Here is a 55,758-nt window from a genome sequence, read left to right as displayed (position 1 = left end):
GGAGTCGCGCCCCCGTTGCCGCCGACGTACAGGTTCCAGCCGCCCGCGGTGGCGATCACACCGAAGTCCTTCGACTGGGCCTCGGCGCACTCGCGGGCGCACCCGGAGACCGCCGACTTGAGCTTGTGCGGCGACCGCAGGCCCCGGTAGCGCAGCTCCAGGTCGATCGCCATGCGTACGGAGTCCTGGACGCCGTAGCGGCACCAGGTCTGGCCCACGCAGGACTTGACGGTGCGCAGGGCCTTTCCGTAGGCGTGGCCGGACTCGAAGCCCGCGTCCACCAACCGCATCCAGATCAGCGGGAGTTGCTCGACCCGGGCGCCGAACATGTCGATCCGCTGGCCACCGGTGATCTTCGTGTAGAGGCCGAAGTCGCGGGCGATCTCGCCGATCACGATGAGGCCCTCAGGGGTGATCTCACCACCGGGGATCCGCGGTACGACCGAGTACGAGCCGTTCTTCTGCAGGTTGGCGAGGAAGTGGTCGTTGCTGTCCTGCAGGGAGGCCTGCTCGCCGTCGAGGACGTAGCCGCTCGCGCCGATCGTCGGGGCGAGGGAGGCGATGATCGAGGCGACCGCCGGCTTGCAGATCTCGCAGCCGTCGCCGCCCTTGGCCCCGTCGCGGCCGTAGCGGTCCAGCAGGTCCTGGTAGGTGTTGATGCGCAGGGCGAGAACGATCTCGTAGAGCTCCTCGCGGGTCTGCGAGAAGCAGCCGCACAGGCCCTTGTCGACCTCGACGCCGGACGCCTCCAGCTCGGCCGTGACCAGCTGGCCCAGCACCTTGACGCAGCTGCCGCACGTCGTACCGGCCTTGGTGCACTTCTTCACCTCGGGCACGGTGGTGCAGTTGTGCTCGGTGACCGCGCCGCGGATCGTGCCCTTGCGGACGTTGTTGCAGGAGCAGATGATCGCGTCGTCCGGCAGCGCGGTCGGGCCGAGCTGGACGGACTCCCCGGCACCGGCGGGCAGCACCAGGGACTCGGGCGAGACCGGCGGGACCGAGCCGGTGAACGCCTTCAGCGTGCCGTACGCCTCCGCGTCGCCGACCAGGATGCCGCCGAGCAGCGTGCCGTCGCGGCCGATGACCAGCTTCTTGTACAGGCCCGCGCGGGAGTCGGAGTAGACGACGTCCAGGCAGTCCTCGGTGGCGCCGTGCGCGTCGCCGAAGGACGCCACGTCCACGCCGAGCAGCTTCAGCTTGGTGGAGAGGTCGGCGCCGGTGAACTCCGCCTCGTCCTCGGCGATCGTCGCGGCGGCCGTCTCGGCCTGCTCGTAACCGGGGGCGACCAGGCCGTACACCCGGCCGTCGGAGGCCAGCGCGCACTCGCCGATCGCGAAGACGTGCGGGTCGGACACGGTGCGGCACTGCTCGTCGACGGTGATGCCGCCGCGCTCGCCGACGGTGAGGCCGCAGTCGCGTGCCAGCTGGTCTCGGGGGCGGACACCGGCGCTGAACACCACCAGGTCGGTGGCGAGTTCGGAGCCGTCGGAGAGCTTCATGCCGGTGACGGCACCGTCCTCGCCGACGACGATCTCCTGGGTGCCGACGCCCGTGTGGACGGTCAGGCCCATCTCCTCGATGGTGCGCAGCAGGGCCGCGCCGCCGCCCTCGTCGACCTGGACGGGCATCAGACGCGGCGCGAACTCCACGATGTGGGAGGTGAGTCCGAGGCCCTTCAGCGCACCCGCGGCCTCAAGTCCGAGCAGACCGCCGCCGACCACCGCACCGGTCGTCGCCTTCGTCTTCGCGTACTCCTCGATCGCGAGAAGGTCCTCGATCGTGCGGTAGACGAAGCAGCCCTCGGCGTCCTTGTTCGGGACCGGCGGCACGAAGGGGAAGGAGCCGGTGGCCAGGACGAGGGTGTCGTACTCGAAGACCTGACCGGACTTCGCGGTCACCTTCTTCGCCTCGCGGTCCACGGTCTCGGCCGGGTCGCCGACGTACAGCTCGATGCCGTGGTCGTTGATGAACTCCATGTCGGTCATGGAGAGCTCCTCGGGTGTCTTGCCCGAGAAGTACGAGGTGAGCGCCACCCGGTCATACGCGGGACGCGGCTCCTCGCACAGCACGACCACGCGGTGCGTGGCGGTCAGGCCGCGCGCGGCGAGCGCTTCGAGGAAGCGCTGGCCGACCATGCCATGGCCGACGAGCACGATCGTGGGGGTGCCGGTGGACATCAGGAGCCTCCATCGTTGGTGAGCAGGTGGAGCAGCGGGGCACCGTCGGCGGGGAGCGGCTCTGCCCCCTCCCAGGCGCGGGCGAGTGCGCCGACGGTGCCGAGTTCGCCGACGAGGACCCCGCCGACCAGGCGGTCGTCGCGGACGACGACCTTGCGGTAGGTGCCACGGGTGGCGTCGGCCAGCTGGACGACGTCGTCGCCGGGCCGGGCCTCCGTCTCGCCGAACGCGGCGAGGTCGAAACTCCCCAGGGGAGCGTCGTGCCCGGCGAGCGTGAGCCGGGTCAGCGCACGGGTGCCGGTGTAGCGGGCGGTCGTGCGGCCGGACAGCAACTCAGCCAGGACTTCCGCCTGTTCGAGCGCCGGGGTGGCGAGACCGTACACCTCGCCGTTGTGCTGGACGCAGTCGCCGATGGCCCGGATGTTCGGGTCGGAGGTGCGGAGCTCGTCGTCGACGACGATGCCCTTGCGCACGTCGAGACCGGCGATCTGGGCGAGGCCCACACGGGGGTGCACCCCGCAGGCCAGCACCACCAGGTCCGCGTCGAGGGCGTACCCGTCGTGCATCTCGACCGAGCGGACCGCGCCGCCCACGCAGCGCACGTCGCGCACCCGGCACTCGGTGTGGATCTCGACGCCGAGGTCCTTGAGGTGCCGCTGCACGAGCTTCGAGGCGCTCGGGTCGAGCTGGCGCTCCATGAGCCGCTCGCCCTGCTGGGCGAGGACGACCTGGGCGCCGCGCCGGGCGAGCGCGCGGGCCGCGGAGACCCCGAGGAGCCCACCGCCGATGACGACCGCCTTCACGCCCGGCCGTACGGCCTTCGACAGCCCCAGGCAGTCGTCCATGGTCCGGAACGCGTGCACGCCCTCGGGCAGCACGTGGTCCGAGGTGAAAAGCCCGCGCAGGGGCGGGAGCACCGGGTTCGAGCCGGTGGCGAGGACCAGCGTGTCGTATGCGATCTTCGAGCCGTCCGCGCACTCGACGGTCCGCTCGTCGCGGTCGATGCCGGTGACCTGGGTGCGGGTCAGCTCCGCGGGCGCGGGCAGCGCGATCACCTCGGGGCTGTACCGTCCGGCCAGCACTTCGGCGAGAAGCACCCTGTTGTACGGGCGGTGCTCCTCCTCGCCGATCAGTGTCACGGGCGTGCCGAGCTCACCGAGCCGCCGGGCGAGACGGACGCCCGCGAGGCCGGCGCCGATCACCACCACACGCGTATTCGAGGTCATGCCTAGGAGCGTGCGATGCCGGTGTTACCCGGCAGCATCACATCTGTTTCCCGCGAGGAACGCTGCCCTCAGCAGGGCCTCGCCGAGGGTGTGAGGGTTCGGAGTGCACGGCGGGGGTGTGGTGTGAGGCAGGGGTGGCGCCGGTCACGATACGGCTGACCGGCGCCGGGTTCCATGCAGGCGGCATCGTCTACGACGGGCGTTTCCGGCGGTGGTGCGGGCCTGAAAAGAAGTGGGGACCGGTTGCCAGGTTCCTTTACGGTGATCCGATGGCGACCCAGGTGATCGTGCTCAACGGCGGCTCCAGCTCCGGCAAGTCCGGGATCGTGCGGTGTCTGCAGGCCGTGCTGCCGGAACCGTGGCTGGTCTTCGCGATCGACACGTTCGTCGAATCGCTGCCCGCGTCGATGCAGGCCGCGCTCGTCTCGCCGGACGGCGGGGTGACCGTGGGGCCGGAGTTCCGGACGCTGCAGGACGCCTGGCGGGAGGGCGTCGCGGCGACCGTGCGTGCGGGCGCCCCGGTCATCATCGACGACGTCTTCCTCGGCGGCGCGGAGTCCCAGGAGGGCTGGCGGAAGGTCCTGGCCGGCCTGGACGTCCTGTGGGTCGGCGTGCGCTGCGAGGCCGCGGTCGCCGCGGGCCGGGAGATCGCACGGGGGGACCGGGTGCGGGGAATGGCCGAGCAGCAGGCGGAGCTGGTCCACCGGGACATGGAGTACGACGTCGAGGTGGACACCACGCGCACGGAGTCGCTGGAGTGTGCGCGGACCGTCGCGGCGGCGGTGCTCAGCGGCTCGCGGTGAGGTGCGCGAACACGACCACGTTCCCCTCATAGCCGGTCGACCGCGAATACCCCCCGCCGCAGGTGATCACCCGCAGCTCGGGCCGGTCCGCCGCGCCGTACACCTTCTCGTCGGGGAAGTGCTCGGCGTCGTACACCTCGACCGCGTCCACCGTGAAGAGCGCCGTGCTGCCGTCGCGCCGGTCCACCTCGATGCGGCTGCCCTTCTTCAGGGCACCGAGGTCGTAGAAGACGGCGGGACCGTCGGCGTTGTCGACATGGCCCGCGACGACGGCGGTCCCCTTCTCCCCGGGGGTGGTGCCTGCCTCGTACCAGCCCGCGAGGTTCCTCTTCGCGGCGGGCGGCACGTCGAGGCTGCCGGACGGGGTGAGCGCGAGGCCCATGAGAGGGGCGTCCACATGGATCGACGGGATGCGGATGCGGTCCGGCGGGGAGGGCGGCAGCGCGGGCGCGCCACGCGGTTCGCCGCCCTGGCCGGTGCGGGCCGCCTGCGCGGCGGACGGCTGCGGCGGGGCGTGCATCCCGGCGCCGCCACCGAGCAGCCACGCGCCGGAACACAGCGCGACCACGGTGACGGTCCCTATCGCGCCGTTGCTGACTCTGCGCACGCGAGCCTCCTACCTGACTCGAGCGGTCGTACCCGGCCCCCTCCGAGCCGCGAGGGGCGTCGGACCCGGAGGGGGAGGGACATGCGGTACCGGCGGACGGACAGCGGAGGGTGCCCGTCAGATCCCGTCGCCTCTCGCCCGGCGATGCAGGAGCCAGGTACCGCCCGCGGCGGCGACGGCGAGAGCCGTCACGCCGGCCGCGGTCTGCACGGGATCGGGGCCCAGGGCGCCGCCGACCCCCGTCTTCACACTTCCCCGGGGCTCCTGCCCGCGGGGCGCGGTCAGGGTCACCACCAGGTCGCCCGTGACCTGGTGGTCGCCCTCGGCGCACTTCGCGACGATCTCGTACGTCCCCGGCTGCGCGCTCGGCGGTACCCGGAACTGCCCCACCGCCTCACCGTCGTGGGTACTCGGCGCCAGGGTGAAGACACCGGCCCCCACCGCTCCGGCGTCGCCCGCCGCCGTACCCTCCGCGCCGCACTCCGCGGTGTTCACGGTGATCTGGGTGCCCGGGACGGCCTGGGAGGGGAAGACCTCCAGGCCGCCGCCGCCGTCGTCGTCATCGGCATACGCGGGCGCGGTCACGAAGCCCGCGGCTGCGACGGCGAGGGCGGTACCGGTCAGCAGACGGGCGGTACGTCGCATCGATGCTCCTCCGAGCTCTCTTCGGTGTCCCCTGCCCTTCCGAGGTAAGTGGCAGCTGCGCGAGCCCGCTTCCTGAAGATCTGTCAGAAATGCGGTGAATGGGTGTCAGATCCCTGCGCGGTACGGTCGCTCGGGCGGACTTTCAGCAGGTCACCGGCGTATGGCGGAGGCGTGGCGGAACAGCACCCGATGGGTGCAGGGCGCGCGTGTGAACGGGTGACCCCGGTGGCCGGGGCGCGCACGCGGCCTCAAGGAAGGCTGTTCTTGACCTCAAGAAAGGTTGAGGTACGAGGCTGGGGCGCATGCAGATCACAGATGCGCCCCTCGAAGTGGAAGCCCCTCTCGCCGTGACCCTCGTCGTCGGCAGCAATCGCCACGGCCGCTTCGGCCCCGTCGTGGCCGACTGGCTCCTGGACCGTATGCGCGACCGCGACGACCTGCTCCCCGAGGTCGTCGACGTGGCCGACGCGGACCTGCCCACGACCTTCGCCCCGACCTCGGAGGCGATGGCGGCACGCTCCTCGGTCACCCCGAAACTCGCGGCCGCGGACGCCTTCGTCGTCCTCACCCCCGAGTACAACCACTCCTACCCGGCCGGCCTCAAGAACCTCATCGACTGGCACTTCACCGAATGGCAGGCCAAGCCCGTCGCGCTCGCCTCCTACGGCGGCGTCTCGGGCGGCCTGCGCGCGGTCGAACACCTCCGCCAGGTCTTCGCCGAACTCCACGCGGTCACACTCCGCGACACGGTGTCCTTCCACAACGCGGGCGCGTCCTTCGACGAGGGACGCCTCAAGGATCCGTCGGGCCCGGAGGCGGCGGCGAAGGTGATGCTGGATCAGTTGGTGTGGTGGGGGAGGGGGTTGCGGGAGGCGCGGGAGAAGCGGCCGTACGGGCGATAGGCGTGCCTGGGGCGGCCCGGCTGCCCCAGGCACACACGCCGGGCGGCCGCCCCGATCCGATGACCGGGGCGGCCGCCCGTGCGCACACCCTCACCGTCAGTTCACGTTGACGGCACTCCAGGCCGCCGCCACCGCGTTGTACTCCGTACTTCCCGCCCCGTACAGATCCTTCGCCGCGTTCAAGGTCGCCGTACGCGCCCCGGCGTAGTTCGTCGAGGACGTCATGTAGACCGTCAGCGCCCGGTACCAGATCTGGCCGAGCTTCTCCCTCCCGATCCCCGTCACCGTTTTCCCGTTGGACGTCGGGGAGTTGTAGCTGACGCCGTTGATGGTCCTCGCGCCGCTGCCCTCCGCCAGGAGGTAGGCGAAGTGGTTGGCCACGCCCGAGGAGTAGTGGACGTCGAGATTGCCCACCGACGAGCTCCAGTAGTCGGCCGACTTGCCGTCCTTGGAGGGCTTGTCCATGTAGCGCAGGGCGGCCTGGCCGAATCCCGGCCGGACGATCTTCTCGCCGATCAGGTAGTCCCCGGGGTCCGACGGGTTGTTGGCGTACCACTCCACCAGCGTGCCGAGGATGTCGGACGTCGCCTCGTTGAGGCCGCCGGACTCGCCCGAGTACGTCAGGGCCGCGGTCTTGAAGGTGACGCCGTGCGTCATCTCGTGGCCGGCCACGTCCAGGCCGACGAGCGGGCCGAGGCTCGTTCCGTCACCGTCGCCGTACGTCATGCAGAAACAACTGTCGTCCCAGAAGGCGTTGTTGTACTTGTTGCCGTAGTGGACGCGGTTGTACGAGCCCTTGCCGTCGTTCGCGATGCCGTTGCGGCCGAAGGAGTTCTTGTAGAAGTCCCAGGTCGTGTTGGTGCCGTACTGGGCGTCCACGGCGGCGGAGGCGCGGTCGGCGTCCGTCCCCGTCCCCCAGTGGTTGTCCGTGTCCGTGAATACGGTCGACGGGGCGCGGCTGACGCAGATGCTGGTCAGGAAGCACAGGTCCGTCTGGTTCGACGCGTCACCCGTGTACGTGCCGCCGCGCGTCGCGTCCTTGAGCTGGTAGGTCGATCCCGACAGCGTCGTCTCCAGCGGCACCGTCCCGCTGTACAGCGACCTGCCGTCGCCCGTCGCCGTCTCGATGTCGTCCCAGGCGTCGATCTGACGGCCGGTGCGGGCGTCCGTGAGGACGGTGCGGGAGACCGGGTTGCCCAGGGAGTCCTTCGCCGCCACCTGAGTCCGCCACGCCAGCTTCGGCGTTCCGTGCAGGGCGTCGACGACCAGCTCCGGCCTGGCCGTCAGCTTCCTCAGCGTCTCGCCGAGATTGACCGCGCGCAGGGCGTTCGCCGCGAGGTCGGCGGCCTTCGGGGCCGATATGGAGGGGACGATCGAAGCGAGGGATATCTTGCTCCGGGTCGCCCGGTTCGCGCTGCGGTACGTCCCGTCCGAGGCCAGATGAACCACGAAGTCGCCGCCGAGCACCGGGAGTTGACGGTACGTCCGGTCGTAGCGCACATGCTGCGTGCCGTCCTTGTCGACGATCACGTCCCGCACCTTCGTGCCCTCGTCCGAGGTGAGCCCGAGGCTCGCGGCGTGGGCCAGGAGCGCCGACGCCGCGTTCGCGATCGCGCCCGCCCTGGTCGGTTGTTCGTCGGCCACGGCGGCGGGGGAGAGAGCCGCGGCCAGCAGACTGGCGGTGGTGGCGGCCACGCCGAGAGCGGCGAGACGACGGGAACCTCGGACGTCGATACGTATTCGGCTCATCGATCTCCTCGAGAAGGCGCCAATGGGCGCGTGGGGGCGCGCCAAGGGCGTGTGGGGGAGGCGCAGGTGTCGACCACGATTTAAGGGGCCATGACACGGCGCGGTCCATAGCGCGTACTGGGAGGTATGGGAGGGGGTGTGTGTGGAGAGAGAATCGTTTTTGTGAGACTCCCGTTCTTCGTCTACGGCACCCTCCTCCCCGGCGAGGTCAACCACGACCTGTTCCTGCGCGGTCGCACAGAGGCTGAGGAGCCGGCGCGGCTGAACGGCGCGGTGCTGTACGACGGGCCCGGCTATCCCTACGCCGTCGACGATCCGGGCGGGGTGGTGTACGGGGAGCTTGTGACCGCACTGCCGCAGGAGTACGAGGAGTTGCTCGTCGCCCTCGACCGGCTGGAGGAATACGCCCCGGGTGATCCGCGCAGCCTCTACGAGCGCGTCGAGCGGCGAGTGAGCGGTGACGGCGCGACCGTACGCGCCTGGGTGTATGTGGCCGCTCCTGCCGTCGCCGCACGCCTGCGTGCCCGCGGGAAGCTGATCGAGAGCGGGGACTGGCGGATCAGGTGAGCATCTCCAGCCGCACCGCGCACGCCTTGAACTCCGGCATGCGAGAAGTCGGGTCGAGGGCAGGGTTGGTGAGGGTGTTGGCGCGGCCCTCGCCCGGCCAGTGGAAGGGCATGAAGACCGTGTCCGGGCGGATCGAGGTGGTGATGCGGGCCGGTGCGACGGCCCGTCCCCGGCGGGACACCACCGCCACCGGGTCGCCCTCCGCCGCCCCGAGCCGCGCCGCCAGCCGCGGGTGCAGCTCCACGAACGGCCCCGGCGCCGCGGCGTTCAGCTCGTCCACGCGGCGGGTCTGGGCGCCGGACTGGTACTGGGCGACGACCCGGCCGGTGGTCAGCAGCACCGGGTACTCGTCGTCCGGTTCCTCGGCGGACGCCCGGTGCGAGACGGGGACGAAGCGGGCCCGGCCGTCCGGGGTGGCGAAACGGTCGAGGAACAGGCGGGGGGTGCCGGGGTGGGCGCCCGCGGGGACGCCCTGGGCTGCGGTGTCCTCGCCGGATGCGGCCGACGAGGCGTCCTCGCCGTCCTGCACGTCCGCCGGACACGGCCAGAACACGCCGTTCTCGTCCGCCAGCCTGCGGTAGGTGATCCCCGAGTAGTCGGCCGGCCCGCCCGCGCTGGCCCGCCGCAGCTCCTCGAAGACCTCCTCCGCGTCGGTCGGGAAGCCCTTCTCCACGCCGAGCCGGTCGGCCAGTTCGTGCATGACCTCCAGGTCGCTGCGGACACCGTCGGGAGCAGTGATCGCGCGCCGCCGCAGCAGCACCCTGCCCTCCAGGCTGGTCGTCGTACCGGTCTCCTCCGCCCACTGGGTGACGGGCAGCACGACGTCCGCCAGTGCCGCCGTCTCCGACAGCACGACATCGCAGACGGCCAGGAAGTCGAGCGACTTGATGCGTTCCTCGATGTGCGCGGCACGCGGCGCCGACACGACCGGGTTGGACCCCATCAGCAGCAGGGACCTGATGTCCGTACCCAGCGCGTCCAGCAGTTCGTACGCACTGCGCCCGGGCCCGGGAAGCGAGTCCGGGTCCACGCCCCACACCTCGGCAACATGCCGCCGCGCCGCAGGGTCGTCCAGCTTGCGGTAGCCGGGCAGCTGGTCGGCCTTCTGGCCGTGTTCGCGCCCGCCCTGTCCGTTGCCCTGCCCGGTCAGACAGCCGTACCCGGACAGCGGGCGGCCCGCACGGCCGGTCGCCAGGCACAGGTTGATCCACGCGCCGACCGTGTCCGTGCCCTTGGACTGCTGCTCGGGGCCGCGCGCGGTCAGCACCATCGCGTTCTCCGGCTCGCAGAACAGCCGCACAGTTTCCCGCAGTTGGGGAACGGACACCCCTGTGATCCGTTCCACGTACTCCGGCCAGTGCGCCATCGCCGCCGCCCGGGCGTCCTCCCAGCCGGTCGTGCGCTCCTGGACGTACGCCTCGTCGACCCGCCCCTCGGCCACCACCAGGTGCAGCAGACCGAGCGCCAGCGCGAGATCCGTACCGGGCCTCGGTGCCAGATGCAGGTCGGCCTGCTCGGCGGTCTTCGTGCGGCGCGGGTCGACGACGATCAGTGTGCCGCCGTTCTCCTTCAGCTCGTTGAAGAACCGCAGCGAGGGCGGCATGGTATCCGCGAGGTTCGACCCGACCAGGATCACGCAGCCCGTCTTCGGGATGTCCTCCAGCGGGAAGGGCAGCCCCCGGTCCAGGCCGAACGCCTTGGTGCCGGCCGCCGCGGCCGACGACATGCAGAACCGCCCGTTGTAGTCGATCTGCGAGGTGCCGAGCACCACCCGCGCGAACTTGCCGAGCGTGTACGCCTTCTCGTTCGTCAGGCCGCCGCCGCCGAAGACGCCGACCGCGTCCGGGCCATGTTCCGTACGCGTCCGGCGCAGTCCCCCGGCGATCCGTTCCAGTGCCTCGTCCCAGGTGGCGGGCACCAGAACGCCCTCGGAGCGCACCAACGGGGAGGTCAGACGCACCCGGGACGAGAGTACGGCGGGCGCCGTACGGCCCTTGCCGCACAGCGCACCCCGGTTCACCGGGAAGTCCGCGCGCTCGCTCACCTCGACCGTGCCGTCCGGCGCGGGCGTCAGGTTCATCCCGCACTGCAGGGCGCAGTACGGGCAGTGCGTGGGCGTGGCGGAGATCTGCATGCCACTCAGCGTGCTTCGGCTGTGTTACGTGCGGGACGGCTCCTTGTTACGCGGGCGGCACGGCGACCTCCCGGCCGGGCGGGGGTGGCGGTGAGGCGCCCTTCACCGGGCGTCGGCCAGCGCCTTCGTGACCCCCGTTTCCTTCGGCCCGAGGAACCGCGGGTCCGGGTGGAACACGGCATCCAGGGCCGCCTTGCCGGCCGCGAAGATCTCGCGGGTACCCCCGTAGTACCAGGTCACGTCGTGCTTGGCGTCGACCCCGATGCCGTACGAGTCGACACCCGCCGCCTCGCACAGGGCGACCGCGCGCCGGACGTGGAAGCCCTGGCTGATGAGCACGGCCCTGTCGACGCCGAAGATCTTCTTGGCGCGGACGCAGGAGTCCCAGGTGTCGAAGCCCGCGTAGTCGCTGACGATCCGCCCGTCCGGGACGCCGTGCTTCTTCAGATACGTGCGCATGGCGTCGGGCTCGTCGTAGTCCTTGCGGCTGTTGTCGCCGGTGACGAGGACGACCTGGACACGGCCCTCGCGGTACAGCTCGGCGGCCGCTTTCAGACGGTTCGCGAGGTACGGGGAGGGCTCGCCGTTCCACAGGCCTGCACCGAAGACGACGGCGACCTCGGTGCGGGGTGCGTCGGCGGTCGTACGCAGCCGGTCGCCCGTCGTGACGTACAACCAGGTCACCGGCAGCAGCGCCAGCACACACCCGGCCATCACGGCCTGCACCAGCCTCCGCTGCCCGGCACGCGTGCGCGGCAGGCGCGGTCTGCGCAGCTTGCGTCGGCGCATCGGACGGTCCCCTCCCAGGTCGGCTTTCGACATTCAGGGACGCGATGTCAGGCCTCCCGGTTCACCGACAATACGTGACCAGTCTCACTCCGGGCGACGAAGCCGCAGGTCACGCCGCCTCACACACCCCCTGCACCCCGCCGTGAACCGCCGGAAAACACCCGTCATTCCTGTGCAATGGGACGGCAACCTCCCGCCGCCACCATCGGTCCATGACGCCGTCGAACCCTCCTCGCGACGAGTCCTTGACCGCCCACCTCGACAGTACGGCGCACCTCATGAACCGGATCAGCAGCCAGCTCGCCAGCCAGCTCAGCCTCGTCTCCCTGAACGGCAGACGGCGCCCCGGCCCTCCCGCGCTCGTCGTCGTCGCGCACGGCAGCCGCGACCCGCGCGCCCTGAGCACCGTCCGTACGCTCCTGGACCGCGTCCGCGAGCAGCGCCCGGGCCTGCCGGTCCACCTGGGCCACATCGAGCTGAACGACCCGCTGCTCCCGGACACGCTGGCCGGCCTCGGTACTCAGGAGGCCGTCCTCGTCCCTCTTCTCCTCGGCCGCGGCTACCACATCAAGCGGGACATCCCCGAGATGGCCGCCGAGTCGCAGGTACGCGCGCGCGTGGCCGGCGCTCTCGGCCCCCACCCCCTCCTGGTGGAGGCCCTGCACGCCCGCCTCGTCGAGGCCGGCTGGCGGACCCGCATGGACGAGGCCACCCGCCGCACCAGCGCCGTCGTCCTCGCCGCGGCAGGCTCCCGCGACCCGGAGTCGAAGATCGACACCAACCGCACGGCCGAACTGCTGGCGCAGCGCCTGGGCGTCCCGGTGGTCCCGGCCTACGCCACCACCGCCGCCCCCACGGTCCCGGACGCGATCAGCGCTTTGGCGGCGAGGGGTCGACACCGGGTGGCGGTGGCTTCCTACTTCACAGCCCCCGGCCGCTTCGCCACGGAGTCCGCGGAGGCGGCCCCGTGGATCGCTTCGGCTCCGCTGGGCACGCATCCTGCGATGGCACAGCTCGTCCTTCACCGCTACGACCAGGCACTCGCGACACCGATCAGCACGGCGCCGGAACTGGCGTCGGCCTGAACCGCCGGGTGACTGCGCTTCCCCAGGGGCGCGGGGCTGTGTCGATTTGCGGCTCCGCCGCGGGGCGCGACCAGCCACAACGGACCCACACCCGCAAAACATCGGAACCCGGCAGACGCTTACGCGAATTGTCAGTCCTTGCGCTTACTGTCGAGTCATGTCGTACGACGCGCAGTCAACAGAACGCTGGGCCCCCGAACCCGACAAACGCCCCGGCCGCACAGCCTTCCAACGCGACCGCGCCCGCATCCTGCACAGCTCAGCACTCCGCCGCCTGGCAGGCAAAACCCAGGTCGTCACCCCAGGAACCCGCAGCCAAGTATGGGACGCCAGTCCCAGAACCCGCCTCACCCACTCCCTGGAGTGCGCCCAGGTCGGCCGCGAACTGGGCGCAGCCCTCGGCTGCGACCCCGACCTCGTGGAAGCAGCCTGCCTCTCCCACGACCTCGGCCACCCCCCGTTCGGCCACAACGGCGAACAGGCCCTGAACGAATTCGCCGAGGACTGCGGCGGCTTCGAGGGCAACGCACAGTCCCTGAGACTCCTCACCCGCATCGAGCCCAAACGCTTCACCCCGGAGGGCTCCGTGGGCCTCAACCTCACCCGGGCCGCCCTGGACGCCGCCACCAAATACCCCTGGCCCCGAGGCGCCCACCCCACCGACCCGGCCTCCCCCAAGTTCGGCGTCTACGAGGACGACCGCCCCGTCTTCGACTGGGTCCGCAAGGACGCCCCGGGCACCCGCACCACCTTCGAGGCCCAGGTCATGGACTGGTCCGACGACGTGGCGTACTCGGTGCACGACGTCGAGGACGGCCTGCACGCCGGCCACATCGACCCCAACTGCCTGCACGCGGAGCCCGAACGCCAGGCGGTCTTCGCGGTCGCCGTCGGACGCTACGTCCCTGCCGGCACCGACCCGGCCGAACTCGCCGCCGCCCTGGACCGCCTCCAGGACCAGGAGTGGTGGCCGCACGGCTACGACGGCTCCGCGGTCGCCCAGGCCCGCCTCAAGGACGCCACCAGCCAGCTCATCGGCCGCTTCTGCCTCGCCGCCGAGACCGCCACGCGCGCGGCGTACGGCACCGGCCGCCTCACCCGCTACGACGCCGAACTCGTCGTACCGCACGAGACGCGGCTGGAATGCGCGGTACTCAAGGCCGTCGCCGACCGGTACGTCATGCAGCGCGCCGAGCAGGAGCTGCTGAGAGCCGACCAGCGGATCGTGGTCGCCGAGCTCGCCGAGGCGCTCACCGCCCGCGCCCCGGACGGCCTGGACCCCCAGTTCCGGGCCCTGTTCGACCAGGCAGGCGACGACCGCGCCCGCAAGCGGGTGATCGTCGACCAGATCGCCTCCCTCACCGACGCATCGGCCCGTTCGCTTCACGCGCGTCTGACGGAGCATCTGTGAGACTGACGGGACGCCGGGGGCGCCGAACGAGCCCGAATGTGACCCTCCGTGGCCTGATCGGGCCACTCCCTCTTCCCCCATCACGCTCCGTGCGGGACGCTCGCATGTGGCGGTAAAGCTGTGTTCTCTGGGGAGACACCCCCCAGACCCCGTAGGAGGCATCAAGTGGTCGACGCGGATCAGACATTCGTCATCGTCGGAGGCGGTCTCGCCGGCGCGAAAGCGGCCGAGACGCTCCGAGCGGAGGGCTTCACCGGCCGCGTGATACTGATCTGCGACGAACGCGACCACCCGTACGAGCGCCCTCCCCTCTCCAAGGGCTATCTGCTCGGCAAGGAGGAGCGCGACAGCGTCTTCGTCCACGAGCCGGCCTGGTATGCGCAGAACGACATCGAGCTGCACCTCGGCGAGACCGTCGACGCCATCGACCGCGAGGCGAAGACGGTCCGCTTCGGCGAGGACGGCACGCTCGTCCGCTACGACAAGCTCCTGCTGGCGACGGGCGCGGAACCGCGCCGCCTCGACATCCCGGGGACCGACCTGGCCGGCGTCCACCATCTGCGCCGCCTCGCGCACGCCGAGCGGCTCAAGCACGTGCTGACTTCCCTCGGCCGGGACAACGGGCACATCGTGATCGCCGGCGCCGGCTGGATCGGTCTGGAGGTCGCGGCGGCGGCCCGCGAGTACGGCGCCGAGGTCACCGTCGTCGAACCCGCGCAGACCCCGCTGCACGCGGTCCTCGGCCCCGAGCTCGGCAATCTCTTCGCCGAGCTGCACCGCGAGCACGGCGTCCGCTTCCACTTCGGCGCGCGGCTGACGGAGATCGTCGGCCAGGACGGCATGGTGCTTGCGGCCCGTACCGACGACGGCGAGGAGCACCCCGCGCACGACGTGCTCGCGGCGATCGGCGCGGCCCCCCGCATCGGTCTCGCGGAAGCCGCAGGCCTTCGGATCGCCGACCGTGCACACGGCGCCGGCGTCGTGGTCGACGAGCGCCTGCGCACCTCCGACCCCGACATCTACGCGGCCGGCGACGTGGCGTCCTTCCCGCACGCCCTCTTCGGCACCCACCTCCGTGTCGAACACTGGGCCAATGCCCTCAACGGCGGCCCGGCCGCGGCGCGCGCGATGCTCGGCCGGGACGTCACCTACGACCGTGTGCCCTATTTCTTCTCCGACCAGTACGACTTGGGGATGGAGTACAGCGGGTGGGCGCCCGCGGGTTCCTACGACGAAGTGGTGATCCGAGGGGACGCGGGCAAGCGTCAGTTCATCTCCTTCTGGATCAAGGAGGGCCGGGTGCTGGCCGGGATGAACGTGAACGTGTGGGACGTCACAGAGCCCATCCAGAAACTGATCCGCTCGAAGACACAGGTGAACACGGAGGCCCTGGCGGACCCGCACGTCGCTCTTGAGAGCCTGATCGCCTAGTCATCTGCCTGGTTCAGTCGTCTCGCGAGTGCGACCAGCCGCCCCAGAGGTGTCAGTCCGGCACCGTAGAATTCACGCGTGGCAGGACGGATCAACGACGAGGACGTGAAGGCGGTACGGGACGCGGTCCCGATCGACGCCGTGGTGTCCGAGTACCTCCAGCTGCGCAACGCGGGCGGGGGCAACCTCAAGGGCCTCTGTCCGTTCCACGACGAGAAGTCGCCGTCCTTCCAGGTCAGCCCGAGCAAGGGACTCTTCCACTGCTTCGGCTGCCAGGAGGGCGGCGACACCATCACCTTCGTGATGAAGGTCGACCACCTCTCCTTCTCCGAGGCGGTCGAGCGCCTGGCCGGCCAGGCCGGCATCACCCTCCGCTACGAGGAGGGCGGCTACAACCCCACCCACCAGCGCGGCGAGCGCATCCGCCTGGTCGAGGCCCACAAGATCGCCGCGCAGTGGTACGCCGAACAGCTCGCGACCGGCCCGGAGGCCGACACCGGCCGCAAGTTCCTCGCCGAGCGCGGCTTCGACCAGTCCGCCGCCGAGCACTTCTCCGTCGGCTACAGCCCCCAGGGCTGGGACCACCTCACCCGCTACCTCCGCGGCAAGGGCTTCACCGACAAGGAGCTCCTGCTCTCCGGCCTCTCCCAGGAGGGCCGCCGCGGCCCCATCGACCGCTTCCGCGGCCGCCTGATGTGGCCGATCCGCGACATCGGCGGAGACGTCGTCGGCTTCGGCGCGAGGAAGCTCTACGAGGCGGACAACGGCCCCAAGTACCTCAACACCCCCGACACGCCGATCTACAGGAAGTCCCAGGTCCTGTACGGCATCGACCTGGCGAAGAAGGACATCGCCAAGGTCAGTCGCGCGGTCGTCGTCGAGGGCTACACCGATGTGATGGCCTGCCACCTGGCCGGCGTCACGACCGCGATCGCGACCTGCGGCACGGCCTTCGGCGGCGACCACATCAAGATCCTCCGCCGGCTGCTGATGGACAACGGCTCGGCCCGTGTGATCTTCACCTTCGACGGCGACGCGGCCGGCCAGAAGGCGGCCCTGCGCGCCTTCGAGGACGACCAGAAGTTCGCCGCCGAGACCTACATCGCCATCGCCCCGGACGGCATGGACCCCTGCGAACTGCGCCTGGCGAAGGGCGACGAGGCGGTCGCGGACCTGGTCGAACCCCGTACGCCGCTCTTCGAGTTCGCGCTGCGCCAGATCGTCGTCCGCTACGACCTCGACACCCCGGCGGGCCGGGCCGCCGCCCTGGACGAGGCGGCCCCGATCGTCGCCCGCATCAAGAACAGCGGCGCCCAGCACGAGGTCGCCGTCCAGCTCGCCGGCATGCTCGGCATCCTCGACACCCAGTTCGTGGTCAAGCGGGTGGCCCAGCTGGCCCGTTGGGCCCGCGACCGCGGCGGCAAGGGCCCGGCCCCGGCGCGCGGCCCCCAGTCGTACGAGGCCGCGCCCCGCTCCTCGGGCCCGTCCGGCCCGGCCCTCAACCTCCGCAACCCCGTCTACGCCACCGAACGCGAACTCCTCAAACTCGCCCTGCAGCGCCCCGAGTTGGTCTCCCCGGCCTTCGACGCCTACGGCATGGACGAGTTCACCGCCGCGCCCTACGCCGCCGTACTCCAGGCGATCATGGAGGCGGGCGGCGCGGAGTACGGGGTACAGGACGCACAGGACTACCTCGTCCGCGTCCGCGAGGCCGCCCCGGACGACACGGTCCGCGCGATGGTCACGGAGCTGGCCGTCGAGGCGATCATGCGCCGCACGGTCGACGAGAACTATGCGGGCGAGCAGCTGGTGACCGTCCGCCGCCGGGCCGTGGAGCGCCGCGTCCGCGACATCCAGAGCACCCTCACCCGCCTCGGCACCCACTCGGACCCGGCACAACTGGCTGCGGTACAGAACGAATTGTGGGTACTCCAACAGTACGACCAGGCGCTGCGCGAGCACGGAGCCGCAGCACTCTGACTCTTCGCGTACGCCACGGTAACCGCGCGGTCACGGCCCGATTGCAAAAAGTCACCGCACGCCCCTCGTGGCGGCGATGTGTCGTACTCCACACTGGGTCCGGTGCCTGAGTCCTCGGAGCGCGGCCGACCCGTCCCGCACGGGTCGCACAACCCCGCGGTTCCGCTCATCGCGTACGGGACGGACAGCGGCGAGGCCGTCGACTCCGCTCCCGAAGCAGCGCTGCCGCACACCTCAGCAGCGATCATCCTGGAGGTCGCCCCCGTGCAGACCCAGACCCTCGCACAGACCGACAACAGTACGGACGGCACGGAGCCGGACGCCGCGACGGACGTTCTCGTCGCGGTCCCCCCGCAGACCCGTGTCGCGCACCACCCCGAGGCGGACCCGGAAGGCCCGCCCGAGCCGGCCGAACCGCCCGCAGAGGCGCTGGAGGCCGCGGAGGACCCCGAGCCCGTGGAACCGCCGCGTGCCCGCGCCGCAGACACCGGCGCCCCGTCCTCGGACCTGTTCCGCCAGTACCTGCGCGAGATCGGCCGCATCCCCCTGCTGACCGCGGCCGAGGAGGTCGAGCTCGCCCGCCGTGTCGAGGCCGGCCTGTTCGCCGAGGAGAGGCTCAGCACCGCGCCCGACCTGGACAGCCAGCTCGCCCTCGACCTGGACCGCCTCGTCGTGATGGGCCGGATGGCCAAGCGCCGCCTCATCGAGGCGAATCTGCGGCTCGTGGTGTCCGTGGCCAAGCGGTACGTCGGCCGCGGGCTGACCATGCTCGACCTGGTCCAGGAGGGAAACCTGGGCCTGATCAGGGCAGTTGAGAAGTTCGACTACGCCCGCGGGTACAAGTTCTCGACGTACGCGACCTGGTGGATCCGCCAGGCCATGTCCCGGGCCCTCGCCGACCAGGCCCGGACCATACGGGTCCCGGTCCACGTGGTCGAGCTGATCAACCGGGTCGTGCGCGTCCAGCGCCGCATGCTGCAGGAACGCGGCTACGAGCCCACGCCGGAAGAGGTCGCCGACCACCTCGACCTGCCCCCCGAGCGGGTCAGCGAGGTCCTCCGCCTGGCCCAGGAACCCGTCTCCCTGCACGCCCCGGTGGGCGAGGAGGACGACGTGGCCCTCGGCGACCTCATCGAGGACGGCGATGCCACCTCGCCGGTGGAGTCGGCGGCGTTCCTGCTGCTCAGGGAGCATCTGGAGGCGGTCCTGTCCACGCTCGGAGAGCGCGAGCGCAAGGTGGTCCAGCTCCGGTACGGCCTGGCGGACGGCCGCCCCCGCACGCTGGAGGAGATCGGCCGCATCTTCGGCGTCACGCGGGAACGCATCCGCCAGATCGAATCGAAGACCCTGAACAAGCTGCGGGATCACGCATTCGCGGACCAGCTGAGGGGCTATCTGGACTGACGCCGTCTGCGGGCCGGTGGGGGCTGATCGCGCAGTTCCCCGCGCCCCTTAAAAGCCGCTGCAGCCGCCGCAGCTGCGGGCAGTCGTGCCGCTGGGGCGGCGCCCGTCCCAAAGAGAGCGCCACCCCGCAAGCGCGGGCAAGTGCACCCACCCGGCCTCAGCCCCAGCGCCGGGCAACAGTTCAGTCGACCTCAGCCACGGCCTGCGCGAACTGAGCCTTGTACAACCGCGCATAGGCGCCGCCTGCGGCAAGCAGCTCCGCATGCGCGCCCTGCTCCACGATCGACCCGTTCTCCATCACCAGAATCGTGTCCGCGTCCCGGATCGTCGACAGCCGGTGCGCGATCACGAACGACGTACGCCCGTGCGCCAGCTTCGCCATCGCCTTCTGGATCAGCACCTCGGTCCGGGTGTCCACCGACGAGGTCGCCTCGTCCAGCACGAGAATCGTCGGGTCGGACAGGAACGCCCGCGCGATGGTGATGAGCTGCTTCTCACCGGCGCTGACCCCCGTGCCCTCGTCGTCGATCACGGTGTCGTACCCGTCGGGCAGCGTCCGCACGAACCGGTCGGCGTGTGCGGCCCGCGCCGCCTCCTCGATCTCGCCCCGGGTGACGTCCCGGGACGCCCCGTACGCGATGTTCTCCGCGATCGTGCCGCCGAACAGCCAGGTGTCCTGCAGCACCATGCCGATCCCGGCCCGCAGTTCGTCCCGGGACATCGTCGCGATGTCGACGCCGTCGAGAGTGATCCGCCCGCCGGAGACCTCGTAGAACCGCATGAGCAGGTTGACCAGCGTGGTCTTGCCCGCTCCCGTCGGTCCGACGATCGCGACCGTGTGCCCGGGTTCCGCCTTCAGGGACAGGTCCTCGATCAGCGGCTTCTCGGGGTCGTAGCGGAAGGAGATGCTCTCCAGTTCCACCCGCCCCCGCAGCTCCTCGGGCCGCTCGCCGCGCACCGGATCCGCCTCCTGCTCCTCCGCGTCCAGGAGTTCGAAGACCCGCTCGGCCGAGGCGACACCCGACTGCACCAGGTTCGCCATCGACGCGACCTGCGTCAGCGGCATCGAGAACTGCCGCGAGTACTGGATGAAGGCCTGCACATCACCGATGGACAGCGCGCCCGAGGCGACCCGCAGACCGCCGACCACCGCCACCAGCACATAGTTGAGGTTCGACACGAACATCATCAGCGGCTGCATGACCCCGCTGTTGAACTGCGCCTTGAACCCGGCCTCGTACAGCGCGTCGTTCTGCTCGGCGAACTGCTTCGCCGACTCCTCCTGCCGCCCGAACACCTTCACCAGCGTGTGGCCGGTGTACATCTCCTCGATGTGGGCGTTGAGCTTGCCGGTGGAGCGCCACTGCTGCACGAAGTGCGGCTGCGACCGCTTGCCGACGCGCGTGGCGACCACGAACGAGAGCGGCACCGTCACCAGCGCCACCAGCGCGAGCAGCCACGACACCCAGAACATCATCGCCAGCACACCGATGATCGTCAGCAGCGAGTTGATGAGCTGGCCCATCGACTGCTGCAGCGTCTGCCCGATGTTGTCGATGTCGTTGGTCGCCCGGGACAGCACCTCACCGCGCTGCCGCTTGTCGAAGTACGACAGCGGCAGCCGCGACAGCTTCGCCTGCACGTCCTCGCGCAGCCGGAACATCGTCCGGTTCACGGCCCGGTTCACCAGCCGTGTCGCCACCGCCATCAGCAGACCGGCGACGAAGAACGTGCCCAGCGCGAGCAGCAGTACGTCGCCCACCGCGCCGAAGTCGATGCCCTTGCCCGGGGTGAAGTCGGTGCTGCGGAGCATGTCGGCGACCTGGCCCTGCCCCCGATGCCGCATGGACGCGAGGACTTCGTCCTTCGTGGCCCCGGACGGCATCTGCCGCCCGATGATGCCGGCGAACACCAGGTCGGTGGCCTTGCCGAGGATCTTCGGCCCGACCACGTTCAGACCGACGCTCACGACCACGCAGAACAGCAGCACGCAGATCGTCAGCCGTTCCGGCTTGAACTGGGAGATCAGGCGTTTGCCCGACACCTTGAAGTCCATCGAACGGCTGTCGGGACCGCCGCCCTGGCCCATCATCCGTGCCATCGGCCCGGCCATCAGGCAGCCTCCGCTTCCGTCAGCTGGGAGAGCACGATCTCCCGGTAGGTCTCGTTGTCCGCCATCAGCTCGTGATGGCGGCCGGTCCCGACGACACGTCCTTCGTCGAGTACGACGATCCGGTCCGCGTCCCGGATGGTCGCCACCCGCTGGGCGACGATCACGACGGTCGCCTCCGCGGTCTCCTGCGCGAGCGCCGCCCGCAGCGCCGCGTCGGTCGCGTAGTCCAGGGCGGAGAAGGAGTCGTCGAAGAGGTAGATCTCGGGGCGCTGCACCAGCGTCCGCGCGATCGCGAGCCGCTGCCGCTGACCACCCGAGACGTTGGTGCCGCCCTGCGCGATGGGGGAGTCGAGGCCGTTCTCCAGCTGCTCGACGAAGTCCTTGGCCTGCGCCACCTCCAGCGCGTGCCACAGCTCCTCGTCCGTGGCGTCCGGATTGCCGTAGCGCAGATTGGTCGCCACCGTCCCCGCGAACAGGTACGGCTTCTGCGGCACCAGCCCGACCGTTCTGGCGAGCAGCTTCGGGTCGAGCGTCGCGACGTCCGTGCCGTCGACGAGCACCTCGCCGTCGGTCGCGTCGAACAGCCGAGGGACCAGCCCGAGCAGCGTGGACTTGCCGCTGCCGGTCGAGCCGATGACGGCGGTCACCTCGCCGGGCCGCGCCACCATGTCGATGCCCTTGAGCACGGGCTCCTCGGCGCCCGGATAGCGGAACCCGGCACCCCGGATCTCCAGATGCCCGTGCCGGCGCAGCTCCGTGACCGGCGTGACGGGCGGCACCACGCTCGACGAGGTCCCGAGGACCTCCTCGATCCGCTCGGCGCACACCTCCGCACGCGGCACCATCATGAACATGAAGGTGGCCATCATCACGGACATGACGATCTGCATCAGATAGGCGAGGAACGCGGTCAGGTCACCGATCGCCATCCCACCGCTGTCGATGCGATGCGCGCCGAACCACACCACCGCGATCGACGACAGGTTCACCACCGTCATCACGATCGGGAACATCAGCGCGAGCATGTTGCCGGTGGCCAACTGCATCTCGGTGAGGTCGGTGTTCGCCTTACGGAAACGATCCTTCTCGTAGTCGTCCCGCACGAACGCCCGGATCACACGGTTGCCGGTGATCTGCTCGCGCAGCACCCGGTTCACCGTGTCGAGCCGCACCTGCATGGCCCGGAACAGCGGCCGCAGCCGCCGTACGATCAGCGTCACGCAGATGCCCAGCGTCGGCACCACGGCGACCAGCACCCCGGAAAGCGGCACGTCCAGGCCGAGCGCCAGCACGATCCCGCCGACGCACATGATCGGCGCCGACACCATCAGCGTGAACGTCATCAGGGCCAGCATCTGGACCTGCTGTACGTCGTTGGTCGTACGGGTGATCAGCGAGGGCGCCCCGAAGTGCCCGACCTCCCGCGCCGAGAAGGACTGCACCCGGTCGAACACTGCCGCCCGGACGTCCCGGCCGACCGCGGAGGCGGTCTTGGCGCCGTAGTACACGGCACCCGTGTTGCACACGACCTGCGCCAGCGAGATGCCGATCATCAGGGCGCCGAAGGAGAGGATGTAGCCGGTGTCACCCTTCACGACGCCGTTGTCGATGATGTGCGCGTTCAGCGTGGGCAGGTAGAGGGTGGCGCAGGTCTGCAGGAACTGCAGCAGCACCAGCAGGGCTATGGGTTTCTTGTAGGGCCTGAGGTAGGTCCGCAGAAGTCGTATGAGCACGCTACGTCTCTCGGAGTCGGCGGCGGGGCGGGCTTGATGCCCCAGGCTCCTATCGTCGGACACTCCACCCGTGTTACCTCAACCGATTAAGCCGACAGCAGTGCTCCGTACCGCCTTATGGGCGGAAAGCGCCGGGGTGTGTCTGTTCCCGGACGGAAACGAACTGCTGCCGTACCGCCTGTCCCACCGCCAGCTCGTCGCCCGGCTCCAGCACCTGTCCGGTCGCGCCCTGCCAGACCGGCGGGTTGCGCGGATCGAGCCGGCCCTGCGAGACCCCGAGCGCCCAGGCGGCCTGCCGGGCGGCACCGATCGCCGCATAGTCCGCGGGCTGCGGCACGACGACCTGCGCCCCGAAGAGCATGGGCGCCGCCGCCTGCACCGCAGGCAGCTCGGCGGCCGCCCCCAGCAGGAAGATCCGCCGCACCTCGACACCCCGGCCGCGCAGGACGTCCAGCGCGTCCGCGAGCCCGCACAGCATGCCCTCGAACGCCGCCCGCGCCAGATGCTCGGCCTTCATCGACTCCCGACGCAGCCCGGCCAGTGACCCGGCCGTGTGCGGCAGGTTCGGCGTCCGCTCACCCTCCAGATAGGGCAGGAGCACGAGCCCGTGGGCGCCCGGAGTCGACTTCATCGCCAGCTCGGACAGGCCCTCCAGATCGGGCAGCCCGAGCAGCTCGGCGGTCCCGCGCAGGGTCCGTACGGCGTTCAGCGTGGTGACGACCGGCAGATGCATGCCCGTCGCGTCGGCGAGGGACGTGATCATCCCGGTGCTGTCGACGAGTGCCTCGGGGTGTACGGCCATGACGGACCCGGAGGCGCCGAGCGACACCACCGCGTCACCGAGCCCGATGCCCAGCCCGAAGGCGGCGGACATGGTCTCCCCGGTCCCGGCGGAGATCAGCAGCCCCTCGGGAGTCGTACCGGCGGCGTCCGCAGGCCCGATCACCTCCGGCAGCATCGCCTGGTGGCCGAGCGCCAGCTCGACGAGATCGGAACGGTAGCTGCCGGTCGCCGCCGACCAGTAGCCGGTGCCGGAGGCGCCGCCCCGGTCGGTGGTCCTCCTGACCGGTCTGCCCAGCAGCTGCCACACCAGCCAGTCGTGGGCCTGCATCAGCATCGCGGTGCGCAGGGCTGCATCGGGTTCGTTCTTGGCGAGCCACCGCAGCTTGGTCACCGGCTGCGCGGCCTGCGGCACACACCCCACCGCCTGCGCCCACGCCTCCCGCCCGCCGAGCGCGTCGATCAGATCGGCGGCCGCGACCTGCGCACGCTTGTCGCCGCCGACCAACGCCGGGCGCACGGTGCCGCCCTGTGCGTCCAGTGGCACGACCGCGTTCTGCTGCGCCGACACGCCGATGGCCTGCACGCCTTCGAGGAGCCCGCCGCCGGCCGCTTCACCGAGGGACAGCAGCCAGGCCTGCGGGTCGACGTCGGCGGGCCGGTCGCCGTCCACCGGATGCGGGGCATACCCCTGCCTGAGCACGGTGCCCGTGTCCGTGTCACAGACGACGATGCGAGTGAAATCGGGTGCACTGTCCAACCCGGCGACTATCCCCATGGCGAAAATTCTATGGGCCCTGCGCCGCAGGGGTGTATGCGCTTCGCCGGGGGCGGGCGCGTCGTGGCAGGTGAGCTGCTACGAGTTGCTGGTGCCCCAGTCGTCCTCCGCTGCGCCGTTGGTGTTGCGCTCCCGCAGGGAGCGGACCCGCTGGGCCACCGAGGCGGGAACGTGGTCGCCGACCTTGTCGCTCACCGCGTGGTACGCCTTGCCGGCGAACTCGCGGCTCTGCTGGGCGGCCGACTCCGCGGTGTTGCGGACGGCGGGGTTCTCCGCGACCTGACGCGCGGACTTCTTCAGCTGCTCGTAGCGCTCGCGACCGGCACGTGTGCCGAGGACGTAACCCAGAGCCAGTCCGACGACGAACGTGAGCTTGTAGCGCATGGCGGAGCCACCCTTCCGTCCTTGGGGAGTACCGATTGGCGGAGCACCCCCCTGCTTGCGCTAATGTATGTGTCGCAGCGAGCGCCCGCCCCCTGGCGAATACCCAGGAAGGCACGTTCGATGCAACGAGGCATTCCTCCGTAGCTCAATTGGCAGAGCAGCCGGCTGTTAACCGGCAGGTTACTGGTTCGAGTCCAGTCGGGGGAGCTCGGTCCTCCGTAGCTCAATTGGCAGAGCAGCCGGCTGTTAACCGGCAGGTTACTGGTTCGAGTCCAGTCGGGGGAGCACAAGAAGAGGACCCCCTTGGGGTCCTTTTTCATGTGGGCGGGAACCGCGCAGGCGGCGGTGCAGTCTCCATGGGCGTGCGAAGTCGACCATCCGAAGCAGGAGATCGTATGAGCGGCTATGCTGCGGCAGACGGCGCGCACAAATGTGCGCGACACGCCGCTATGGGGCGGTAGCTCAGCCGGTTAGAGCAGCGGACTCATAATCCGTCGGCCGTGGGTTCGAGTCCCACCCGCCCCACCCATCGCGGGTCAGAAGAAACGTTCTGACTCGCTGGAACGTTCTGATCCCCCGGGCCGCTGTCCGGCCGTTCCCGCCAACGCCGGGGCGTTGGTGCGGTGTTGTGCTTGTCGGTGTGGTGTGAAGAGGGGGGCCTCGGCGCCGGCATTGCGCGTACCCTCGCGCCCAAGGAGGGCGCCATGGCCGGGCACGCGAAACCGATCAGGATGTGGTGGCTGGTCACGCTGACCGCCGTGACCATGGCGGTCATAGCGGTCGTTCTCGTGCTCCAGGCCGACTCCGGTGAGGCGACCCCGCCCAGGCCGACCGACACTCCCTCGGCCACCTCGTCCGTCCTCGGGTAGGGCAGTTCTCAGCCCGCTTCTTCGCGCAGCCCGTCGCGCAGGCGGCGCAGGTCGTCGGCGTGCCGGCCCAGGCCGTTGAGGCGCAGGCGGGTGGCCTCCGTGCGGGGGTCGGGGCGGAGCGTGAAGGCCAGGTCGAGGGACTCGCGCAGCATCCAGAGGTCGTAGGCGAGCAGCCGTGCCGCGTGGGCCTGCGCCCGCTGCAGGTCCGGGTCGCTGAGTTCGAGGTCCTGCAGGCGGGTGCGCAGGCGGTGCAGGGTGCTGCTCTGGCGGCTGCACATGCGTGCCGTCTGACGGGAGACGGGGCCCGGGTCCCCGCAGGCGGCCACCGCCGCGTCGGCCGGTGTCTGGGCGGCCACCGCCTCGTCCAGGACGGCGACCAGGGCGAGCAACTGGGCCCGGTGCGAAGGGCGGGCGGGGGCCGGACGGTGGTGGAGGCGGGTGAGCGTCCGTGCGGTACGGAGCCACCGGACGGTGCCGGGGGATGTGCGTATGCGCATGGCTCCAGTGTGCGCCGCGGACGTCGGGAGCCGTTCGGTTCGGTCAGTACGGGGCGGCCGTCTTGCGTTCCGGCTCGGTCAGGGGCGGGCCTTGCAGGTGTGGTTTCTTCGGGCCGAAGAGCATGGGGATCAGCATGTCGGGCGAGAAGAGGCGGGTGGCGGGCTTCTCCAGGCTCATGACGTCCAGGAGGGCGCCGAGGGCACGGGGGTTGCGGGCTCCGGTGGCCACGGCGCGGTCGACGAAGCGGGCGAGGAAGCGCTCCAGAGCGTTCGGGGGAGTGTCGGTGGCGCCGGGGTAGAACGCGTCCTGCCCCACGGCCAGGTCCCAGGCAGCGGCGACCGGGCGGGCCGCGGCGCGCTGGACGCGTCGGGCGGTGCCTGGGGCGGTGAGGGCGGTGGAGCGCAGGACGGTGCGGAGGCTGAGGGCGCACTGGGCGGCGACGGTGAGCCCGTGGCCGTAGACCGGGTTGTATCCGGCGATCGCGTCGCCGAGGACGGTGAAGCCGTCCGGCCAGGGCCGCATCTTCTCGTAGTAGCGGCGGCGGTTGGCGGTGCTGCGGGTGGTGGCGACCTCGCCGAGCGGCTCCGCGTCCTTGATCAGTTCGCCGATGACCGGGTCGCCGAGGGCGAGGGCGAAGTCCGTGAAGGTGTCGGGGTCGGGGCCGGGTTCGCCGCCTCGGGTGCCCGAGAGCGTGACGATCCAGCGGTCGCCCTCGATGGGCACGATGATGCCGCCACGGCCCGGCGCCTTCGCGGCGTTCGCCTGGACGTTGACGAGCGGGAAGCCGCTGTCCGCGGCCGTGCCCGGGGCCCGGTAGAGGCGGGTGGCGTAGGCGACGCCGGCATTCACCTCGCGCTCGGTGACCTGCGGCAGGCCGAGGCCGGTCAGCCAGCGGGGGGCGTGCGAGCCGCGGCCGGAGGCGTCGACCACCAGGTCGGCGGGCAGGGCGAGTTCCTCGTCCCCCGTGCGGACCTGGACGCCGGTGACGCGGTCCTGGTCGCCCTGCAGGGCCAGCGCCGTGGTGTTCTGGCGGAGGGTGATGCGCGCGTCGGCGAGGACGCGGGTGCGTATCACCGCGTCGAGCAGGTCGCGGGAGCACACCAGGTTGCGGTGGTGGGTGGAGGTGAAACGGCGGAACCAGATCTCGTTCGGGGCCCGGGAGACCATGTCGCCCATGATGTGCACCAGGCGGGCGCCGTTCGCGACGATCTCCGCGGTGAGGCCGGGCAGCAGCTCGTCGAAGGCCTTGACCCCGCCGCTCCACACGAGGTGTGCGTGCCGGGCCTGGGGAACGCCGCGGCGCGGCTCGGGCCCTTCGGGGAGCGTGTCGCGTTCGACGACCGTGACGTCGGCGAACTCGGCGAGGGCGGCGGCGGCGAACAGGCCGCTGATGCTGCCGCCGACGACTACGGCGCGGGGGCGGCGGGCGGTGGGTCTGTCAGGCATGGGTGATCTTGCTTTCTGTTTGCGGCTCCGCCGCGGGGTGGTCTGTTTGCTGCGGGTGCGTGGGGGCTGGTCGCGCCCCGCGGCGGAGCCGCATATCGATACAGCCCCACGCCCCTTTGGGGCGCTGTCCGACCGCAGCGTCATCAGGGCGGCGTAGTTCCCGGGAGATGGACTCGATGTCGGCGGTGATGTGGGTACTGGTCGCGGCGGTGTCGGGCGTGGGCGGGGCTCCCGAGCTCCGGGCGGCCAGGGCGGCGCGGACCGTGACCGCGCCTGCCGTCCCACGCGCCCTCGACTCGTCGTGGCCGGCGGCCCGCGCGGCCTCGTAGGCCTGTTGGTGGAGGCTCTGGTCGAAGTACGGGGTGAGCAGGCGCAGCCCGTCGTGGATGTGCTGCCGGCGCTGCATCAGGCGCAGGTCCAGCGGCGCCCAGAAGCCGAGCCGGGCCGGTGCCGCCGACGCACCGAGGACGCGCACCGCCCGCCACAGCGGCCGTAGCCGCCGATGCTCGCGCTGGTCGCGGATCCACCGCTGCAGGAACGGTCCCACCTGCGGCACGAGGAACCCGAGCGCCACCAGGGCGGCCTCCATGAGCGCGAAGGGCGGGGCGGCGCCGGTGCTGAGGGCGTCCCAGTCGTGGCCCGACCAGCGGGCGCCGACCGCCGTCAGCTTCGCCGCGTCGAAGAGCAGGCCCGAGGCGAAGCCGAGCTGCAGGAGCACGACCCCCGACTTCAGCCAGCGGTTCTCGACCTCCGGGAACCACTTCCACAGCATCGAGGCGGCGACCAGGGACGACACCATGTGCGCGGTCAGGTAGAGCAGGATGTGCTCCCGCATCCACGGGGTCGAGGCGTAGTAGGTGTCCAGGTCGTAGATCCGCGGCTCGGGCGCGTGTGCCGGCAGGAACGTCACCCAGAGGGCGACGACGACACCGGCGTACACCCAGTAGATGCGGCGCATCCTGCGGCGGCGGCGCTCGGACGGCTCCTCCCGCCAGCGGATGATCATCGTCAGACCGGTGGCGCAGAATGCGGTGAGGAACGAATAGGCCCAGGGCGAGGCGATGTTGGGCACACCTGTCAGCTCGTTGAGGCGCTCGATGTTGACCGGTGTGATGACGACCAGGACGGCCGTCGCCGAGGCCAGCAGCACCGTGGTCGCCCGTACGTCGGGGTCGCGCCAGGCGCGTACGAACGTGGGGAGCTTGACGAGGAGCGCGGTGGCCAGCAGGGCGGTGGGCACGGCATAGGGGATGCGGAAGTGAGGGTCCATCAGGGCTGTCATCAGAGGATGCGTCCGCCGCGGTGGCCCAGGGACAGGTTGATACGGCCCTCCACGGTGGCCGGTGTCACCGGGCCCTGCGCGTACCGGCCCGTCATCCAGGTGCGGACCTCGCGGGCGAACAGCAGGCCGAAGGTCTCCGCGTCCACCTCGTGGTCGTCGGCGGAGGCGGACCTGGCCGCCACCGTGCGGCAGACCTCGCGGGGAACCTCCTCGGAGGCGAGGACCTGCTGTGCGGCCCGTCCCAGTGCCCCGGGTGGCCGGCCGAGGGTGCGGGCGGCCGCCGGGCCGATGGCGTGGTCGCCGCAGGTGCCCTGCTCCTCGTGCCACAACTCGTGGCCCAGGATGACCAGTTGGGCCTCTGGGACCGTGCTCTCCTCGACCACGATGAGGGAACGGTCCCCGCAGTCCAGGCGCAGGCCCGACACCGGGATGTCCGGCGGGAACGTCCGGAACAGCAGCTGGATGGGCCGCCCGACGCGGACGCCCATGACCCGGCAGAACTCCTCCATCACGGCCCGCGGTTCGGCCGGCCGGGCGATCGACTTCGACGCCTCCCGGCCCAGCCCGGCGAGCAGCGACTTCATCGCCTTGGTGGTCATCGGGCGGTGCCCCCCTCGCCTGCCTGCTGCGGGACGGCCGACCTGATGACACCCTCCATGAGCCGGTCCGGCTGCTCGGGTGTCGTCGTGCCGTGGCGCCGCAGATCGGTGGCCTTCACTCCGTAACGGTCCATCAGGGCCAGTATGGGGCCCAGCTGTTCGACCCGTCCCTCCAACTCCCGCAGGACCGGCAGGAGTACGCCGTCCTGGCCGCCGGCTCCCGCGGGTCGAGCAGGTCCGGGAGGGCCGGGCCCTGCTCTTCGGCGAATGCGTCGAGAGGCGCCGGCCGGAAAACGATCGTTGAACGGTCAGCTGTCACGTCGTTGAACGGTCCAGGTGTTACGCAGAGCGAGAACTGAGCCCTGGGAGGACGATGAGAGGAGGAGTGTCGACAGGTCGACAGAAGGAGGCCCCCCATGGCCAACGACCGATCCGCGACGGCGACGAAGACCCCTCCCTCCGTCACCTTCGGCAAGACGGAACGGGAGGACCATCCCTGGGAGATACAGCTCGTCAAGCACCAGGAACGCACCGAGTCCGCGGAGTTCCGCGCCGCGAAGGACACCGCGAACAAGATCCTCAAGGAGCTGGCGACGACGGAGCGGCCGTACGGGCCGGGGCCGTACGAGATGCACCACGGCGGCAGTCTCTGGGTGATGACGGACGCGGGGTGGCGGATGTTCCGGGCCCGGGTCGGCATCGAGTGGAGCATGCAGTTCTGTGCCGACCCCGCGAAGGTCGACCGGCTGCGGCAGGAGGCCGCCGACCTCGTCGCCGCCTTCCCGAAGACCCTTCCCGCGCTGGAGGCCCTCGGCTACAAGCGGGCCCGCAAGCTGCTGGAGACCCCGATCACGGACGCCGAGGGCGTCGCGGCCTGGACCGACTCGCTCTTCAACGCCTGCGTGCCGCTGACCCGAGGGGACCACCAGGGGGTCCTGCCCAAGGCGGCCGGTGAGCACCACTACCCCTGGCCGATCAAGGGCGCCGACTACATCCGGTACGACGACTTCAACCTGTGGGTGACGCTGCCCGACGGCACCCACGCCGGTGTCGCCCCGGTGGGCGCCCGCGGCTCCGGCGACGGACGCCTGCGTATCGTCCACGCCCGGCACGGCACACCGGCCGGGGACGTCCTGGCCAAGGCGCAGCGGCGCCGCGTCATGGCCGTACTCCCGGCGGACAGCCCGATGGCCCTGGAGGCGTTCCAGCAGCAGATAACGCCCGGGGCGCGCACCGCGGCCGCCCGGCCGCGTTCCCGCGGCGCGCGCGGCAGTACCCGCCGGGCCGGTTAGGCGGGCCGTGGTCATGCCGCGCAGGATCGTCGTCTGCCTGGACGGCTCGGGCAACCAGGTGGGCGCCCGCAACCCCACGAACGTGGTCAGGTTCTACGAGATGCTGGAGACGGGCGACCCGTCGAGGCAGCTGCTCTACTACGACCCCGGGGTCGGCACCATGTCGTCGGCCACCGCGCGCGGGCCGCTGGGCCGCGGGCTGTCCCGGCTCGGCGGCCTCGCCTTCGGAACGGGGCTGAGGGCCAACCTCACCGAGGCGTACACGTACCTCATGCAGCACTGGCAGCCGGGGGACGCGGTGTACGTCTTCGGGTTCAGCCGCGGCGCCTACACGGCCCGTGCGCTGGTCGGGATGCTCAACAAGCCGGGGCTGATGCGGCCGGGTGCGGAGAACCTGGTGCCGTATGCGGTGGCGAAGTACGCGTTCAATCAGTCCATCGGAATCGACAAGAGCGAGCAGGAGGTCGCCCGCTTCTCGCACGCCTTCTGTCTGCGCACCGAGGGCGAGCCGCTGTGGGAGCAGGTGAAGCGCAACGACCCCCGGCAGGTCTCGCACCACGCCCTGCCGGTGGCCTACCTGGGCGTCTGGGACACCGTGAAGGCGGCCGGCCTTCTCCGCCTGGGCAATCTGCGCTGGCCGTACACCCACTCCCTGCCCAACGCCGCCCGCATCCGCCACGCCGTGTCCCTCGACGAGCTGCGGCGCCCGTACCGGGAGTTCCTCGTCAAGCCCCGCAGCCCCGGCCCCGACACGGACACGAGCACGGCGGAGGAGGTGTGGTTCGCCGGGGTGCACTGCGACGTCGGCGGCACCTTCGACCACGCCCCGGACGCACCCCTGCTCTCCACCATCCCCCTCAAGTGGATCACCGACGGTGTCAGCGACGACCTGGACTTCCGGCCGGGCGCCTACGGGGCGGCGACCACGGTGACCGAGGCCTTCGCCGACGCCCCCGTCCACCACAACGGCAGAGCGTGGATCCTCGTGGGCAGGCGTGCACGTCCCGTGCCTCCCGAGGCGGTGCTCCACTGGAGCGTCCGGCTGCGCCGGGAACGGGACCCCGGCTACCGGCCGGACCTGGCCGGACGCGAGGGCTGGGCCGACCCCGACTGGTTCAAACCCGCTCGGGCATAGGGGGCTAATGGGTTTCTAAGGGTCGTACTCCTCCCGGGGGAGTAGCGAGTTCTGCTCCGGGTCGTGCTGCGGAGGCATGGGAGGTGCCTCCGTGGGCACGATGTGCCGAAGTGGCGCGCGGACCAGGCTGGTTCACGTCAGCCAGCCGGTCCGAGGAGGGCGTCATGAACCGTCAGACCCGCGTCCGTGTCAACCGCAGGCCCGCCACGCCCCGCGACACCACCATCGACCGCAGGACACCTTCGGGGCGGATCCTGCCGTACTGACACCGCACGGGGTCCTGGGTGGAGTGAGAGCCGTCCGTCGGGGTACGCGGACTGACATCCAGGGAGCGGTGGGGCAGGGGAGGCGGTGGTGAGCATGCACGTCGACGGGAGTGGTCGGCAGTGACCCCCGCCGACGGCGCAGGCCTGGCCCCCTTCGTGCACCCCGCCCTCCTCTACGGCGACGAGGGCGAGTACCTCGCGGGCACCGTCCCCTTCGTCCGGGACGCCCTCGCGGCCGGCGAGCCCGTCGCCGTGGCCGTGCCCGCGGAGCGCCTCCGGCTGATCCGGGAGGCGCTGGGCGAGGACGCCCCTGCCGTGCGGTTCCTGGACATGCGGGAGGCCGGGCGCAACCCCGGCCGGATCATCCCGGCGGTGCTGCGCGCCTTCGCCGACGCCCAGCCGCCCGGCACACACGTGAGCATCATCGGCGAGCCGATCTGGGCCGGCCGCACACCGGCCGAATACCCCGCCTGCGTGCAGCACGAGGCGCTGATCAACGCGGCCTTCCGGGGCCGGAGCGCGACCATCCTGTGCCCGTACGACATCCGGCGCCTCGAACCGCAGGTCGTCGCGGACGCCTGCGCCACCCACCCAACCCTCGTCCGGGCCGGCTCCGGGCGGCACGAGGAGAGCGGGGCCTACGCCCCAGCGGACGTCGTGGCCCGCTACAACGAACCGCTGCCGCCCGTACCGGACGTCCCGCCCTCCCTGTGCTTCCGCTTCGACACGGACTCCCTCTCCGAGGCCCGGCACCTCGCCGTCGACGAGGCCGTACGCCTCGGCCTCGCGTCCCGCCGGGTCGAGGACCTGGCGCTGGTCACCGCCGAACTGGCCACCAACAGCGTGGTGCACGGCGGCGGTTCGGGTGCGCTCGGCGTGTGGGCCGAGGACGGGCACGTGGTGTGCGAGGTGCGCGACAAGGGCCACCTGACCGACCCGCTGGCCGGCCGCCGGCCCGTCCCGCGTGAACAGTACGGCGGCCGTGGGCTCCTCATGGTCAACCTCATCGCGGACCTGGTGCGCGTGCACACCGGGCCGGGCGGCACCACCGTGCGCTGCTGGTTCGCCCGCTGACCAGCGGCCGGCCCGCTTCGGTGTGCCCGGCGTGTGCAGGTGCGCTCCGCGGCGGGGCCGCATGTCGGTACAGCCCCGCGCCCCACCGGGGCGCGGCGGGCACGCCGGCAGGGCCATCGGCTTCCTCCTCCGCATCGTCGTAGCGTGAAGGTATGCGCGTGCTGGTCGTCGAGGACGAGGAGCGGTTCGCGGCCGGGCTCAGGGACGGGCTGGAGGCCGAGGGTTTCGCCGTGGACGTCGCGCCCGACGGGGTGGACGGGCTGTGGCTGGCGAGGGAGAACGCCTACGACGCGATCGTCCTCGACATCATGCTGCCGGGACTCAACGGCTACCGGGTCTGCCGGGCGCTGCGCGGCGAGGGCGACTGGACGCCGATCCTCATGCTCACCGCCAAGGAGGGCGAGTGGGACGAGATCGAGGGCCTCGACACCGGCGCCGACGACTATCTGACCAAACCGGTCTCGTACGGGGTGCTCCTCGCCCGGCTGCGGGCGCTGCTGCGCCGTGAGGCCCGGGAGCGGCCCGCCGTCCTCGCCGCCGGTGACCTGCGGCTCGACCCCGCGACCCGCACCGTCACCCGGGCGGGCAGGGGCGTCGAGGTCACCGCGCGTGAGTTCGCCGTCCTGGAGTTCCTGTTGCGCCGGGCCGGCGAGGCGGTGTCCAAGCGGACGATCCTCGACCACGTCTGGGGCGACGACTTCGAGGGCGATCCGAACATCGTCGAGGTGTATGTACGACGGCTGCGCAACAAGGTCGATCGGCCCTTCGGGCGGCGGTCGCTGCTGACGATGTGGGGGCACGGGTATCGGCTGGTGCCCGATGACGGGTGAGCGGCGGCAGCAGCGGCGCCTGCGGGCCGTGCGCGTGCGGGCCACGCTCATCGCCGTGCTGGCCGTGGCGATCGCCCTGGTCGCGGGAGGCACGGCGCTCGTGCTCGGGCTGCGCTCCGAACTCTCGGGCGATGTCCGGGACGCGGCGCGGGCCCGGGCGCAGCAGGTGGCCCGGGTGATCGACGCGGGACGCGGGGTGCCCGCCCCGACCGTGACCGATCCCGCCGAGGAGTTCCTACAGGTCGTGGACGCGACGGGCAAGGTGGTCGCAGCCAGCAGCAATGTCAGGGGACAGCCGGCGCTGGCCCGGCTGAAGCCCGGCGCGAGCGCATCCGTCCGCACGCCCCTCGACGAGGACCCCTTCCTCGTGGCCGCCGTCGGCGCCCGGGACGGCGACCGGCAGCTCGTCGTCCTCGACGGCCGGGCGCCCGCCGGGGTCGCCGAGGCCACCTCGACGGTCACCCGGCTGCTGCTCATCGGCCTGCCCGTGCTGCTGGTGCTCGCGGCCGCCGCGACCTGGGCCGCCGTGGGCCTGGCGCTGCGCCGCGTGGCCCGCGCCGAGGCGGCCCAGCGCCGCTTCGTCTCCGACGCCTCGCACGAACTGCGCTCCCCGGTCGCCGCCGTGCGCCAGCACGCCGAGGTCGCCCTCGCCCACCCGGAGCGGGCCGATGCGCAGGCGCTGGCGGGGACGGTGCACGACGAGGCCGTACGCATGCAGCGCCTCGTCGACGACCTGCTGCTGCTCGCCCGCGCCGACGAGGGCGCACCCGCGGCCCCCAGGCGGCCCGTGGACCTCGACGACCTCGTCCTGGAGGAGCTGCGGCGGCTGCGCTCGACGACCGGTCTGCGCATCGACGGCACCGCGGTGGGCGCGGCACGGGTGGCCGGCGACGAGGACGCGCTGCGCCGCCTGGTGCGCAACCTCGGGGAGAACGCGGCACGTCACGCACGCGCGCGCGTGGCGTTCACGCTGGCCGACCCGGGCGACGGGCGGGTGCGGCTGGTCGTCGAGGACGACGGCCCCGGTATTCCGGCCGCCGACCGGGCCCGGGTCTTCGAGCGGTTCGTACGGCTCGACGAGTCCCGTTCGCGCGGGGCGGGCGGCGCCGGGCTGGGCCTTGCGATCGTCGCCGAGGTGGCGGCGGCGCACGGCGGGAGCGTGCGGGTGGAGGACGTGGCACGCTTCGTGGTGACCCTGCCGTCGGGGGAGCGGAACTGAACGCTCCGTCAGCTGTGTTCAGCCTCTGTTCAGCGGTGCGGCGGGACGCTGGCCGGCATGAGGAACAAGACCTACTGGCCCGTTCTGGGAGCCGCCCTGCTGCTGGCCGGCGCGTGCTCCCAGAACCAGGCGCACCACGGCGACTGCGTCCACGTCGTCGACGAGAGCACCGGGCGGACGGCGGCGTCCTGCCTGCCGCTCGCACCGAGGAGCGACCGGGTCGACCTCGCGCAACCGCACTTCACCCACCCCGGCCGCATCACCAACCCCCTCCACCCCACCTCGCGGGTCACCCAGACGATCTACGGCGGTCAGGAGTCCGGCAAACCCTTCCGCACCGAGGTCACCCTCCTGCCCGGCACGAGGACCATCACCTGGGGCGACCGCACCATCCACGCCGTGACCTCGCAGTACGTCGCCTTCTCGGCCGGCCGTGTCGAAGAGGTCGCCGACGACTGGTACGCCCAGGCCGACGACGGCTCCGTCTGGTACCTCGGCGAGGACGTCTTCAACTACGACCATGGCGTCGTCGCCGACACCGAGGGCACCTGGCAGGCGGGCCGCGGCAACGCCCCCGGCGCGATGATCATGCCCGCACACCCGCACAAGGGCGACGTCTACCGCACCGAGAACCTCCCCGGCGTCGTCTTCGAGCAGGTCACGGTCCGGGCCGTCGGCCAGACCGTCGACGGGCCGTACGGGAGGATCCGGAACGCGATCACCGTGCACGAGCTGCACATGGACGGCACCACCGAGGACAAGGTCTTCGCCCCCGGGTACGGCGAGTTCTCCACCGGCTCGGCGGGCGGCGACCTGGAGGCGGTGTCGCTCGCCGTACCGACGGACGCGGAGCGGGCGCCCGTCCCGGCGGGGCTGGCCGCGCTCGGCAGGGCGGTCCGCACCGCCCACACCGACCCCGCACCCGCGACGGTCCGCGCGGTGCGCGAGGCCTGGGACGCCTACCGCGCCTCCGAAGCCGTACCGGCGCTCCTGGCGCGGCAGATGACACGCGACCTGGACACCTGGCGCAAGGCACCGCAGGACCGCGCGGCAGCCCTGCGGACCGAGCAGAACACGACGGATCTGCTGCTGCGCCACGAGCCGCTGCAGACCGTCGACCGGGCGCGACTGGCTCTGTGGGCGCGGCAGTTGGAGATCGACGCTCGGGCTCGTGACGCGGGCTCGGTCGCCGGCGACGTGACCAGCCTCGAACTCGTCCGCCAACGGGAGGACACACCCAGGTCGGCGGCTCTCACAGCCGACCTGAAGAAGGCCAGGGAGGCCGCGGACCGCAAGGACACGGCGGCGGCGGAAACGATCGCGCGGCAACTGGCCCAGGACATCGCGGCGTTGAGGTGACCGTCGGACTCCGTCCGGGGCTCACATGACGGTCGGGCCGAGCACCAGCGGCTCGATCCTGCCCTCCAGCATGTAGCCTAGGCCCTGTACGGCACACACGTCGGGCCGTTCGGCGATGTGCACCGGCATGCCGGTGGCCTGCCGCACCATCTCGTCCAGCCCCGGCAGCAGCGCGCTGCCGCCCACCAGCATGATCCCGCGGTCGACGAGGTCGGCGACCAGATCGGGCGGGCACTCCCGCAGCACCCGGCCGATGACGTCGACCACGGCGGTCAGCGGGGTCTCGATCGCCTCGCGCACGGCGGCGGTGTCGACCTGCACCGAGCGGACGAGACCGGTGACCACGTCCCGCCCCCGGATCACTGTGGACTTCGGACCCTGGGCGGTGAGCCCTATGTCGGACAGGGCGAGGTGCAGGGGGCGTACGGACTGGCTGGGAAGCATCAACTCGTGCTGGTGGCGCAGGTGTTGGACGATCGCGTGGTCGACGGCGTCGCCGCCGACGGGAATGCGTTCGGAGCTCACGGTCGAGCCGAGCGAGAGCACGGCCACCTGGGTGGTCGCGGTCCCGCAGGCCATGATCATGGTGGCCTCGGGCTGCTGCACGGGCAGCCCGCACCCCACGGCGGCGGCGATGAGCGTGTCGACCAGCTCCACGCGCCGTGCGCCGAGCCCGACGAGCGTCTCGACGGCCGCCCGCCGGGCCAGCGGGTCGGCCTCGTGCGGAGTGCAGACCGCGGCACGCAGGAAGGGCTTGCGGCGCAGGGCGCGGCGGAGCCTGTCGCCGAGCAGACCCCGGAGCATGCGCTGCGCCATCTCGATGTCGACGACGGTGCCGCCGGACACCGGGCGCACGACGCGGATGTGCGCCGGGGTGCGGCCCCGCATCCGCTCGGCGAAGTCACCCACGGCGATGAGGGCGCCGCTACGGGTGTTCACGGCGGCGACGGACGGCTGGTCGACGACGAGGCCGGCGCCCCTGACGTAGACACGGGTCCGGGCCGCCCCCAGGTCAACGGCGAAATGGCAGCGCCGCAACTGCTCCAGACTTGCGGTCATGCAGGGCCCTCCAGAGAAACGCAGACCGTGGGGCCGCCGGGCAGCGGGTCCCAATGGCATCGTGCGGTGCCGGAGGGGGGTGGCGCCTTTTGTGGGGGGCCGGTCGGGGTGCTGCTGAATGGGGGGTTGGCGGTTTATGTTCGACGCGGTGGGGCCCCTGGCTCCTCCCTGTGCGCCGTCAGCCGAATCGAGCAGGCCACCGACAGCCCCGGCACCGGCCAGTGGCGCAGTGCGTCGCTCACGGCGCGCCGGGCCGCTCCGGCGCGGGTGAGCGGGTGGCGGCCCGCCGCGGACATGCGCGACCGGGTCGTCGACGTGCCAGGACAGTTCGACGGCGCCGATGAACGTGCCGCCTGCGAGGCGAAGACGACGTTCCTTGTCAGGCCGTTGGGTTCGGGGAGGGGCTGTGTGGCGGTGAGAGGGGGCGGGCCCAGGGCCGAAGGCAGGAACGGGGTGCTCTCGTGGAGCACGCGAGCGAGGAGGCCGGGGCGGTACCAACCGGCAGCCGGGTCAGGGCCGAGGGGTTCCAGCCAGGGAGCCTGGCCCTGGTTCTCGCCCAGCTCGTCCCGGAGGGACGTCGACACACCGATGATGCTGGGCCTCTCTGTCGTCGAGCGTGTGCCGGAGGAGTGCCGCGCACGTCAGCACCCGCCGAGCCGAGACGAGGAACTCGCGCCGACCTCGTTCCCGCACTCGATACGGGCGTGCCAGGCAGCTGTGCTCATGACCGGCCGGAAGCCGCGGGAGCGGGTTGCGGCGGTTCCGGAGCGGGCCGGGCCGGTTCGGAAGCCGGTCGGGCCGGTTCCGGAGCCGTCTGGGACGGTTCCGGTGACCAATGGAGCTTCACCACCAGATGCCCCTCCGCCGCGCCCTTTGCGATGACCGCGCCGGTCTCCGCGCTGAGCTTCACCCCGAACTCGAGCTCCACGGTGTCGGGCCTCAGCGAGCCGTCCCGGAACACCCTGAGCGCCGACTCGGCCGCCGCCCGCACACCGTCCAAGGCGGCTTCGAAGGTCCGCGCGGCCTGGACGGGGCCGCCGCGGCGGGAGACGAGCCGGGCGCCGGTCTCGCTCTCCACGCCCTCCACGACGACCCGGGCACCGTCCTCGGTCCTGAACTCCATCAACCCGTCCATGGTGCCGCTCGCTCCCCCGTGTGCTGTGTGACCTCGCCGAACTTCATTGTTGCCGACGGTGCTTGACGATGTCCCGGGTTCTGCGGGGCCGGGCTGCCGGTCAGGGCCCGACGATGCCCCGGATCACCCCCAGCTCCACCAGGTCCTGAGGCCGGATCCGCAGTTGGTCGGCCGTGGCTTCGACCTCCTCCGGCGGCCGCTTGAGGATCGCGGCTGCGAGCTCCGGTGCGATCACCGAGAAGTAACTGTCCGGGGTGGCCCAGGTGTTGCCTGCCGCGGCAAGCGCGAGTGCACCGCCGGAGCCGCCCTCGCCGATGACCAGCGTCGTGACCGGAACGCGGGCGGCCGCCACCGCACCGAACAGCTCCGCGATCGCGGCGCCCGCGCCCTGCCGCTCCGCCTCCGCGTCGTTGGCCGCGCCCGGAGTGTCCACCAGCGTCAGCACCGGGATGCCGAGCCGGTCCGCGAGCCGGAGCAGGCGGGCGGCGGTGCGGTAGCCCGCCGGGCGGGTGGCGGTGCCTGTTTGTGCGGCGTAGGCGACGGTGCGGCCCGCGTGCTCGCCGAAGCCGCAGAGGATGCCCTCTGTGTCGGTGCCGCCGCAGCGGTCGCCGTGGATCGCTACGCGGTGCGTGAAGTAGGCGTCCAAGTAGGCGTGGGCGCGGGGGCGTTGGGCAGAGCGGGCTTGTTGGACGGCGTCCCAGCCGGTTTTGGGCAGGTCCTGAGTGCCGAGGGCGAAAGGGAGCGGTGCTGCTGGTGGTGCCGCATTGGGTTGTATGGCGTCCGCGGCAGCGTTGTGGCTGGTCGCGCCCCGCGGTGGTGCCGCATCTCGATACAGCCCCGCGCCCCTTTGGGGCGCGGAAAGCAGGCGGAGCCACAACCCAAGCGTCTCCCGCAGTTCCGTCAGGGGTATCACCGCGTCCGCCGCCCCCACTGCCACCTGCGCCTCCGCCGCATACGCCGACGGATCCGCGTCCGGGGGCCGGACCCGGGAGCCCGCGAAGCCGACCTGGGTGCCGGGCAGGGCGAGGATCACGTCGGCGCCCGCGCCGAGGGTGGCCCAGCCGCCGCCCGTCGTGGGGTCGCGAAGGACGGCGATCTGAGGGAGCCCGGCTTCCCTCGTGAGCGCCGACTGGCGGGCCACCCGCTGGAGTTGGGTGAGGGCGAGCATGCCCTCCTGCATACGGCTGCCGCCCGTGGCCACCAGCGGTACGACCGGGAGGCGGTGCGCACGGGCGTGGCCGTAGGCGGCCTCCAGGCGGTCGCCGGTCCGTTCACCGAGCGAGCCGCCGAGGAAGCCGAACTCGAAGGCGATCAGCACCGCCTGCGTGCCCGCGACCCGGGCCGTGCCGCACACGACCGACTCCGTCTCGCCGGTGCGTTCGACCGCGCGGGCGCGCGAGGCGTCGTAACCCTGCCAGGCAAGGGGGCCGTCGGGGCGAGAGTTCCTTGCCGGGTACGGGAGTTCGGTGAAGGTCGAGGCGTCGGTGACCAGCGCGAGAATCTCGCGGGCGGAGAGGCGGGGCTCAGGCACGGTGCAGTGCCCGCTTCATGATCTTCCCCATGTCGTTGCGGGGGAGGCTCTCCAGGTAGTGGACCACGCGCGGACGCTTGTGCGGGGCGAGGCGGCCCGCCACATGGTCCGCCAACTCATCGGCTCCGGGCGGTGATTGGGGATCCGCCGGCACCACCCATGCCACGATCCGCTCGCCCAGATCCGCATCCGGCTCCCCGGTGACCGCCGCCTCCCGCACCCCCGCGTGCTCCAGGAGCGCGTTCTCGATCTCACCGGCCCCGATCTTGTAACCGCCGCTCTTGATCAGGTCGGTGGCCTTGCGGCCGACGATCCGCACATAGCCGTCGGGCTCGCGGACGGCCATGTCGCCCGTCCGGAAGAACCCGTCGGCGGTGAACGCGGCGGCCGTCGCATCGGGCCGGTTCAGATACTCCGTGAACAGGTTCGGGCCGCGCACCTGGATCTCGCCGACGGTCTCGCCGTCGTACGACGTGATCGCCGTCCCGTCCTCCTCCACGAGCCGCAGCTCGACACCCGGCAACGGCACGCCCACCGTGCCCGCGCGCGGCTCGCCGTCCGCCCGCACGCTGGTGTTCATCAAGGTCTCCGTCATGCCGTACCGCTCGATGACCCGCCGCCCGGTCGCGGCCGCGATGCGCTCGTGGTCGTGGACCGGGAGCGCGGCGGACCCCGAGACCAGCAGCCGCGCCCGTCCGAAGGCCTTCCCCAACTCCGGGTCAGTTTCCAGCGATTGGGCGATCCGGTGGTACATCGTCGGCACCCCGAACAGCATGGTCGCGCCCTCGTTCAACTCGCGCGCCACGCCCTCCGTGCTGAACCGCCCCAGGTGGCGGACGGATCCACCGCGCCGGAGCGGGCCCAGGATGCCCAGCACAAGGCCGTGCACATGGAACAGCGGCAGCCCGTGCACGAGCACGTCGTCGCCGGTCCACTGCCAGGCGTCGGCGAGCGCGTCCAGCGTGGTGGCGATCGCCCGGCGTGGGAGGACGGCGCCCTTGGGCGGGCCGGTGGTGCCGGAGGTGTAGACGATCAGGGCGGGGTCCTCGTCGCCGGGGGAGGGCGCAAGGGCGGGGCCTCCGGTGCCGGCCACGTCGACGTCGAGGCGCGGCAACTGCCGTACTGTGGACGGCAGTTCATCGGCCGGAGCCGCGAGCACCACCGACGGCGCACTGTCGGACAGGATGTGCCCGAGCTCCTTCTCACCCGACTTCGGGTTGAGCGGTACAGCGGCCGCCCCGGCCCGCAGCGCCGCCACCACGGCCACCGCGGTCTCCAGCGCCGGCGTGGCCCAGATCGCCACCCGTCCGCCGCGCGGCAGCCAGGCCGCCAGGGCACCGGTCGCGGCGGCGAGCTCGGCGTACGTCAGGGACCGGTCGCCGAAGCACAGAGCCACCTGCTCGCTCGGGCTCTCCAGGGCGGGAAAGAGAGAGGACACGCGATGCACTCCATCCGTAAGGGCAGGAACGACACCACCGTTCCTACACCAGCCGCCCCGCCGACGGCGATCAGGAGGTCTCCCCATGCCACCAGCCGGGCCTGCTCCAGCTGCCCGACGGCGTAGTAGCGGTAGCCGGTGTGCGGGTCGACCCGGGCGGGGCGCAGCAGCTCCAGCTCGTCGTAGAGGCGAAGAGCCTTCGGCGAGAGCCGGCAGGCCCGCGCGAAGGCACCGATCGTGAGCATGTCCCTGCGCATCCGGCAGTCCTCCCGTGTCCGTCACCGATGCTGGGGCTTCACCGAGGGGGAAGGTCAATCCGGTTGCTTCGGTTGCGGGCGCCCCCGTTAGCCTGCGAAGCGATCCGCCGCCGTATGACGTACGAACTGGAGTCCGCCGTGCCCCGAGTTGCACTCGCCACCTACGACCCCGGCGCGCAGCCGAGCAAGGACCGCGACCTGCCCATGCTGGCGGGCGCGCTGCGGGACGCCGGGGCCGAGGCCGTCGCCGTCCCGTGGGACGACCCCGACACCGACTGGAGCGGCTTCGACCTCGTCGTCATCCGGTCGACCTGGGACTACAGCTGGCGGGCGGAGGAATTCGTGGCGTGGGCCGAGAAATGCGCCGCGGTCACCCGGCTGGCCAACCCGGCGCAGGTCGTGCGCTGGAACACCGACAAGCGGTACCTCGGGGACCTGGCGGAGGCCGGAGTACCCGTCGTCCCCACCCGCTACCTCGCACCCGGCGACGCCCCCGACCTCCCCGACGACCGCGAGTACGTCATCAAGCCGACCTCGGGCGCGGGCGCCCGGTACGCCGCCCGCTACACGCCGGACGACCACGACACAGCCGTACGGCACCTCGGGCGCATGCACGAGGAGGGCCTGACCGCGATGGTCCAGCCGTATCTGACGGGCATCGACGTCAGCGGCGAGCGGGCCCTGCAGTTCTTCGGCGGGCGCTTCCTGCACGCCTCCCGGAAGGGCGCCGTACTGGCGCCGGGCACGGCGTACGACGCCGCCAAGGTGGCCCACCCGGACCTCGCGCCGTGGTCCCCGACCCCGGCCGAACTCGCCGTCGCAGAGCGGGCGTTGGCCGCCGTACCGGGGGCGCCCGAGCTGCTGTACGCGCGCGTGGACCTGGTCGACGGGGCGGACGGGGAGCCGCGGGTGATGGAACTGGAGCTGGTCGAGCCGAATCTGTTTCTGTTTCTGCATCCCGGGTCGTTGCCGGTGGTCAGGGACGCGGTCCTGGAGGCCGCCGGCTGCGAGTGACCCTTCTCAGAGCCTCCTTACGGTGGGACGTATGAGGCTCTCGCCGCTTGTGGCCCGAGAGGGTTTCAGCGGAGAGACCTCGTCGCCGCCACCGCAGCCCATGGACCGTGTCGGCGGCGACGAGCGACCGGTCAGCAAGTGGTCTTGGCCGCCTCGATGATCAGGTCGGCCACCGCGTCGGGCTGCGAGATGGACACCGCGTGGGACGCTTCCACGCGTGCGACGTGTGACCCGGCGCGCTCGGCCATGAACTCCTGGGCCTGGGCGGGGATGGAGTTGTCCTGGGTGGCGACCACGGCCCAGGAGGGCAGGGTGCGCCAGGCCGGGGTGCCGGACAGTTCCGCCGTCAGGGCCTGCACGCGTACCGGTCGGGACGCGGTCGGACGGGCGCGGGAGGGCAGGCCGCCGCGCGAGGTGGTCCGCGCGGTCATGGCCGTACTCGGCGACGCGACCCTGGATGACGGCTTCCGCGGCTGCCAGTTCCTCAACGCCGCCGCCGAGTACCCCGACCGCACCCACCGGTGCGCGCGGTCATCGACGACCAGCGCACCTGGTTGTTCGGCGTGCTGCGCGACCTTTCGGCCGACATCGGCCACCCCGACCCCGACAGGTGCGAACCCGCTGCGCCCCTGGTGGAAGGGGCAGGAGGTGAATTGCCCGAGCGGCCCAACCCTTTCCGCGTAGAGCCTGTCTCACCCTGATCCAGCTCTGTCACGCTCTTGGCCAGTGTGTGTGGACCTGGCGCCGGGCGGCGTCTTGCTGTCCATGCGGCAGACCATGGTGATGAGGTCTGCCACTCCCTCCTCGTCATTGCTCGGCAGGATGAGGTCCGCGGCGCGGCGTACGTCCCGATGCGCGTTCGACACGGCCGCGGCGAGCCCGGCAGCGCGCAGCATCGGCAGGTCGTTCGGCATGTCTCCGACGGCAACTGTGGCGGTGAGTCGTAGGCGGTGATGATTGGCCAACCAGCGCAGCGATGCACCCTTGTCCACCCCGTTCGGAGACATCTCCAGGAAGTGGGGTGTGGAACATGTGCCCGTGAGGGCGTCACTGGGCTGAATGAGCAGGTCGGCGAGAGTACGCGCCGGTACTGTGGGGTGGACGGCCAGAATCTTGACCACCCGATCGTCCGAGGCCAGACTGCTGCCCGCATTGATGACGACGTCGTGCCGCCAGCAGTGGGGAACCAGGGCGGCGAAGTCCTCTTCCAGGAAGAGGCCCCGGAGCGTGTCCACCCCCAGGACGATGTCCGGCAGCCGCCCCCGTAACTGCTGTAGCACAAAGCCTGCCCGATCTGCTGAAAAGCCACGGCACATCAGGACACGGCCGCTGGGAATCTCGGCCATGACGGCCCCATTGCTGCAGCCGACCAGGCCGCCTGAGCCGAGTTCGCGGCCTACGACCAAGGCATCACGTAAAGGTCTCCCCGTCACGCACACGACCGGTACGCGGCAGGCGGCTGCCTCGGTGAGAGCTTTACGGGTTACCGGTCCCACAGCGCCGGCGCTGTTCAGCAGCGTGCCGTCGAGATCGGTGCAGACGAGCTGCGCGCGGTCCGGTGCTGTCACGACCGGATCCGATCGGTACGGCCGGGCATGCCGGCCACGGGTACCCGCAGTCTGAGTCGGGTGGCCCTGCTTCCCACCAGTCGCAATTCGACTCGCCCTGCCCGCTCCAGACGCTGTTCAGCAGGGCCTTGGATGAGCTCCATCCATATCCAGTTGCTTTCGGTGTCCAGAAGCCACGGGATCGAACCTTGCGAGGCGTTCGCCGGTGGATCAGCGCGCCGGGCCGGAGGGACGACTCCGACGAGGATGGGCGGGACGTCCAGGATGTCCAGGTCGACGGGGCGCCCACTGCGGTCCAACGATATCCACACGCGCGAAGAGAAACTGACCTGCACATCAGGCAAGGACGCGTCCTCCGGTGTGACTTCGTCAGCCACCACGTGCACGAGGCCCACTCCGAGATCCCAGCCGACGCTGGTTCGTGTGCCAACGCCTATGATCGTGTGCTCGCTCATGCCCTTCCTTTCGGATGGCACCGTGTCCCGAGCTCAGCTTTTCGCCTCGTGAGCGAAGCCGTGCGGCAGTGCGCGGCGCGCTAGACGGATTGGAGTCGGTCAAGGCCATGCATGGCCGGACGATCGGTGAGCCGTGCCGGCCTGAGTTCGATTTCGCCGACCACGGTGTCCTCCGGCGCTTCCAGCACCCAGTGCACTGCCTCGGCGACCGAGGAGACGGCCATCTTCAACGGCGAGTCGTCACCGGGGAGGTTGGCAATCGCTCCCGGGCTGACAAGGGTGGTCGATACACCATGTAGGCGCTCTTCCAGCAGCAGCACCTCCGTGATCGCCTTGAGGGCTGCCTTGGTTGCGCAGTACGCCGCCCCGCCCTCGAAGAACCGGCTGCCCGCGTGACTTCCCATCAGGACGATTCGGCCCCCGCCGTTCCGGAGATGTGGCAGAGCTGCCTGGACCAGGGCGACTGCCGAGGTCAGGTTGACATCGATCGCCTCACGCCAACGTGCCAGGGGCAACGTGGAGAGGGCACCGAGCGACCGTACGACTCCGTTGACGACCACGGCGTCCAGACCATTGGCCGTTGCGACCGCCTGGTCCACCGCGGACCCCACCTCCTCGGGGTACCGGAGGTCACAGTGAACCTCTCGGAGCCAGGGCAACTGCGCCGGCGTGCGGCCCAGTGCACACACGCCCCAGCCCGCCGCGTGCAACCTGTCAGCGATGGCTCGGCCGGTGCCCCTGTTGGCACCGGTCAGCAGCACAGTGCGCCCGGGGTGGCCCAGGTCTGCGGCGAGCGCGCCCGACGGGACGGTCATCCGCTGATCCTGCGCACCAGATCAGTCCATGCAGTGACGACCGTGGCTTCGTCGGCGCCCTGCCGAAACAGATCCTTGTCCAGGGGCTTACCTGACTCGTCCCGCAGCCGCATGCAATCCGGTGAGATCTCGGAGTTGATCACTGGCCGTCCGTCCGGACCCGTCCCTATCACCAAACAGAAATCCCACAGGTCCAGTGGTGCCAGCCAACTCCGCAGGCTTTCGTTACACGTCAATGCGCACAGCCGGAAAGCGTCGACGTCGACGCCGCTTGCCCGCAGGTAATCCTCGCCGATGGGCTGGTCCTCCGGATCGGTCCGGTAGTCGAACTTTACAACCGGGGGGTCGAAGCGGTGACCTTCCGGGAAGAGCCCCGGATATTTGCGTACCGTGGATCCTGTGGCGATGTTCTTGACGATGACCTCGTACGGCGGAGCCGGAACGTAATCGGCTCGGTATGTGATGTCCCCGATCCGTTCCCGAAAGACCGTCTGTACACCCTCCTCGGCCAGGCGAGCGGCGGCCACTTCGTAGAAGTGCAGACGTAGCCCAGCAGTCTTCGGGAATATTTCCTCGCGATCATACGTATAGCTGCGAAGGCTAGGTATCAGCTCTATGTCGCAGGTGCCGTCGCCATTTTTCCACAGCTTCTTGCTGCGACCCTTGATGTCAGGTTCCCTCAGGGCATTCGTCATTTTCACCCTCCTGCGCTCGGCCTTGTCGCTGCACTGTTCGCCGCATGGTGAAGTTACAACAGGAGGAACCTGCCGGTCTACGGTGGACTAGTAAATGTACGTGATTTGTACAGGATTTATAACCGGTTGAGGCAACCTGTCGGAGGCGCTAGATCAAGAAACCTGAGTAAGGAGGTGGCCGCGGAAAATGGGACAGGCCGAGAAGGCGACGGGCAGCTGGGATATCCCGGATGAGTTGCGCGGCAAGGTTCCCGACAGGCACTACGGAACTGCCGGTACGAAGTTGCTGTTCGAGGACGAGACCACACGAGTCTGGCTGCTGGAGTTGAACCCCGGCGACGCCAGCGAGTGGCATGAGCACCCCTGGGACTACGTCTTCGTGGTCGACAGCCCTGGTCAGGTGCGACTTGAATACGAGGACGGTGAAATCGAGGACCAGGATGACTTCCTGGGCCAGGTCGTGCACCGTCGCCGTGGGAAGCCGCACCGCTTGGTCAACAGGAGCGACCACTTCTATCGGAACGTAGTAATCGAATTTCTGGGGCAGCCGCCTCCGAAGGACTGGCCGAAGACGGACCAGTAACAGCAAGAGCTGAATTCGTAAATTCCGTTCACCAGGAGGGGTTGAATGAGTTCCATCGCAGAGTGGCTCGAGGACAATGTCACGACCGACAAGCGCGCGCTCGAGTGGTACCGGGAGCCGGAGTGTGAGCCCCGTATCGTTCGGGCATACCGAGAGCTGCTGAGCGGCTACGAGATCGACACCTCGAAGATCCTCAAGACCACCGTCGAGGTCGAGGGAGAGCACGCCGGCGTGGTTCGCGTGCACGACATCAACTACTACTCCATCTGTGCCCACCACTTCCTGCCGTTCTACGGGCAGGTGGCGATCTCGTATGTGCCTGGCAGCCGGATCCTCGGCCTGGGCAAGTTCCCGCGGCTGGTGCAGGCGTTCAGCCGCCGGTTCCAGATCCAGGAGCACCTCGTGAAGGACATCGCCGAGGAGATAATGACCTCGGGTGACGCCCGCGCGGCACGAGTGGTCTCCACTGGCCGCCACATGTGCATGTGCAGCAGGGGACCGTCCGACCAGACGGTAATCACCGACACCTCGTACGTCACTGGTGACAAGGAACTGTTCACCCGGTACGGCCTGGACGCCTGACGGGCTGTCGGATCCTTCGGCATAGCGGCTTCGCGTGACAGGTGCCTTGCATTCCTGCCACGCGAAGCCGTGCCTGTGAGCAAAGCCCTGGATACGTGCGGCGTTATCGGAGAAAGAGATGAAACTGGACTTCCTTCCGCCGGACGCGCTGCGGGATGGCGTCGTGCACCACTACTGCCTGCACTGCCACCGTGATTCGGTCGAGTGGCGTACCGAAGGCAGCAGGCGCCGCGCCGTGTGCCGTGTCTGCGGGAACGATTCGGACCGGGCCCTGGTGCTGGATCCCGCGGTCCGGTGGTGGACGGACTCCGAGGGCGAGTACTGGCACGAAACGGCAGGGGTGTTCGTTCGCGACGCCCGCGGGCGCTTTCTCTTCTTCGACCGTACGGCGTTTCCTTTCGGTCTGACCATTCCCGCCGGGCACGTCGAACCCAGCGAGTCGCCCGACGAAGCGGCAGTTCGCGAGCTTCAGGAGGAGACCGGCATCGTCGGCCACCGTCTCAAGCACGTGGCGAGGACACCGATCCCTGGCGACGGCTGCCGCCGTGGCGCTGACGCACATCTGTGGCACGTCTATCAGACGGTCGATGCGGTCGAGGCCGACGTCACGGTGGAACTCGGTCCGGAGGGCACTACCGTGCTGTGGCTCACACCGGACGAGGCACTGAACCGTCCGATCACGTATGCGGTGAAACATCTACTCACCTATTACAAGGACGTGTTGGCTGTCCTCTGAAATGGCTTGATTGCTGTTGATGGTTGGTTGACCCGGCAACGACAGCCCCTAAGCTTCCCGGAGGTCGCCGCATTGGGGCCGCTGTTTGGTGCACGCAGGAGGATGAGGAGGCGGTTAGCCATGCGTACCGATAGGGCAGGCAGGGCCGGGCCACGGGAGTGGATCGGTCTGGCGGTTCTGGCTCTGCCGACCATGCTCATCGGTATCGACATGACCGTACTGCATCTCGCAACGCCTTATCTCAGCGAACAGTTGGATCCCAGCAGTACGGAACTGCTGTGGATCGTGGACATCTACGGATTTTTTGTCGCCGGATTTCTCGCCACGATGGGAACTCTCGGTGACCGGATCGGGCGGCGCAGGCTCCTGCTGACTGGTGCCGTCGCCTTCGCTGCGGCCTCGTTGCTTGCCGCCTACGCATCTACCGTGCCGATGCTGATTGCCGCGCGCGCACTGCTCGGCATCGCCGGGGCGACGTTGATGCCGTCCACTCTCTCGCTGATCAGCAATATGTTCCGTGACGCGGGGCAACGGCGAGTGGCGATCGCCGTGTGGATGACCAATTTCAGTATCGGCGGCATGATCGGCCCACTTATCGGCGGCGCGCTGCTGGAGCACTACTGGTATGGCTCAGTGTTTCTGCTCGGGGTTCCCGTGGGTGCCGTACTACTGATCGCAGGTCCGCTGCTGCTGCCGGAGTATCGCGATCCGCAGGCCGGTCGATTGGACCTCTCGAGCGTCGCGCTGTCCATCGCCATGGTGTTACCGGTGGTTTATGGCATTAAACAGTTGGCCCAGGGAGGTGTGAATGGGCCGCCGTTGCTGAGTATCGCCACAGGTCTCGTCATGGGCGTCGTGTTCGTGAGGAGGCAGCTGAAGCTGAGTGACCCCATGCTCGATCTGCGGCTCTTTGCCCGCCCGGGTTTCGGGGTGTCACTAGGTGGTCAGACCATGGGCCTCTTCGTGGTGACCGGGACACAGTTCCTGGTTCTCCAGTACCTCCAGCTAGTGCTGGGTCTGTCTCCGTTGAAGGCCGGGCTCTGGGCGCTGCCGGCGATGACGGCCGGTGTGGTGGGTACGCTGCTGGCTCCCCTCTTGGCCAACCGCACAAGTCCTGCATGGACCATGGCGGGCGGGTTCTTTCTGTCTGTACCAGGACTCGTACTGATCACTCAGGTCGGCATGGATTCCGGGCCGGCCTTCGTCGTCACCGGGTTCTCCATCACTTCCTTCGGAGTGCAAGCGGCGCTCGCCCTCACCAATGACGTGATCATCAGCAGCGCTCCGCCTGAACGTGCCGGCAGCGCCTCGGGGGTGGGCGAGACAGGTGCCGAACTGGGCAACGCCCTGGGTGTGGCCATCGTGGGCTCCGTCTCCGCCGCCGTGTACCGCTCCAGGATGGAGGGATTTCCGCCGGGCCTCAGACCCGATCTTGCCGAGGCGGCGCGTGCAACACTTGGCGGTGCTGCCAAATTGGCCGGACGACTGCCCGAACGTGCGGGCAGTGAACTCCTCGCGCTCGCCCAGTCGGCTTTTACGGACGGAATGCACGTGGCTGCAGTGGTCAACGCGGGCGTCCTGCTGATTCTGGGGGCGGCAAGTCTGACCTTGCTGCGTCGACGCTCGGGGGACTCCAGCCCGGAAGATTTCGACGCCGAACTTTCGGATTCGGATGCCGTCCCCGGCGGCCGCTAGCAACGAGTCATCCTGACTCGTCGGAACGTCCGGAGCAGGTCGGAGTCATCCGTACACATCACTGATCTTCTGACGTCCGGCGACTCATGAATAGCGTTCGCCGTTCCTGTCTCTTCCCGACTCCGTGCCACACGGAACTTTCGGTTTTCCTTTCATTCAGTCCCGGCGGGCACCTGTTTGATTTCCCGGACTCAGGGAATTAATGATAAGGCAATGTAAAATCTCTGAGTTGCTCGACGAGGATGGACGGTAAGTGGAGTTCAAGATTTTAGGGCCGGTCGAGATGTCCATGGATGGAGGGCCTCCCATCAAGATTGGCGGCCCTCGCCGAAAAATCGTACTGGCCGTGCTCCTGATGGGTGCCAATCGTGTCGTGACTATCGACCGCCTGCTGGAGTCGTCTTGGTGGAGGAAGCCTCCGCCTTCGGCGCAGGTCAACATGCGAGGACATATAGCCGCGTTGCGTAAAATCCTCCATCAGGTCGGGGAGCCGGAAGACCGATTATCGACCCACAGTGGCGGATACGCTTTAAGGGTAGACTTCGGTGAACTCGACCTGGATCTATTCGTAAATGCCCTGCAAAGCGGCAGTGACGCCATGGTGAAGGGAGAGGCGGAGAAAGCGGCAGGGCACTTCGTGCAGGCTCTGCAAGTCTGGAGAGGAAGCCCCCTGGCGGGAGTGTCCACAGGGCCTCAATTACAGGGGGAGCTGCAGCGTCTGGAGGAACTGCGACTGCTCGCCGTCGAGCACTACGCGCAAGTGCGCCTTGAACTGGGGCAGTCAGACGCTCTCGTACCGGAACTGCGCTCCCTGACCCAGCAGCACCCGTTCAGGGAACGGATCTGGGAAATGCTGATCATCGCCCTCCACCGCATGGGTCGACAGGCTGACGCTCTCGCCGCCTACACGCAGGTCCGTCGTATCCTCGCGGACGAACTAGGGATCGATCCGACGAATGACCTGCGGCGCCTTGAGGAGCAGATTCTGCGGGGCGAGTCGGAGGTACGCGTCCGGGCCGTGGAGTTGACCCAGCCTCTGGTGTGCTTCCCACACAGCTCATGAACGATGGTTTCTTCCAGTCGATCAGTCTCCCCAGACCAGGGCGGGGCTGCGAGCTTTCGAAGGGTGGCCGATGCCTACCACTCCTCAGCTGCTGCCAAGGCCCGCTCGGTTTGCTGGTTCGCGCCCTCATGGTTGCGGTGAATCGCCTTGGCGTTGAAGCGGAACAGGACCGCGATGCTGTGGCCTGCCCGGCGGGCTACCTCGGCCGGGGAGACGCCGGACTCAAGCCGTAGCGAGACGCCCGCGTGGCGGAGGGCGTACGGCACGTCAGTCAGATGTGACGCCGCCTCGGACTCGATCAGCACCGCGAGGCGGGCTGCTCGCTGCGGATCTCCGGCACAGCCGTCAGCCGCCGGGCCAGAGCCAGGCCCAGGCGGCCTTCCGGTAATCACGTCCCACAGCCGCCCGGTATTTCTCCATGTGTCTCCGTGTACGTTCGTACCAGCGGACGTTGAGCTTCATGCTTCAGGGAGAAGCGGACCAGGGATTATGGCGCTTGACGCGTGACGCAGTTCAGCCGACCACGGCCACCCGCTGCAACAACCCCCAAGTGAACTCGGCCGCCACCTCCCGCCGAACCCCCTCCCCGTCCTGCGCCGTGAATGCCAGCCCCCACCGTGTGGGTGCCGTGCCCTCCAGCGGCCGGGCGGGGGCGAAGGCGCGGGCGGCCTCGTCGACCGTGCAGGACCAGGGGGTGAGGTCGTCGAGGGTGCGCAGGGCCGGGCCGGGGGTGCCCGGGGCGCGGACCAGCCATTCGTTCCAGACGGCGCCGTTCGGGGCGAGGAGAACCTCGAAGCGGAGGTCCGGCCAGAGGGGGAGGGGCCAGAGCCAGGCCTCGCAGTCCAGGTCGCCGATCTTGCGGGTGATCGTCGACTCCGGGGTGTCCAGGATCGAGCGGTAGCGGGAGGAGGCGGCGCGGGAACGCGGCGAATGCAGCATCGCCTGCCAGCGTTTGTTGGCCTCCCTCATGTCGGCGATGGAGGCGCCCAGCTCGCGGCGGGCGTCCTCCACCAGGTCCGGGTTGTGGTCGGCCATGCGGCGCAGCAGGACCAGCTGGAAGTCGAGGGGCGCGAAGGGGTGGCTAGCGGGGCGCTTGGCGGACGGCATGGGAACCATGGTGGCCCACCGCGTCGGCGCCCGGACGGCGGCCGTCCGGGAGGAAGAGGACCGAGTTGACGTAGCGCGGGTGCTTGCGGAAGGGCAGCACGCGGCCCAGCAGGCCCTGGGCGACGACGTGCGAGACGGTTGCCTGGTGGGCCTCCAAGGGGAACTTCGCGAGCGGCACCCAGGTCGATCCGGGAAGCACCCAGCCGTCGTAGCGGAGCAGGGAGAGGTAGGTGACGACGGGAGCGATCGGCTGGATGCGGGACTCCAGCTCGACGAACAGGGCGGGGCGGTCGCGGGCCAGCAGGCCCGTCGCCCCGCGGAGCACCGCGAGCTCGTTGCCGTCCACGTCGATCTTGATGAAACCGACGTCGCGCAGGCCGAGTTCGTCGAGGGTCACACAGGGGACGTGCAGGGCCCGGGCGTGGATGTCGCGGCGCACCAGCGAGGACACGCCCCGGTCGCCGGCGTCGTCCGGCGGCAGCCACAGGCGGGCGGTGCCGGGGCGGTCCGAGGCGGCGGCCTGGACGACGCGGACGTTCGGCGGGGCGCTCTCCGTCAAGAGCCGGGCCAGGTGGGGGACCGGTTCGATGGTCACCACCTGGCGGGCGCGGGTGGCCAGGCGCCGGGTCCAGGGGCCGTACCAGCCGCCGACGTCCACGGCGGTGCCGCAGCCGGGCGGGCACAGCTCGGCCAGCCGGGCCAGCTCGGGCTCGAAGCGCGGGTATACCGCCCGGGCGGCGGCGGCGACCAGACGGGTGGGCAGCAACGGGGCCAGCCGGGCGGCCAGGGTGCGCGGCGGAGTCACGGTCACCGGGCCATCCGCTTGAGCAACGCCTCGTGCTCGTCGTCCGACACCTGCTCCCCGGAGGAGGGCAGCAGCTGCGGGATGCCGTCGACGATCGGGTAACGGCGGTGCAGGCGAGGGTTGTACAGGGCCTCGGGGGCCGCCGGTCCGTCCGGCTTGACGAGGTGCAGCGGGCCCTTGTCGAGCGGGCACGCCAGGATCCGCAGCAGCGGGTCGTCGGGGTTCATGGAGGGGTCAACTCCTTGGCAGCTATGGGGGGTTGGGGCGGAGACTGGGGTGCCGGCTGGTCGTGCTTGGGCATGGCCAGCAGGACGGAGACGGCGAGGACGGTGCCCGCCAGGCGCAGGGCGAGCCGCAGCGGGTCGTGCGGGAGCGCCTCGCCGAAGGAGAGGGTGCCGAGTACGGCCGTGTAGAGGCAGGTCACCGTCGTGCACACCGGCACGATCAGCGAGGCCCGGCAGCGCTGCAGCGCGGCCTGCGACATCACCAGACCGAACGCGCCGGTGAAGAGAAGGAGATACGGGTACGGGGACTTGAGCAGGCCGACCACCGCACCGCCCAGCCCGCTCGACGTCAGGTAGCTCGACACGCCCTTGATGGCGAGCGAGCTGACCCCGTACAGCAGGCCGACGGCCACCCCGTACTCCACGCCCGTCGTCGGTGCGCGGTGGCGGTGGCGGGTGCGTCGCTCCGCGGCGCCGTACAGCCAGACGCCGCCTGCCAGCGAGGGCACGCACACCAGCAGGATCAGCTGGTACGGGGCGCTGCGGCTGACCGTGTCCGAGCCCTGCTTGAGGGAGAGCACAACCATCAGCAGCGCGGCGAGGATCGCGCCGAGCGCGTACCGTTCCCGTCCGGTCGTCTCCTCGCCCAGCAGCCGGGCGGAGAGCAGGACGAGGAGCACCAGACCGGAGACGAAGATGCCCTGGGCGGCGGCGATCGGCAGCGTCCGGTACACGACGAGCTGGGCGCCGAAACCGGAGGCGAGGGCGAGGGAACCGCCGATCCACAACGGGCTGCCCAGCACCAGTCTGAGCAGCCGGGCGGGGTTGCGGATCGTCACCTCGGGCAGCGAGGTGAGCGCCCGTTTCTCCAGGACGAAACCGAGGCTGTACAGGGTGTTCGCCAGCAGGGCCGCGGCCACTCCCCACCACATGACGTGCCCCCTCTACGTCTTTGTCTTTCGCGCGTGCAGGAGAAGGATCGAGGCGAGCGAGGGTCTGTAGCAGGCCAGCCGGTCGAAGGGGCGCAGCGGGCGGGGCACGCCGTGGAAGGGGGCGCCCTTCAGATCCACCACCTCGTAGCCGGACGCGGCGACGAACTCCCGTAGCGCGCGGGCGGTGTAGAGCCGCAGGTGTCCCACCACCTCCGTGCCCGGACGGCCGTGGATCGCCCGCAGACTGACCTCGGAGAAGACGGGCTGCACACCCGCCAGCAGCAGGGCGCGGTTGTACCAGGCGGCCAGGTTCGGGGTGGAGAGCATCAGGTGGCCGCCCGGGCGCAGGATGCGCCGGATCTCGTCGAGGGCGGCGTCCGGGTCGACCAGGTGCTCGATCACCTCGCTGAACAGCACGGCGTCGGCGGAGGCCGTCTTGAACGGGAGCCCGCCGTCGCTGAGTTCGCCGCGGATGGCGTACGACAGGTGGGTGCGGGCCCGTTTCAGGGCGTCCTGGGACCAGTCGACGCCGATGATGCGGTGGCCGGTCAGGAGGGGGGCCGCGGTGGCGGCCGCGGTGCCGTCGCCGCAGCCGATGTCGAGGATGGTGCGGGGTGTGCCGGTGGCCGCCGGGCCGAGGGCGGCGGCCAGCATGCGGGCCTGGCGCAGGCTGCGGGGGGTGCCGGAGGCGACCGGGACGGCGGGGTCCTCGTAGAAGTCGCGCAGCTCGGGGCGGTGCACGGGGGCGGTGGTCGCGTTCACGGGGTCAGCTCCGTGGAGTGCAGATAGTGCTCGAACAGGTCGCGGAGGTGGGCGCCGTCGCCGTGGCTGAGCAGGGCCCGGGACCAGCGCAGGGCGAGGTGGAGGCGGCCCGCGGTGGAGGCGGTGGTGACGGTGAGGCCGCGCGGCATCCGGGCGGGCGCCGAGAACCAGACCGCGTGCGCACGGCCCGCCTCCTCGCCGAAGTCCAGGGGGTACGGGATGCGGCCGATGTTGCTGAGGAGGGTTGTTGATGTCCAGGGCGCCGCGGCCTTGCGGAGGCCGCGGGTGAGGGCGGCTCGCCAGGCTACGGGGGTGACGGGGGCCGTGAGGAGGGCTGCGCCGTGGCCGAGTTGGGGGCGGGGGAGGGATTTCAGGGCGCGTGTGCGGGTTGCCGTGCGGCGCAGTAGGGCGGGCATGGCGGTGGGGTCGTGGGAGGCCAACTCCTCTGGGGAGAACGGGACTTCGACCAGGCGGGTGCCATTGCCCATGGGCATGGTGGCGTCTCGGGGGCGGTCGTCCACAGGCATGGTGATGCGCAGGGGGCGGGGGCTTGCGCCGTGTTCTCTGTTCCAGTGGGCGATGGTGAGGGCTGTGGTGACCATGAGCTGGTCGTTCACCGTGTAGGGGGAGCCCTTGGGGCGGTGGGGCAGGGGGAGTTCGGTGACGAGCATGCCGTTGCCGGGGGAGGGTTCGGGGGTGCCGGGGGCCACCCTGGCGGGTGGGGACCAGTTGGAG

53 protein-coding genes, 3 tRNA genes and 2 pseudogenes (1 of these 58 only partly in view) are annotated in these 55,758 nt (G+C 70.5%); 24 read left to right on the top strand and 34 right to left on the bottom strand.

What is annotated here, in order from left to right; translation table 11 throughout:
* Both nirB and IH68_RS0113785 read right to left on the bottom strand, forming a co-directional pair.
* On the bottom strand, positions 1-2,177 hold the 5' portion of the coding sequence (nirB, locus tag IH68_RS0113790) for a nitrite reductase large subunit NirB (protein ID WP_030933866.1). The gene continues 433 nt to the left of window position 1, outside the view; only the first 2,177 of its 2,610 coding nucleotides appear in the window; its start codon is at positions 2,175-2,177; the stop codon falls past the left edge of the window.
* The gene (locus IH68_RS0113785; RefSeq protein WP_030933863.1) at positions 2,177-3,403 is read right to left on the bottom strand and encodes an NAD(P)/FAD-dependent oxidoreductase; all 1,227 of its coding nucleotides are present in this window, start codon (positions 3,401-3,403) and stop codon (positions 2,177-2,179) included. The genes nirB and IH68_RS0113785 overlap by 1 nt, the downstream gene beginning before the upstream one ends.
* Positions 3,404-3,672: 269 nt before the next feature.
* Here IH68_RS0113785 and cpt point away from each other — a divergent pair, with 269 nt between their 5' ends.
* The gene (cpt, locus tag IH68_RS0113780) at positions 3,673-4,206 is read left to right on the top strand and encodes a chloramphenicol phosphotransferase CPT (RefSeq protein ID WP_030933860.1); all 534 of its coding nucleotides are present in this window, start codon (positions 3,673-3,675) and stop codon (positions 4,204-4,206) included.
* Here cpt and IH68_RS0113775 read toward each other — a convergent pair.
* Both IH68_RS0113775 and IH68_RS0113770 read right to left on the bottom strand, forming a co-directional pair.
* Positions 4,190-4,813 (bottom strand): class F sortase, encoded by a 624-nt coding sequence (locus tag IH68_RS0113775; RefSeq protein WP_030933857.1) that lies wholly within the window; start codon positions 4,811-4,813, stop codon positions 4,190-4,192. The two genes, cpt and IH68_RS0113775, sit on opposite strands and share 17 nt — an antisense overlap.
* Before the next feature lie 117 nt (positions 4,814-4,930).
* The gene (locus IH68_RS0113770) at positions 4,931-5,458 is read right to left on the bottom strand and encodes a hypothetical protein (RefSeq protein ID WP_030933854.1); all 528 of its coding nucleotides are present in this window, start codon (positions 5,456-5,458) and stop codon (positions 4,931-4,933) included.
* 302 nt (positions 5,459-5,760) lie between these two features.
* Here IH68_RS0113770 and IH68_RS0113765 point away from each other — a divergent pair, with 302 nt between their 5' ends.
* Positions 5,761-6,360, top strand: a complete 600-nt coding sequence (locus IH68_RS0113765; protein WP_030933851.1) for an NADPH-dependent FMN reductase — start codon at positions 5,761-5,763, stop codon at positions 6,358-6,360.
* A 96-nt stretch (positions 6,361-6,456) separates the two neighbouring features.
* Here the strand turns inward: IH68_RS0113765 and IH68_RS0113760 are convergent, their stop codons facing one another.
* Complete coding sequence (locus IH68_RS0113760; protein ID WP_030933848.1) at positions 6,457-8,109, bottom strand: M4 family metallopeptidase; 1,653 nt, start codon at positions 8,107-8,109, stop codon at positions 6,457-6,459.
* Between the two features lie 162 nt (positions 8,110-8,271).
* On the opposite strand from IH68_RS0113760, the gene IH68_RS0113755 reads away from it, so the two are divergent.
* A complete protein-coding gene (locus IH68_RS0113755; RefSeq protein ID WP_030933845.1) occupies positions 8,272-8,676 on the top strand; it encodes a gamma-glutamylcyclotransferase family protein in 405 nt (134 codons plus the stop codon).
* On the opposite strand, the gene IH68_RS0113750 is transcribed toward IH68_RS0113755, so the two are convergent.
* Together IH68_RS0113750 and IH68_RS0113745 are read right to left on the bottom strand one after the other, a co-directional pair.
* Entirely contained in the window at positions 8,669-10,810 is a 2,142-nt protein-coding gene (locus IH68_RS0113750) for a molybdopterin oxidoreductase family protein (protein ID WP_030933840.1), read from the bottom strand. The genes IH68_RS0113755 and IH68_RS0113750 overlap by 8 nt on opposite strands.
* A 102-nt stretch (positions 10,811-10,912) precedes the next feature.
* Positions 10,913-11,599 carry a SanA/YdcF family protein gene (locus IH68_RS0113745; RefSeq protein WP_030933837.1) on the bottom strand — a complete coding sequence of 229 codons (687 nt, stop codon included), beginning with the start codon at positions 11,597-11,599 and terminating at the stop codon, positions 10,913-10,915.
* A gap of 212 nt (positions 11,600-11,811) precedes the next feature.
* Between IH68_RS0113745 and IH68_RS0113740 the strand changes: the two genes are divergently transcribed.
* The 5 genes from IH68_RS0113740 to IH68_RS0113720 all read left to right on the top strand — a co-directional run bounded on the left by IH68_RS0113740 (position 11,812) and on the right by IH68_RS0113720 (position 18,910).
* Entirely contained in the window at positions 11,812-12,684 is an 873-nt protein-coding gene (locus IH68_RS0113740) for a sirohydrochlorin chelatase (RefSeq protein WP_030933834.1), read from the top strand.
* A gap of 157 nt (positions 12,685-12,841) precedes the next feature.
* Positions 12,842-14,095 (top strand): deoxyguanosinetriphosphate triphosphohydrolase, encoded by a 1,254-nt coding sequence (locus IH68_RS0113735; RefSeq protein WP_030933829.1) that lies wholly within the window; start codon positions 12,842-12,844, stop codon positions 14,093-14,095.
* Positions 14,096-14,260: 165 nt separating this feature from the next.
* The gene (locus IH68_RS0113730) at positions 14,261-15,526 is read left to right on the top strand and encodes an NAD(P)/FAD-dependent oxidoreductase (protein WP_030933828.1); all 1,266 of its coding nucleotides are present in this window, start codon (positions 14,261-14,263) and stop codon (positions 15,524-15,526) included.
* A 78-nt stretch (positions 15,527-15,604) separates the two neighbouring features.
* The gene (dnaG, locus tag IH68_RS0113725) at positions 15,605-17,506 is read left to right on the top strand and encodes a DNA primase (protein WP_030933825.1); all 1,902 of its coding nucleotides are present in this window, start codon (positions 15,605-15,607) and stop codon (positions 17,504-17,506) included.
* A gap of 102 nt (positions 17,507-17,608) precedes the next feature.
* Entirely contained in the window at positions 17,609-18,910 is a 1,302-nt protein-coding gene (locus IH68_RS0113720; protein ID WP_030933821.1) for an RNA polymerase sigma factor, read from the top strand.
* Between the two features lie 181 nt (positions 18,911-19,091).
* On the opposite strand, the gene IH68_RS0113715 is transcribed toward IH68_RS0113720, so the two are convergent.
* From IH68_RS0113715 to IH68_RS0113700, 4 genes are all read right to left on the bottom strand, one after another.
* Positions 19,092-21,023: an ABC transporter ATP-binding protein gene (locus IH68_RS0113715; RefSeq protein WP_030933818.1), complete on the bottom strand. Its 1,932-nt coding sequence runs from the start codon at positions 21,021-21,023 to the stop codon at positions 19,092-19,094.
* On the bottom strand, positions 21,023-22,756 hold the full coding sequence (locus IH68_RS0113710) for an ABC transporter ATP-binding protein (RefSeq protein ID WP_030933815.1): 1,734 nt from the start codon (positions 22,754-22,756) through the stop codon (positions 21,023-21,025). Before IH68_RS0113710 ends, IH68_RS0113715 begins: the two co-directional genes overlap by 1 nt.
* 115 nt (positions 22,757-22,871) lie before the next feature.
* Positions 22,872-24,314: an FGGY family carbohydrate kinase gene (locus IH68_RS0113705; RefSeq protein WP_030933812.1), complete on the bottom strand. Its 1,443-nt coding sequence runs from the start codon at positions 24,312-24,314 to the stop codon at positions 22,872-22,874.
* Positions 24,315-24,392: 78 nt separating this feature from the next.
* Positions 24,393-24,698, bottom strand: a complete 306-nt coding sequence (locus IH68_RS0113700) for a hypothetical protein (protein ID WP_030933809.1) — start codon at positions 24,696-24,698, stop codon at positions 24,393-24,395.
* A gap of 134 nt (positions 24,699-24,832) precedes the next feature.
* Between IH68_RS0113700 and IH68_RS0113695 the strand changes: the two genes are divergently transcribed.
* The 4 genes from IH68_RS0113695 to IH68_RS56360 all read left to right on the top strand — a co-directional run bounded on the left by IH68_RS0113695 (position 24,833) and on the right by IH68_RS56360 (position 25,567).
* Positions 24,833-24,905, top strand: a tRNA-Asn gene (locus IH68_RS0113695).
* A 5-nt stretch (positions 24,906-24,910) separates the two neighbouring features.
* A tRNA-Asn gene (locus IH68_RS0113690) sits at positions 24,911-24,983 on the top strand.
* A 166-nt stretch (positions 24,984-25,149) separates the two neighbouring features.
* Positions 25,150-25,223 (top strand) — tRNA-Ile (locus IH68_RS0113685).
* A gap of 179 nt (positions 25,224-25,402) precedes the next feature.
* Positions 25,403-25,567: a hypothetical protein gene (locus tag IH68_RS56360; RefSeq protein WP_159403675.1), complete on the top strand. Its 165-nt coding sequence runs from the start codon at positions 25,403-25,405 to the stop codon at positions 25,565-25,567.
* Between the two features lie 8 nt (positions 25,568-25,575).
* Here IH68_RS56360 and IH68_RS0113675 read toward each other — a convergent pair whose 3' ends face one another.
* Genes IH68_RS0113675 through IH68_RS0113655 form a run of 5 tightly spaced genes read right to left on the bottom strand, consistent with a single transcriptional unit; the run spans position 25,576 to position 29,526 of the window.
* Positions 25,576-26,064 (bottom strand): hypothetical protein, encoded by a 489-nt coding sequence (locus tag IH68_RS0113675; protein ID WP_030933806.1) that lies wholly within the window; start codon positions 26,062-26,064, stop codon positions 25,576-25,578.
* Positions 26,065-26,107: 43 nt separating this feature from the next.
* Positions 26,108-27,511, bottom strand: coding sequence for an NAD(P)/FAD-dependent oxidoreductase (locus IH68_RS0113670; RefSeq protein ID WP_030933803.1), 1,404 nt, complete (start codon positions 27,509-27,511; stop codon positions 26,108-26,110).
* Positions 27,504-28,781 (bottom strand): MAB_1171c family putative transporter, encoded by a 1,278-nt coding sequence (locus IH68_RS0113665; protein ID WP_234341352.1) that lies wholly within the window; start codon positions 28,779-28,781, stop codon positions 27,504-27,506. Before IH68_RS0113665 ends, IH68_RS0113670 begins: the two co-directional genes overlap by 8 nt.
* Positions 28,782-28,792: 11 nt before the next feature.
* Complete coding sequence (locus tag IH68_RS0113660; protein WP_030933796.1) at positions 28,793-29,392, bottom strand: hypothetical protein; 600 nt, start codon at positions 29,390-29,392, stop codon at positions 28,793-28,795.
* Positions 29,389-29,526 carry a hypothetical protein gene (locus IH68_RS0113655; RefSeq protein ID WP_159403674.1) on the bottom strand — a complete coding sequence of 46 codons (138 nt, stop codon included), beginning with the start codon at positions 29,524-29,526 and terminating at the stop codon, positions 29,389-29,391. Before IH68_RS0113655 ends, IH68_RS0113660 begins: the two co-directional genes overlap by 4 nt.
* Positions 29,527-29,808: 282 nt before the next feature.
* Here IH68_RS0113655 and IH68_RS0113650 point away from each other — a divergent pair, with 282 nt between their 5' ends.
* The 6 genes from IH68_RS0113650 to IH68_RS0113620 all read left to right on the top strand — a co-directional run bounded on the left by IH68_RS0113650 (position 29,809) and on the right by IH68_RS0113620 (position 36,567).
* Complete coding sequence (locus IH68_RS0113650) at positions 29,809-30,684, top strand: DUF6424 family protein (RefSeq protein WP_030933790.1); 876 nt, start codon at positions 29,809-29,811, stop codon at positions 30,682-30,684.
* 13 nt (positions 30,685-30,697) lie between these two features.
* On the top strand, positions 30,698-31,819 hold the full coding sequence (locus tag IH68_RS0113645; protein WP_030933786.1) for a DUF2235 domain-containing protein: 1,122 nt from the start codon (positions 30,698-30,700) through the stop codon (positions 31,817-31,819).
* Positions 31,820-32,205: 386 nt separating this feature from the next.
* Positions 32,206-33,159, top strand: coding sequence for an anti-sigma factor RsbA family regulatory protein (locus IH68_RS0113635; RefSeq protein WP_030933783.1), 954 nt, complete (start codon positions 32,206-32,208; stop codon positions 33,157-33,159).
* 152 nt (positions 33,160-33,311) lie between these two features.
* Complete coding sequence (locus IH68_RS0113630) at positions 33,312-33,989, top strand: response regulator transcription factor (protein WP_030933780.1); 678 nt, start codon at positions 33,312-33,314, stop codon at positions 33,987-33,989.
* Complete coding sequence (locus IH68_RS0113625) at positions 33,979-35,208, top strand: sensor histidine kinase (protein ID WP_037884807.1); 1,230 nt, start codon at positions 33,979-33,981, stop codon at positions 35,206-35,208. The genes IH68_RS0113630 and IH68_RS0113625 overlap by 11 nt, the downstream gene beginning before the upstream one ends.
* 57 nt (positions 35,209-35,265) lie before the next feature.
* Positions 35,266-36,567, top strand: coding sequence for a hypothetical protein (locus IH68_RS0113620; RefSeq protein ID WP_030933775.1), 1,302 nt, complete (start codon positions 35,266-35,268; stop codon positions 36,565-36,567).
* Positions 36,568-36,588: 21 nt separating this feature from the next.
* On the opposite strand, the gene IH68_RS0113615 is transcribed toward IH68_RS0113620, so the two are convergent.
* From IH68_RS0113615 to IH68_RS53025, 6 genes and pseudogenes are all read right to left on the bottom strand, one after another.
* Positions 36,589-37,626: a rod shape-determining protein gene (locus IH68_RS0113615; RefSeq protein WP_030933772.1), complete on the bottom strand. Its 1,038-nt coding sequence runs from the start codon at positions 37,624-37,626 to the stop codon at positions 36,589-36,591.
* 134 nt (positions 37,627-37,760) lie between these two features.
* A complete protein-coding gene (locus tag IH68_RS56355; RefSeq protein WP_159403673.1) occupies positions 37,761-38,210 on the bottom strand; it encodes a hypothetical protein in 450 nt (149 codons plus the stop codon).
* 137 nt (positions 38,211-38,347) lie between these two features.
* Positions 38,348-38,761, bottom strand: a complete 414-nt coding sequence (locus IH68_RS0113610; protein WP_037884806.1) for a CU044_2847 family protein — start codon at positions 38,759-38,761, stop codon at positions 38,348-38,350.
* Between the two features lie 100 nt (positions 38,762-38,861).
* Positions 38,862-40,292, bottom strand: coding sequence for a carboxyl transferase domain-containing protein (locus tag IH68_RS0113605; RefSeq protein ID WP_030933766.1), 1,431 nt, complete (start codon positions 40,290-40,292; stop codon positions 38,862-38,864).
* Positions 40,285-41,730 carry an acyl-CoA synthetase gene (locus tag IH68_RS0113600; RefSeq protein WP_030933763.1) on the bottom strand — a complete coding sequence of 482 codons (1,446 nt, stop codon included), beginning with the start codon at positions 41,728-41,730 and terminating at the stop codon, positions 40,285-40,287. The genes IH68_RS0113605 and IH68_RS0113600 overlap by 8 nt, the downstream gene beginning before the upstream one ends.
* 83 nt (positions 41,731-41,813) lie before the next feature.
* A pseudogene (locus IH68_RS53025) lies at positions 41,814-41,987 on the bottom strand (MerR family DNA-binding transcriptional regulator); the annotation flags it as partial.
* A gap of 138 nt (positions 41,988-42,125) precedes the next feature.
* Between IH68_RS53025 and IH68_RS0113590 the strand changes: the two are divergent.
* A complete protein-coding gene (locus tag IH68_RS0113590; protein WP_030933758.1) occupies positions 42,126-43,001 on the top strand; it encodes an ATP-grasp domain-containing protein in 876 nt (291 codons plus the stop codon).
* A gap of 131 nt (positions 43,002-43,132) precedes the next feature.
* On the opposite strand, the gene IH68_RS53020 is transcribed toward IH68_RS0113590, so the two are convergent.
* From IH68_RS53020 to IH68_RS0113565, 5 genes are all read right to left on the bottom strand, one after another.
* Positions 43,133-43,597 carry an alpha/beta hydrolase gene (locus tag IH68_RS53020; RefSeq protein WP_078912447.1) on the bottom strand — a complete coding sequence of 155 codons (465 nt, stop codon included), beginning with the start codon at positions 43,595-43,597 and terminating at the stop codon, positions 43,133-43,135.
* Between the two features lie 96 nt (positions 43,598-43,693).
* A complete protein-coding gene (locus IH68_RS53015; RefSeq protein WP_159403672.1) occupies positions 43,694-44,569 on the bottom strand; it encodes an HAD family hydrolase in 876 nt (291 codons plus the stop codon).
* A complete protein-coding gene (locus IH68_RS0113575; RefSeq protein WP_030933750.1) occupies positions 44,566-45,024 on the bottom strand; it encodes a hypothetical protein in 459 nt (152 codons plus the stop codon). Before IH68_RS0113575 ends, IH68_RS53015 begins: the two co-directional genes overlap by 4 nt.
* 80 nt (positions 45,025-45,104) lie before the next feature.
* Positions 45,105-45,839, bottom strand: coding sequence for an SDR family oxidoreductase (locus IH68_RS0113570; protein ID WP_051833415.1), 735 nt, complete (start codon positions 45,837-45,839; stop codon positions 45,105-45,107).
* Positions 45,836-46,534, bottom strand: a complete 699-nt coding sequence (locus IH68_RS0113565; RefSeq protein WP_030933744.1) for a phosphoribosylaminoimidazolesuccinocarboxamide synthase — start codon at positions 46,532-46,534, stop codon at positions 45,836-45,838. Before IH68_RS0113565 ends, IH68_RS0113570 begins: the two co-directional genes overlap by 4 nt.
* A gap of 187 nt (positions 46,535-46,721) precedes the next feature.
* Here IH68_RS0113565 and IH68_RS51735 point away from each other — a divergent pair, with 187 nt between their 5' ends.
* The 5 genes from IH68_RS51735 (at position 46,722) to IH68_RS53010 (ending at position 51,193) form a co-directional block, all read left to right on the top strand.
* Entirely contained in the window at positions 46,722-47,117 is a 396-nt protein-coding gene (locus IH68_RS51735) for a cupin domain-containing protein (protein WP_051833414.1), read from the top strand.
* 45 nt (positions 47,118-47,162) lie between these two features.
* Positions 47,163-47,699, top strand: a complete 537-nt coding sequence (gene folE / locus IH68_RS0113555) for a GTP cyclohydrolase I (protein WP_030933738.1) — start codon at positions 47,163-47,165, stop codon at positions 47,697-47,699.
* Positions 47,700-47,817: 118 nt separating this feature from the next.
* On the top strand, positions 47,818-48,435 hold the full coding sequence (locus tag IH68_RS0113550) for an NUDIX hydrolase (protein ID WP_030933735.1): 618 nt from the start codon (positions 47,818-47,820) through the stop codon (positions 48,433-48,435).
* 102 nt (positions 48,436-48,537) lie between these two features.
* Positions 48,538-50,130, top strand: a complete 1,593-nt coding sequence (locus tag IH68_RS0113545; protein ID WP_063763515.1) for an MFS transporter — start codon at positions 48,538-48,540, stop codon at positions 50,128-50,130.
* Between the two features lie 253 nt (positions 50,131-50,383).
* Entirely contained in the window at positions 50,384-51,193 is an 810-nt protein-coding gene (locus IH68_RS53010; protein WP_078912445.1) for an AfsR/SARP family transcriptional regulator, read from the top strand.
* Between the two features lie 74 nt (positions 51,194-51,267).
* Here the strand turns inward: IH68_RS53010 and IH68_RS0113535 are convergent, their stop codons facing one another.
* The 7 genes and pseudogenes from IH68_RS0113535 to IH68_RS0113505 all read right to left on the bottom strand — a co-directional run.
* Positions 51,268-51,498, bottom strand: coding sequence for an integrase (locus IH68_RS0113535; RefSeq protein ID WP_234341337.1), 231 nt, complete (start codon positions 51,496-51,498; stop codon positions 51,268-51,270).
* Between the two features lie 208 nt (positions 51,499-51,706).
* Positions 51,707-52,309 carry a hypothetical protein gene (locus IH68_RS0113530; RefSeq protein ID WP_030933723.1) on the bottom strand — a complete coding sequence of 201 codons (603 nt, stop codon included), beginning with the start codon at positions 52,307-52,309 and terminating at the stop codon, positions 51,707-51,709.
* Entirely contained in the window at positions 52,275-53,105 is an 831-nt protein-coding gene (locus IH68_RS0113525) for an FkbM family methyltransferase (RefSeq protein WP_030933720.1), read from the bottom strand. The genes IH68_RS0113530 and IH68_RS0113525 overlap by 35 nt, the downstream gene beginning before the upstream one ends.
* 2 nt (positions 53,106-53,107) lie before the next feature.
* The gene (locus IH68_RS0113520; RefSeq protein WP_030933718.1) at positions 53,108-53,332 is read right to left on the bottom strand and encodes a Trm112 family protein; all 225 of its coding nucleotides are present in this window, start codon (positions 53,330-53,332) and stop codon (positions 53,108-53,110) included.
* Positions 53,329-54,249: a hypothetical protein gene (locus IH68_RS0113515; RefSeq protein WP_037884805.1), complete on the bottom strand. Its 921-nt coding sequence runs from the start codon at positions 54,247-54,249 to the stop codon at positions 53,329-53,331. The genes IH68_RS0113520 and IH68_RS0113515 overlap by 4 nt, the downstream gene beginning before the upstream one ends.
* Positions 54,250-54,273: 24 nt before the next feature.
* The gene (locus IH68_RS0113510; protein WP_030933715.1) at positions 54,274-55,023 is read right to left on the bottom strand and encodes a class I SAM-dependent methyltransferase; all 750 of its coding nucleotides are present in this window, start codon (positions 55,021-55,023) and stop codon (positions 54,274-54,276) included.
* Positions 55,020-55,758 (bottom strand): annotated as a pseudogene (locus IH68_RS0113505) (condensation protein); the annotation flags it as partial. The pseudogene IH68_RS0113505 and the gene IH68_RS0113510, both read right to left, overlap by 4 nt.

Origin of the sequence: Streptomyces sp. NRRL S-646, from assembly GCF_000720765.1 — a bacterium.
Taxonomy (GTDB): domain Bacteria; phylum Actinomycetota; class Actinomycetes; order Streptomycetales; family Streptomycetaceae; genus Streptomyces.
The sequence above is the reverse complement of the archived record's forward strand: the minus strand, read 5'-3'. Positions and strand labels throughout refer to the sequence as shown.

Coding starts and splice junctions, on each gene's coding strand:
- IH68_RS0113785 (WP_030933863.1), bottom strand. CDS start 3,403: ATGACCTCGAATACGCGTGTGGTGGTGATCGGCGCCGGCCTCGCGGGC.
- cpt (WP_030933860.1), top strand. CDS start 3,673: ATGGCGACCCAGGTGATCGTGCTCAACGGCGGCTCCAGCTCCGGCAAG.
- IH68_RS0113770 (WP_030933854.1), bottom strand. CDS start 5,458: ATGCGACGTACCGCCCGTCTGCTGACCGGTACCGCCCTCGCCGTCGCA.
- IH68_RS0113765 (WP_030933851.1), top strand. CDS start 5,761: ATGCAGATCACAGATGCGCCCCTCGAAGTGGAAGCCCCTCTCGCCGTG.
- IH68_RS0113760 (WP_030933848.1), bottom strand. CDS start 8,109: ATGAGCCGAATACGTATCGACGTCCGAGGTTCCCGTCGTCTCGCCGCT.
- IH68_RS0113750 (WP_030933840.1), bottom strand. CDS start 10,810: ATGCAGATCTCCGCCACGCCCACGCACTGCCCGTACTGCGCCCTGCAG.
- IH68_RS0113745 (WP_030933837.1), bottom strand. CDS start 11,599: ATGCGCCGACGCAAGCTGCGCAGACCGCGCCTGCCGCGCACGCGTGCC.
- IH68_RS0113740 (WP_030933834.1), top strand. CDS start 11,812: ATGACGCCGTCGAACCCTCCTCGCGACGAGTCCTTGACCGCCCACCTC.
- IH68_RS0113735 (WP_030933829.1), top strand. CDS start 12,842: ATGTCGTACGACGCGCAGTCAACAGAACGCTGGGCCCCCGAACCCGAC.
- IH68_RS0113715 (WP_030933818.1), bottom strand. CDS start 21,023: ATGGCCGGGCCGATGGCACGGATGATGGGCCAGGGCGGCGGTCCCGAC.
- IH68_RS0113705 (WP_030933812.1), bottom strand. CDS start 24,314: ATGGGGATAGTCGCCGGGTTGGACAGTGCACCCGATTTCACTCGCATC.
- IH68_RS0113700 (WP_030933809.1), bottom strand. CDS start 24,698: ATGCGCTACAAGCTCACGTTCGTCGTCGGACTGGCTCTGGGTTACGTC.
- IH68_RS56360 (WP_159403675.1), top strand. CDS start 25,403: ATGGCCGGGCACGCGAAACCGATCAGGATGTGGTGGCTGGTCACGCTG.
- IH68_RS0113675 (WP_030933806.1), bottom strand. CDS start 26,064: ATGCGCATACGCACATCCCCCGGCACCGTCCGGTGGCTCCGTACCGCA.
- IH68_RS0113670 (WP_030933803.1), bottom strand. CDS start 27,511: ATGCCTGACAGACCCACCGCCCGCCGCCCCCGCGCCGTAGTCGTCGGC.
- IH68_RS0113665 (WP_234341352.1), bottom strand. CDS start 28,781: ATGGACCCTCACTTCCGCATCCCCTATGCCGTGCCCACCGCCCTGCTG.
- IH68_RS0113660 (WP_030933796.1), bottom strand. CDS start 29,392: ATGACCACCAAGGCGATGAAGTCGCTGCTCGCCGGGCTGGGCCGGGAG.
- IH68_RS0113655 (WP_159403674.1), bottom strand. CDS start 29,526: ATGGACCGTTACGGAGTGAAGGCCACCGATCTGCGGCGCCACGGCACG.
- IH68_RS0113650 (WP_030933790.1), top strand. CDS start 29,809: ATGGCCAACGACCGATCCGCGACGGCGACGAAGACCCCTCCCTCCGTC.
- IH68_RS0113645 (WP_030933786.1), top strand. CDS start 30,698: ATGCCGCGCAGGATCGTCGTCTGCCTGGACGGCTCGGGCAACCAGGTG.
- IH68_RS0113630 (WP_030933780.1), top strand. CDS start 33,312: ATGCGCGTGCTGGTCGTCGAGGACGAGGAGCGGTTCGCGGCCGGGCTC.
- IH68_RS0113625 (WP_037884807.1), top strand. CDS start 33,979: ATGACGGGTGAGCGGCGGCAGCAGCGGCGCCTGCGGGCCGTGCGCGTG.
- IH68_RS0113620 (WP_030933775.1), top strand. CDS start 35,266: ATGAGGAACAAGACCTACTGGCCCGTTCTGGGAGCCGCCCTGCTGCTG.
- IH68_RS0113615 (WP_030933772.1), bottom strand. CDS start 37,626: ATGACCGCAAGTCTGGAGCAGTTGCGGCGCTGCCATTTCGCCGTTGAC.
- IH68_RS0113610 (WP_037884806.1), bottom strand. CDS start 38,761: ATGGACGGGTTGATGGAGTTCAGGACCGAGGACGGTGCCCGGGTCGTC.
- IH68_RS0113575 (WP_030933750.1), bottom strand. CDS start 45,024: ATGAGCGAGCACACGATCATAGGCGTTGGCACACGAACCAGCGTCGGC.
- IH68_RS0113570 (WP_051833415.1), bottom strand. CDS start 45,839: ATGACCGTCCCGTCGGGCGCGCTCGCCGCAGACCTGGGCCACCCCGGG.
- IH68_RS0113565 (WP_030933744.1), bottom strand. CDS start 46,534: ATGACGAATGCCCTGAGGGAACCTGACATCAAGGGTCGCAGCAAGAAG.
- IH68_RS51735 (WP_051833414.1), top strand. CDS start 46,722: ATGGGACAGGCCGAGAAGGCGACGGGCAGCTGGGATATCCCGGATGAG.
- folE (WP_030933738.1), top strand. CDS start 47,163: ATGAGTTCCATCGCAGAGTGGCTCGAGGACAATGTCACGACCGACAAG.
- IH68_RS0113550 (WP_030933735.1), top strand. CDS start 47,818: ATGAAACTGGACTTCCTTCCGCCGGACGCGCTGCGGGATGGCGTCGTG.
- IH68_RS0113545 (WP_063763515.1), top strand. CDS start 48,538: ATGAGGAGGCGGTTAGCCATGCGTACCGATAGGGCAGGCAGGGCCGGG.
- IH68_RS0113530 (WP_030933723.1), bottom strand. CDS start 52,309: ATGGTTCCCATGCCGTCCGCCAAGCGCCCCGCTAGCCACCCCTTCGCG.
- IH68_RS0113520 (WP_030933718.1), bottom strand. CDS start 53,332: ATGAACCCCGACGACCCGCTGCTGCGGATCCTGGCGTGCCCGCTCGAC.